Annotated in this window: 53 protein-coding genes (1 of these 53 running past the window's edge); 15 read left to right on the top strand and 38 right to left on the bottom strand. The window is 68.8% G+C overall.

The window, feature by feature from the left end; genetic code table 11:
- The 6 genes from JHL17_RS09075 to JHL17_RS09050 all read right to left on the bottom strand — a co-directional run.
- Positions 1-129, bottom strand: the beginning of a protein-coding gene (locus tag JHL17_RS09075; RefSeq protein ID WP_200192269.1) for a hypothetical protein. The gene continues 1,509 nt to the left of window position 1, outside the view; 129 of the gene's 1,638 nt are visible here — the first part of the coding sequence; it begins with the start codon at positions 127-129; its stop codon lies beyond the left edge, outside the window.
- A gap of 93 nt (positions 130-222) precedes the next feature.
- Positions 223-891, bottom strand: coding sequence for a glutathione S-transferase family protein (locus JHL17_RS09070; RefSeq protein ID WP_200192267.1), 669 nt, complete (start codon positions 889-891; stop codon positions 223-225).
- A 124-nt stretch (positions 892-1,015) separates the two neighbouring features.
- Positions 1,016-1,510 (bottom strand): GNAT family N-acetyltransferase, encoded by a 495-nt coding sequence (locus JHL17_RS09065; protein WP_247893418.1) that lies wholly within the window; start codon positions 1,508-1,510, stop codon positions 1,016-1,018.
- Positions 1,511-1,594: 84 nt separating this feature from the next.
- Entirely contained in the window at positions 1,595-2,878 is a 1,284-nt protein-coding gene (locus tag JHL17_RS09060) for a TAXI family TRAP transporter solute-binding subunit (RefSeq protein WP_200192265.1), read from the bottom strand.
- A 109-nt stretch (positions 2,879-2,987) separates the two neighbouring features.
- Entirely contained in the window at positions 2,988-3,482 is a 495-nt protein-coding gene (locus JHL17_RS09055; RefSeq protein ID WP_200192263.1) for a HupE/UreJ family protein, read from the bottom strand.
- A gap of 93 nt (positions 3,483-3,575) precedes the next feature.
- Complete coding sequence (locus JHL17_RS09050; RefSeq protein ID WP_200192261.1) at positions 3,576-4,118, bottom strand: hypothetical protein; 543 nt, start codon at positions 4,116-4,118, stop codon at positions 3,576-3,578.
- 357 nt (positions 4,119-4,475) lie between these two features.
- On the opposite strand from JHL17_RS09050, the gene JHL17_RS09045 reads away from it, so the two are divergent.
- A complete protein-coding gene (locus JHL17_RS09045; RefSeq protein ID WP_247893417.1) occupies positions 4,476-5,951 on the top strand; it encodes a Y-family DNA polymerase in 1,476 nt (491 codons plus the stop codon).
- Positions 5,952-6,005: 54 nt separating this feature from the next.
- On the opposite strand, the gene JHL17_RS09040 is transcribed toward JHL17_RS09045, so the two are convergent.
- A complete protein-coding gene (locus JHL17_RS09040; protein ID WP_200192259.1) occupies positions 6,006-6,962 on the bottom strand; it encodes an acetyl-CoA carboxylase carboxyltransferase subunit alpha in 957 nt (318 codons plus the stop codon).
- A 193-nt stretch (positions 6,963-7,155) separates the two neighbouring features.
- Between JHL17_RS09040 and JHL17_RS09035 the strand changes: the two genes are divergently transcribed.
- The gene (locus JHL17_RS09035) at positions 7,156-7,908 is read left to right on the top strand and encodes a class I SAM-dependent methyltransferase (RefSeq protein ID WP_200192257.1); all 753 of its coding nucleotides are present in this window, start codon (positions 7,156-7,158) and stop codon (positions 7,906-7,908) included.
- A 20-nt stretch (positions 7,909-7,928) separates the two neighbouring features.
- Here the strand turns inward: JHL17_RS09035 and aceB are convergent, their stop codons facing one another.
- Both aceB and pspF read right to left on the bottom strand, forming a co-directional pair.
- The gene (gene aceB / locus JHL17_RS09030) at positions 7,929-9,548 is read right to left on the bottom strand and encodes a malate synthase A (protein ID WP_200192255.1); all 1,620 of its coding nucleotides are present in this window, start codon (positions 9,546-9,548) and stop codon (positions 7,929-7,931) included.
- Between the two features lie 89 nt (positions 9,549-9,637).
- On the bottom strand, positions 9,638-10,669 hold the full coding sequence (pspF, locus tag JHL17_RS09025) for a phage shock protein operon transcriptional activator (RefSeq protein ID WP_200192253.1): 1,032 nt from the start codon (positions 10,667-10,669) through the stop codon (positions 9,638-9,640).
- 177 nt (positions 10,670-10,846) lie between these two features.
- On the opposite strand from pspF, the gene JHL17_RS09020 reads away from it, so the two are divergent.
- The 5 genes from JHL17_RS09020 to JHL17_RS09000 all read left to right on the top strand — a co-directional run bounded on the left by JHL17_RS09020 (position 10,847) and on the right by JHL17_RS09000 (position 13,697).
- Positions 10,847-11,011 (top strand): hypothetical protein, encoded by a 165-nt coding sequence (locus JHL17_RS09020; RefSeq protein ID WP_167393311.1) that lies wholly within the window; start codon positions 10,847-10,849, stop codon positions 11,009-11,011.
- A gap of 17 nt (positions 11,012-11,028) precedes the next feature.
- On the top strand, positions 11,029-11,700 hold the full coding sequence (gene pspA, locus JHL17_RS09015; protein WP_200192250.1) for a phage shock protein PspA: 672 nt from the start codon (positions 11,029-11,031) through the stop codon (positions 11,698-11,700).
- Positions 11,701-11,792: 92 nt separating this feature from the next.
- Entirely contained in the window at positions 11,793-12,020 is a 228-nt protein-coding gene (pspB, locus tag JHL17_RS09010; protein WP_200192248.1) for an envelope stress response membrane protein PspB, read from the top strand.
- A gap of 93 nt (positions 12,021-12,113) precedes the next feature.
- The gene (pspC, locus tag JHL17_RS09005; protein ID WP_200192246.1) at positions 12,114-12,515 is read left to right on the top strand and encodes an envelope stress response membrane protein PspC; all 402 of its coding nucleotides are present in this window, start codon (positions 12,114-12,116) and stop codon (positions 12,513-12,515) included.
- Between the two features lie 66 nt (positions 12,516-12,581).
- Positions 12,582-13,697, top strand: coding sequence for an alpha/beta hydrolase family protein (locus JHL17_RS09000; RefSeq protein ID WP_200192244.1), 1,116 nt, complete (start codon positions 12,582-12,584; stop codon positions 13,695-13,697).
- 36 nt (positions 13,698-13,733) lie between these two features.
- Here JHL17_RS09000 and JHL17_RS37600 read toward each other — a convergent pair whose 3' ends face one another.
- Positions 13,734-13,862 carry a hypothetical protein gene (locus JHL17_RS37600; RefSeq protein WP_256379242.1) on the bottom strand — a complete coding sequence of 43 codons (129 nt, stop codon included), beginning with the start codon at positions 13,860-13,862 and terminating at the stop codon, positions 13,734-13,736.
- A 312-nt stretch (positions 13,863-14,174) separates the two neighbouring features.
- Between JHL17_RS37600 and JHL17_RS08995 the strand changes: the two genes are divergently transcribed.
- Positions 14,175-14,753, top strand: coding sequence for an MAPEG family protein (locus JHL17_RS08995; RefSeq protein WP_200192242.1), 579 nt, complete (start codon positions 14,175-14,177; stop codon positions 14,751-14,753).
- On the opposite strand, the gene JHL17_RS08990 is transcribed toward JHL17_RS08995, so the two are convergent.
- On the bottom strand, positions 14,692-15,657 hold the full coding sequence (locus tag JHL17_RS08990) for a glycosyltransferase family 2 protein (RefSeq protein ID WP_200192240.1): 966 nt from the start codon (positions 15,655-15,657) through the stop codon (positions 14,692-14,694). The two genes, JHL17_RS08995 and JHL17_RS08990, sit on opposite strands and share 62 nt — an antisense overlap.
- Positions 15,654-17,063 (bottom strand): O-antigen polymerase, encoded by a 1,410-nt coding sequence (locus JHL17_RS08985; RefSeq protein ID WP_200192238.1) that lies wholly within the window; start codon positions 17,061-17,063, stop codon positions 15,654-15,656. The genes JHL17_RS08990 and JHL17_RS08985 overlap by 4 nt, the downstream gene beginning before the upstream one ends.
- Before the next feature lie 336 nt (positions 17,064-17,399).
- Between JHL17_RS08985 and JHL17_RS08980 the strand changes: the two genes are divergently transcribed.
- Positions 17,400-19,295: a right-handed parallel beta-helix repeat-containing protein gene (locus JHL17_RS08980; protein WP_247893416.1), complete on the top strand. Its 1,896-nt coding sequence runs from the start codon at positions 17,400-17,402 to the stop codon at positions 19,293-19,295.
- 168 nt (positions 19,296-19,463) lie between these two features.
- On the opposite strand, the gene JHL17_RS08975 is transcribed toward JHL17_RS08980, so the two are convergent.
- The 4 genes from JHL17_RS08975 to hemC all read right to left on the bottom strand — a co-directional run bounded on the left by JHL17_RS08975 (position 19,464) and on the right by hemC (position 24,464).
- Positions 19,464-20,813 carry a heme biosynthesis protein HemY gene (locus JHL17_RS08975; protein WP_200192234.1) on the bottom strand — a complete coding sequence of 450 codons (1,350 nt, stop codon included), beginning with the start codon at positions 20,811-20,813 and terminating at the stop codon, positions 19,464-19,466.
- Positions 20,810-22,594: a mitofilin family membrane protein gene (locus JHL17_RS08970; protein ID WP_200192232.1), complete on the bottom strand. Its 1,785-nt coding sequence runs from the start codon at positions 22,592-22,594 to the stop codon at positions 20,810-20,812. Before JHL17_RS08970 ends, JHL17_RS08975 begins: the two co-directional genes overlap by 4 nt.
- Before the next feature lie 135 nt (positions 22,595-22,729).
- Entirely contained in the window at positions 22,730-23,500 is a 771-nt protein-coding gene (locus JHL17_RS08965) for a uroporphyrinogen-III synthase (RefSeq protein WP_200192230.1), read from the bottom strand.
- Between the two features lie 25 nt (positions 23,501-23,525).
- Positions 23,526-24,464, bottom strand: a complete 939-nt coding sequence (hemC, locus tag JHL17_RS08960) for a hydroxymethylbilane synthase (RefSeq protein ID WP_200192228.1) — start codon at positions 24,462-24,464, stop codon at positions 23,526-23,528.
- Between the two features lie 153 nt (positions 24,465-24,617).
- Here hemC and tsaD point away from each other — a divergent pair, with 153 nt between their 5' ends.
- The 3 genes from tsaD (at position 24,618) to JHL17_RS08945 (ending at position 27,399) form a co-directional block, all read left to right on the top strand.
- Complete coding sequence (gene tsaD / locus JHL17_RS08955; RefSeq protein ID WP_200192226.1) at positions 24,618-25,691, top strand: tRNA (adenosine(37)-N6)-threonylcarbamoyltransferase complex transferase subunit TsaD; 1,074 nt, start codon at positions 24,618-24,620, stop codon at positions 25,689-25,691.
- Positions 25,692-25,875: 184 nt separating this feature from the next.
- Positions 25,876-26,895, top strand: a complete 1,020-nt coding sequence (locus JHL17_RS08950; protein WP_200192224.1) for an NAD(P)H-dependent glycerol-3-phosphate dehydrogenase — start codon at positions 25,876-25,878, stop codon at positions 26,893-26,895.
- A gap of 99 nt (positions 26,896-26,994) precedes the next feature.
- Positions 26,995-27,399: a DUF2141 domain-containing protein gene (locus JHL17_RS08945; RefSeq protein ID WP_200192222.1), complete on the top strand. Its 405-nt coding sequence runs from the start codon at positions 26,995-26,997 to the stop codon at positions 27,397-27,399.
- Positions 27,400-27,403: 4 nt separating this feature from the next.
- On the opposite strand, the gene JHL17_RS08940 is transcribed toward JHL17_RS08945, so the two are convergent.
- The 5 genes from JHL17_RS08940 to JHL17_RS08920 form a co-directional block, all read right to left on the bottom strand.
- Positions 27,404-28,099: a helix-turn-helix transcriptional regulator gene (locus JHL17_RS08940; RefSeq protein ID WP_200192220.1), complete on the bottom strand. Its 696-nt coding sequence runs from the start codon at positions 28,097-28,099 to the stop codon at positions 27,404-27,406.
- A gap of 23 nt (positions 28,100-28,122) precedes the next feature.
- The gene (locus tag JHL17_RS08935) at positions 28,123-28,500 is read right to left on the bottom strand and encodes a VOC family protein (RefSeq protein ID WP_200192218.1); all 378 of its coding nucleotides are present in this window, start codon (positions 28,498-28,500) and stop codon (positions 28,123-28,125) included.
- Between the two features lie 109 nt (positions 28,501-28,609).
- Positions 28,610-31,846 carry an error-prone DNA polymerase gene (locus JHL17_RS08930; RefSeq protein WP_200192216.1) on the bottom strand — a complete coding sequence of 1,079 codons (3,237 nt, stop codon included), beginning with the start codon at positions 31,844-31,846 and terminating at the stop codon, positions 28,610-28,612.
- Between the two features lie 104 nt (positions 31,847-31,950).
- Positions 31,951-32,472, bottom strand: a complete 522-nt coding sequence (locus JHL17_RS08925) for a hypothetical protein (protein ID WP_200192214.1) — start codon at positions 32,470-32,472, stop codon at positions 31,951-31,953.
- Between the two features lie 25 nt (positions 32,473-32,497).
- Entirely contained in the window at positions 32,498-33,091 is a 594-nt protein-coding gene (locus JHL17_RS08920; RefSeq protein WP_247893415.1) for a hypothetical protein, read from the bottom strand.
- A 338-nt stretch (positions 33,092-33,429) separates the two neighbouring features.
- Between JHL17_RS08920 and JHL17_RS08915 the strand changes: the two genes are divergently transcribed.
- Entirely contained in the window at positions 33,430-35,310 is a 1,881-nt protein-coding gene (locus JHL17_RS08915; RefSeq protein ID WP_247893414.1) for a potassium transporter Kup, read from the top strand.
- Between the two features lie 258 nt (positions 35,311-35,568).
- Here JHL17_RS08915 and JHL17_RS08910 read toward each other — a convergent pair whose 3' ends face one another.
- The 7 genes from JHL17_RS08910 to JHL17_RS08880 form a co-directional block, all read right to left on the bottom strand.
- On the bottom strand, positions 35,569-36,165 hold the full coding sequence (locus JHL17_RS08910; RefSeq protein WP_200192210.1) for a hypothetical protein: 597 nt from the start codon (positions 36,163-36,165) through the stop codon (positions 35,569-35,571).
- 105 nt (positions 36,166-36,270) lie between these two features.
- The gene (locus JHL17_RS08905; RefSeq protein ID WP_200192208.1) at positions 36,271-36,597 is read right to left on the bottom strand and encodes a type II toxin-antitoxin system RelE/ParE family toxin; all 327 of its coding nucleotides are present in this window, start codon (positions 36,595-36,597) and stop codon (positions 36,271-36,273) included.
- Positions 36,594-36,857: a type II toxin-antitoxin system ParD family antitoxin gene (locus JHL17_RS08900; protein WP_200192206.1), complete on the bottom strand. Its 264-nt coding sequence runs from the start codon at positions 36,855-36,857 to the stop codon at positions 36,594-36,596. Before JHL17_RS08900 ends, JHL17_RS08905 begins: the two co-directional genes overlap by 4 nt.
- Before the next feature lie 112 nt (positions 36,858-36,969).
- On the bottom strand, positions 36,970-37,905 hold the full coding sequence (locus tag JHL17_RS08895) for an Hsp33 family molecular chaperone (RefSeq protein WP_200192204.1): 936 nt from the start codon (positions 37,903-37,905) through the stop codon (positions 36,970-36,972).
- 177 nt (positions 37,906-38,082) lie between these two features.
- The gene (argF, locus tag JHL17_RS08890) at positions 38,083-39,036 is read right to left on the bottom strand and encodes an ornithine carbamoyltransferase (protein WP_200192202.1); all 954 of its coding nucleotides are present in this window, start codon (positions 39,034-39,036) and stop codon (positions 38,083-38,085) included.
- Entirely contained in the window at positions 39,033-40,190 is a 1,158-nt protein-coding gene (locus JHL17_RS08885) for an aspartate aminotransferase family protein (RefSeq protein ID WP_200192353.1), read from the bottom strand. Before JHL17_RS08885 ends, argF begins: the two co-directional genes overlap by 4 nt.
- A 139-nt stretch (positions 40,191-40,329) precedes the next feature.
- A complete protein-coding gene (locus tag JHL17_RS08880) occupies positions 40,330-41,133 on the bottom strand; it encodes an ABC transporter permease (RefSeq protein ID WP_200192200.1) in 804 nt (267 codons plus the stop codon).
- A gap of 181 nt (positions 41,134-41,314) precedes the next feature.
- Between JHL17_RS08880 and JHL17_RS08875 the strand changes: the two genes are divergently transcribed.
- Positions 41,315-41,893: a regulatory protein RecX gene (locus JHL17_RS08875; protein WP_200192198.1), complete on the top strand. Its 579-nt coding sequence runs from the start codon at positions 41,315-41,317 to the stop codon at positions 41,891-41,893.
- Between the two features lie 169 nt (positions 41,894-42,062).
- Here the strand turns inward: JHL17_RS08875 and rpmB are convergent, their stop codons facing one another.
- The 10 genes from rpmB to hisN all read right to left on the bottom strand — a co-directional run bounded on the left by rpmB (position 42,063) and on the right by hisN (position 54,197).
- Positions 42,063-42,362: a 50S ribosomal protein L28 gene (gene rpmB / locus JHL17_RS08870; protein WP_012973047.1), complete on the bottom strand. Its 300-nt coding sequence runs from the start codon at positions 42,360-42,362 to the stop codon at positions 42,063-42,065.
- 218 nt (positions 42,363-42,580) lie between these two features.
- Positions 42,581-43,306: a hypothetical protein gene (locus JHL17_RS08865; protein WP_200192196.1), complete on the bottom strand. Its 726-nt coding sequence runs from the start codon at positions 43,304-43,306 to the stop codon at positions 42,581-42,583.
- 227 nt (positions 43,307-43,533) lie between these two features.
- Complete coding sequence (gene meaB / locus JHL17_RS08860) at positions 43,534-44,532, bottom strand: methylmalonyl Co-A mutase-associated GTPase MeaB (RefSeq protein WP_200192194.1); 999 nt, start codon at positions 44,530-44,532, stop codon at positions 43,534-43,536.
- A 275-nt stretch (positions 44,533-44,807) separates the two neighbouring features.
- Positions 44,808-46,448, bottom strand: a complete 1,641-nt coding sequence (locus JHL17_RS08855) for an ABC transporter ATP-binding protein (RefSeq protein ID WP_200192192.1) — start codon at positions 46,446-46,448, stop codon at positions 44,808-44,810.
- 310 nt (positions 46,449-46,758) lie between these two features.
- Positions 46,759-47,844, bottom strand: coding sequence for an ABC transporter permease (locus JHL17_RS08850; RefSeq protein ID WP_200192190.1), 1,086 nt, complete (start codon positions 47,842-47,844; stop codon positions 46,759-46,761).
- Positions 47,844-48,953: a microcin C ABC transporter permease YejB gene (locus JHL17_RS08845; protein ID WP_200192188.1), complete on the bottom strand. Its 1,110-nt coding sequence runs from the start codon at positions 48,951-48,953 to the stop codon at positions 47,844-47,846. The genes JHL17_RS08850 and JHL17_RS08845 overlap by 1 nt, the downstream gene beginning before the upstream one ends.
- Positions 48,954-49,011: 58 nt before the next feature.
- A complete protein-coding gene (locus JHL17_RS08840) occupies positions 49,012-50,886 on the bottom strand; it encodes an extracellular solute-binding protein (RefSeq protein WP_200192186.1) in 1,875 nt (624 codons plus the stop codon).
- A gap of 74 nt (positions 50,887-50,960) precedes the next feature.
- Positions 50,961-52,811 (bottom strand): extracellular solute-binding protein, encoded by a 1,851-nt coding sequence (locus JHL17_RS08835; protein WP_200192184.1) that lies wholly within the window; start codon positions 52,809-52,811, stop codon positions 50,961-50,963.
- Positions 52,812-52,891: 80 nt separating this feature from the next.
- Entirely contained in the window at positions 52,892-53,404 is a 513-nt protein-coding gene (locus JHL17_RS08830; protein WP_200192182.1) for a hypothetical protein, read from the bottom strand.
- A 10-nt stretch (positions 53,405-53,414) separates the two neighbouring features.
- Entirely contained in the window at positions 53,415-54,197 is a 783-nt protein-coding gene (hisN, locus tag JHL17_RS08825) for a histidinol-phosphatase (RefSeq protein WP_200192180.1), read from the bottom strand.
- Positions 54,198-54,373: 176 nt separating this feature from the next.
- On the opposite strand from hisN, the gene nudC reads away from it, so the two are divergent.
- Positions 54,374-55,282 carry an NAD(+) diphosphatase gene (gene nudC, locus JHL17_RS08820; RefSeq protein WP_200192178.1) on the top strand — a complete coding sequence of 303 codons (909 nt, stop codon included), beginning with the start codon at positions 54,374-54,376 and terminating at the stop codon, positions 55,280-55,282.
- Positions 55,283-55,565: the final 283 nt, after the last annotated feature.

Raw genomic sequence — 55,565 nt, 5'->3', positions numbered from 1 at the left:
GTCGATGGCGGGCGCGGCCTGGGCGGGCGACCAGCCGGCGACCAGGGCCAGCATGCCGCCGGCGATCAGGGCGGGCTTCAGGGAACGGACCGGCAGGGCCGGGACGGACGAAAGACGGCGCAGACGCATCGAGAAAACTCTCCCAGGGACGATTTGGGAGTACGTTAAGCTTGATACGCCAAGCCGGTCCATGCCCCTAATGGGCGGAATACCAAGGAAATATTAAAAATCCAGGTCCGCATAGTGCTTGGGCGGCGGACAGCCGGTGATGTTGTCCGCCAGCAGCGCCCGAAAGCTGGGGCGCGACTTGATCCGGGCATACCAGTCCTTGGCCTCCGGGCTGCGGTCCCACGGCACGTTGTCGATATAGTCCAGACAGGACAGTTGTGCGGCGGCGGCGATGTCCGCCAGGGTGAAGGCCGGCCCCGCCAGCCATGGCCGGCGCTCCGACAGGAAGGCGATGTAATCGAGGTGATAGGTGACGTTGGCGAGCCCGGCGCGAATCGCCGGCGCGAAGGGGTGGCCCTGGCCGGACAGCCGCTTGATCAGCTTCTCGCCCACCAGATTCTCGGCCACCTCGCGTTCGAACTTGTGCAGGAACCAGTCGGCGACCCGCCGCACCTCCGCCCGCGCCGCGATCTCGCGCGGCAGCAGGGGGGTGTCGGGATAGGCCTCTTCCAGATATTCGATGACGGCAAGGCCGCCGGCGACGACCGTCCCGTCCTCCTCCACCAGAACCGGAACCTCGGCGGCCGGGTTCAGCTTCAGGAAATCGGTGCGCCGCTCCCATGGCCTTTCGACCACGGGTTCGAAAGGCAGCGCCTTTTCGGCGAGCATCACGCGCGCGGTGCGCGACAGGGCGTGGATCGGGTGGTGGTACAGGGTTCGCATGGCGGCGGGACTTTACCGCAACGCGGCATGCGAAAACAGCCCGCGCATCGGAGCCTGAAGATCTCGTTGGGGGAGGGGCCGGGGGCCAAGCGGCAAGGGTGGAGGAACCGCCGTCCTCCCACCCTCATCCCGCCGGAGCCCGGCGATAGAGCACCATCGCGTCCGGCTGGTTGGGCGGTGCGCCCACCGGCGTCCAGCCGTTGCGTTCGTAGAAGGCGCGGGCGGCGGCGTTGCGGACGGCGCAGGCCAGCTCGGCCGGGCGCCGGGAGCTTCGCAACAGGCCCAGCGCCTCGCGCAGCAGGGCGGAGCCGATGCCGCGCTTGTGCCATCCGGGGTCGATGAACAGGTTGTGGATGACGCCTTCCCGGGGATCGAGCGAGACGAAACCGACCACCGTCTCCTCCGTCTCCGCGACCAGGACCGAATCCTCGCGCACGCAGTCGTAATAATCGTCCAGCCCGAAGCGGTCGGCGGGTTGCCAGGGGAAAGCCTGACGGCGACCCCGCAGGAAGATCTCGGCACAGCGTGCGGCGTCGGCGCCGCGGGCGGAGCGGATCGCGATGCGCACCCCTTGCCCGGCCGGCATGCCCGTCTCCTTCTCCCCGTGGCGGTCGACCATGGGATCAACCCGATGCCGGTCAGAATATTCCGCCGGAGGGGCGTCCGGGAACGGTCCTTTCGTCTCGACCTGCAAGGGGAACGGTCAGCGCGGCACCGGGTTTCCGGTGGTTTTCCCGTCGGACGCCTTCTCTCCGATGGCCTTCTCGCCTGCGGCCTTGTCCCCGGCCGGCATGCCGGAACCGTTTTCCGTTCCGGCGCCATTGCCGCCGGCAGGCGCACGGGCCGGTTCGTTGGCGGCGTTGCCCAGCAGGCCGGCCTCGCGGTAATAGCGCTCCGCCCCCGGATGCAGGGGGACCGACACGTTCGCCACCGCGCGGGCGGGGTCGAAGTTGCGGCCCTGCGGGTGCCCGTCGGCGAGGACGCGGCGGGTATTCTCGTGCCACAGCGCGCGGACGACGCCGTAGATGAGGTCGGGATCGCGGTCGGCGCGGGTCAGGAGTTCCGCCCCCAGGCTCAGCGTCGGGGTGGGAGCGCTGCCGGGATAGACGTTGGCGGGAATCTCCTGATCGATGTAGAAGCGCTGGGTCCGCAGCAGCCGGTCGGCCGGCTCGCCGTCCAGCGGCAGCAGCCGGATCGGCACCCGCGCCGCCACGTCGCTGACCGCCGGCACCGGAAAGCCGCCGACCATGAAGAATCCGTCCAACTCGCCCTTCGCCAGCCGGTCCGCCGCCGTGCCGGGTTTCAGGTAGAGCGGCGTGATCGTGGTTTCCGACAGGCCGTAGGCGTCCAGGATCAGCCGCGCTTCCACCAATGTGCCGGAGCCTTCCTCGCCCAGCGAGATGCTGCGGCCCTTGAGGTCGGCCATGCGGTCGATGAACCCGTCGGAGCGGACGACGACCTGGATGGCTTCCGCATAGAGCATGCCCAGCGAGCGCAGTTCCGTGAACGGGCGCTTGCCGGTGAAGCTGCCGGTGCCGGTGTAGGCCCAATAGGCGACGTCGGCCTGGGCGAAGCCGGCCTCCGCCGTGCCGGCGCGCAGCATCTCGACATTTTCAACCGACCCGTTGCTGGCCTGCGCCACCACGATCAGGCCGGGAATGCCGCAGCTTCCCCCCTTGTCGCAGGGGCGGGAGCCCGGCGGGTTGGAAATGGCGTTGGCGATCAGCCCGCCGATCGGGAAATAAGTGCCGGCGGTGGTGCCGGTGCCGATTCGGAAATAGCGCAGGTCCTGTGCGGCGGCCGGTTCAGCCAACAGCCAGCCGCCCGGCAACCCGCCTGCCGATGGCAGCATCGGCGCCAGGGCGAGCCCGCCAAGCAGACGGCGCAGCAGATGGCGGCGGGTCAGGCTGGAGGTGTCCGGGACGGCCGGAAGCTCCGGTGAGAGCCCCGGCGGGGAAAGGCAGGCTTTGGCGGCTGCGCGGGGCACCGGGTGGTTCCGTTCGTCTGGCCCGTTCGTCCGGAGGGGGAGGGGCGGGGCGGGAAGGGCGTGTCTTCAAAGATTTCCGCGCAACCCCGTCATTTCAAGGCGCAACCGGTCAAATCACGCCGACGAGGTCGAGAACGCCGGCGACTGCCACCGCACCGCCACACAGCCGGACCGCCCGGTCCGACTCGGCCTCAGTCACCGCGATCGACAGCCCCAGCCCGCCGCAGGCGACCAGCATCAGCCCGGCGGCGAAGCCGGCCCAGTAGAGCGGCGGTCCCTGGTGGGCATGGCCGTGGAACACCGCGGCGACGGCGGCGACCAGCACCGCCAGCGCCGCCGGTGCCCGCACCCCAAAGGCCACCAGCGCCCCCACCACCACCAGCGAGGCGGCCAGACCCGGCCCGGCATAGGGCAGCCGCAGCCCCATCTGCGCGGCGAAGCCCGCCGCCAGCGCGGCGGTCACGGCGGCGGCAGGCACCTGCCAGACCGCCCTCCCACCGGCTTGCCCGGCCCACAGGCCGATGCCGAGGATGCCCAGCAGATGCTGCAGCACCCCCACCGGCGTGGTCAGCCCGTTGCCGAAGGCCCCCGTCAGCGTCGTCATGCGACCGCATCCCCCGTCCGTTCCCATCCTGAAGCCGGTATGGCGGCTGAGGAGGGGCGGGGTCAAGCTGCCAAGGCGGAGGTGGAGCCGTTGCTACCGCGCCAGCGGGTCACCCCATTGGCGCAGGTCGTTCTCCCGCTTCATCAGGTCGCGCTGTCCCAGCGGGTCGAGCCGGCCCATCGCGTCATCGGTGCGCATGCGGTCGACCTCCGGCCGGATCAGGTCGCGCTTGAAGGCGTCGGTGGCGCTCTGGGACGAAGGCGGGGGTGGGACCGGGATCGGACGCGGCGGCTGGGGAAGGGCCGCCGGATCCGGCGGCGGCGACGAGCTGCCGCGACGACGCTTGGGCGGGGGCCGGTCGGTATCGTCCTGGTCGCGCTGCTGCGCCTCCTTGGCCTGCCGGGATCGTGCCGCCGTGCCGGGGCTGGAGTCGGCGCGCGACTGCTCCGCCTGGATCTGGCTCCAGGTCCGCCGTTCTCCGCCGCCGGGAATCACGGTCTGATTGTAGGTCGGCGGGAAGGCCTGGGCGCGGCCGGGCATGTCGTCGCGCAGGTCAGACGGCGCACAGGCCGCTGCTGTCAGCAGGAAAGCCAGGGGGGCCAGACGGTGGGCGAGGGGCGCGTGATGTGGGGTCATGGACGGAATGTCGGCATTGCGGAACTGTTCGGCAAGGTGACCCCAAAGGAGGGACTCCCCTCAAGGCCAAGCCAGCGCTAGAATGTTCTTTGTTTGTTCTTAATCATCCGGTTTCCTATGACGTACCTCTCCTCATACCCGAAGCAATCCCCCTCTCCCCCCTGGGGAGAGGGTCGGGGTGAGGGGGATGCACCGCATGATCCTTCCAAAGGTCCCGCGGCGCGTCCCCCTCACCCTAACCCTCTCCCCGGGGGGGAGAGGGGATCTTGTCGTGGTCGAGGTGGTCGAGAGAGTAGCCGTCGCCGCATCCTCGCCCTGTGGCTGCCGCGGCTGCCGACCGACGCGCGGGAACGGGGAATGCCGTCCGAGTCGCGGGCTCGGCCCTTCGCCCTGCTGTGGACGGAGCGCCAGCGGCGGATGGTCGTCGCGGTCAACCGGGCGGCGGCGGCTCTGGGCATCGCCCCCGGCCATACGCTCAGCGACGCCCGTGCGCTGGAGCCGGCGCTGGAGGTGGCGGAGGCGACGCCGGAAGCCGATTCGGTCCTGCTCGGCCGCATTGCCGACTGGGCGCGCCGCTACAGCCCCTGGACTGCGGCGGACGAGCCGGACGGGGTGGTGATCGACATCACCGGATGTGCCCATCTGTTTGGGGGCGAAGCGGCGCTGGCTGCCGACCTGACCGGCCGGCTGCGCGCCGCCGGCTTCACCGCCCGCGCCGCCATCGCCGACACCCCGGCCGCCGCCTGGGGGCTGGTGCGGTTCGGCAGCCCGGAGGAGCGGCGGGAGGAGCGGCTGGATGGCCTGCCGCTCGCAGCATTGCGGCTGCCGGCGGAAACGGTGGAGGGGCTGCATGCGCTCGGCCTCCGCCGGATCGGCGACCTGCACGCGATGCCGCGGGCGGGGCTCGCCGCGCGGTTCGGGGGCAAGTTGCTGCAACGGTACGATCAGGCTTTCGGCCGGCTGGACGAGCCGATCTCCCCCCGCCGGCCGGTGGCCGCGCACCGGGAACGGCTGACCTTCGCCGAGCCGATCGCCACGCCCGAATCGATCGCCGGAGCGTTGCGCCATCTGCTGGGCCGGCTGTGCAAGGGGCTGGAGGCCGCGGGACAGGGAGCGCGCCGGCTGCGGCTGGACGCCCACCGCACCGACCAGCGGGTGGAGGACGAACCGCAGGCTCTGGCGCTCGGCACCAGCCGCCCGACTCGCGATCCGGCGGCGCTGGCCCGGCTGTTCGCCCCGCTGCTGGAGCGGATCGAGCCGGGGCCGGGACTGGAAACGCTGGTGCTGTCGGCGACGGAGACGGGTCCGCTATCCGCCATCCAGACCGGGATCGACGGGGAAGGGGGCGATAGCCAAGGGATTGGTGGCCAAGGGATCGATGGCGGACTGGCGGAACTGGTCGACCGGCTGGCACTGCGGCTGGGGGAACGGGCGGTGCTGCGGCTGGTGCCGCGGGAAAGTTGGCTGCCGGAACGCTGCGTGGCGCCGCATCCGCCGTTGGAGGGGCTGCCGCCGCCGAAACCCTGGCCGTCCGGGCAACGGCGCCCCCTGCGCCTGCTGACCCCGCCCGAACCGGTGGAGGCCATCGCTCCGCTGCCCGACGATCCGCCGCTGCAGTTCGTCTGGCGCGGCGTGCGCCACCGCGTCAGCCGGGCCGAGGGGCCGGAGCGGATCGAGTGCGAATGGTGGCGTCCGGAAGGATCCCTGGGGCTGGCCATGCGCGATTACTATCGCGTGGAGGACGGCGACGGCCGGAGGTTCTGGCTGTTCCGCGCCGGGCTGTACCGGCCGGGAGAGAACCCGCGCTGGTTCCTGCACGGGTTTCTGGCGTGAAGTGCGTCAGGCTCGGGAGGGTAGGGTACGGGGAGGGAACTCAGCCCAGCCCCTTCAGCCCAGCCCCTTCTGCCCCATCTCCAGGAACTTCTCGCGGCGCTTGGCGCGCAGCGTGACGCCGTCCAGGCCGTCCATTTCGCCCAGCGACTGCTCGATGCAGTCGCCCAGCTTCCTGATCGTCTCGGCCGGGTCGCGATGGGCGCCGCCGATCGGCTCGCTCACCACATGGTCGATGACGCCCAGTTCCTTCAGGTCCTGGCTGATCAGGCGCAGCGCGATGGCCGCCTCGCCCGCCATGTCGGAACTGCGCCACAGGATCGAGGCGCAGCCTTCCGGCGAGATCACCGAATAGATGGCGTGTTCCAGCATCAGGACGCGGTCGGCGGTGGCGATGGCGATGGCGCCGCCCGACCCGCCTTCGCCGATGACCGAGGCGACCATCGGCACGTTCAGCCGCAGGCAGCGCTCGATGCTCTTGGCGATGGCCTCGGCCTGGCCGCGCTCCTCCGCCTGGACGCCGGGGAAGGCGCCGGCGGTGTCGACCAGCGAGACGACCGGCAGCTTGAAGCGGTCGGCCAGATCCATCAGGCGCTGGGCCTTGCGGTAGCCTTCCGGCTTCGCCATGCCGAAATTGTGGCGGACGCGGGTTTCGGTGTCGTTGCCCTTTTCCTGGCCGATCACCACCACCGACCGGCCGCGGAAGCGGCCCAGCCCGCCGATGACCGCGCGGTCCTCGGCGAAATGGCGGTCGCCGGCCAGCGGGGTGAAGTCCTCGATCAGGCCTTGCACATAGTCCAGGCAGTGCGGCCGATTGGGGTGGCGGGCCACCTGAACCTTCTGCGCGGGCGTGAGCTTGGCGTAGGTCTGCCGCAGGAGCTTGTCGACCTTGGCCTGCAGCTTGGCGACTTCGTCGGCGATGTTGATGTCGCCGGCGTTGGTCAGGTGCCGCAACTCCTCGATCTTGCCTTCAAGCTCGGCGATCGGCTTTTCGAATTCCAGGAAGGTCTGCATGCCGGACACGGGTGGTTGGCGAGGCGCACAAAAAAGCGCGCGCTTGGTAGCACGCCCGGCGCGCCTGCGCCACAGCGGAAAGATGCGGGACAGCCTGGGGAGGCTTCCGCGACGAACCCACAGGGTTTATCCTTATCGACCGGGAAATTCCAAGCCTAATCGTTGCCCTGGTTGTGCAAGGCGGTTTCACCCCATGTCGCTCTTCAAGGATCACTTCTCCGCCCAGGCCGGCGATTACCGCGCCTTCCGCCCGACCTATCCGGATGAATTGGCGGTGGTACTGGCCGATGCGGCGCCGGCCCGCCGGCTGGCCTGGGACGTCGGTTGCGGCAACGGCCAGTTCTCCGTGGCGCTGGCGGGATGCTTCGATGCGGTCCATGCCACCGACGCCAGTGCGGAGCAGATCGCCCAGGCCCAAGCGCATGGCCGTGTTCGCTATGCCGTCGCCCCGGCGGAGGCCGGCGGCCTTGCCGACGGCTGCTGCGACCTGATCGTCGCGGCGCAGGCGGCGCACTGGTTCGACCTGGAGCGCTTCTATGCCGAGGTGCGTCGGGTGGCGAAGCCGAGGGCGGCGGTGGCGCTGGTCTGCTACGGGTTGCAGCAACTGGACGACCCGATGCTCGACGCGGCGGTGGAGCGCTTCCACAACGGCACGCTGGGACCCTATTGGCCGGCGGACCGCTGGAAGGTGGTGAACGGCTACCGCGACCTGGAGTTTCCCTTTCCGGAGTTGCCGGCACCGCCGCTGGCGATGGAGGCGGTTTGGTCGCTGCCGCGGCTGCTCGGCTACATGAGCACCTGGTCGGGGGTGAAGGCGGCGACCAGGGCGCTGGCGCGCAACCCGCTGGAGGAGTTCGCCGAGGAGGTCGCGTCGCTGTGGGGTGATCATGAGACGGAGCGGCGGATCCGCTGGCCGCTAACCGTCCGGCTGGGGCGGGTGGGATAAAAGGGGGCAGGGAGCGCCCCTTACGCCCCCTCCGCCACCACGCGCTCGTAGGCCGGCAGGGTCAGGAAGTCGGTGAAGTCCTCGCTGGCGACCAGATCGCGGAACAGGGCCGCGGCGTCGGCGTAGCGGCCCTTGGCATAGGCGGCGGCGCCGACCCGGCTCTTCCAGGCCGCCAGCTCCTCGGCGATGACGCGGTCGACGAGGTCGAGGGTGACGACCCGCCCGTCGTCCAAAGCCGTGGCGGTGTGGACCCATTGCCAGAGTTGGGTGCGGCTGATCTCCGCGGTGGCGGCATCCTCCATCAGGTTGAACAGCGGGACGCAGCCCTGGCCGCGCAGCCATGCCTCGATGTAGCCGATGCCGACCGCCACGTTGTTGCGCAAGCCCGCCTCGGTCTTCGGCCCGGCGGGGACCGCCAGCAGGTCGGCGGCGGTGACGGTCACGTCGCTGCGCTTGCGGGCGATCTGGTTCGGCGTCGGCATGTAGGCGTCGAAGACTTCGCGCGCCACCGGCACCAGCCCGGGATGGGCGACCCAGGTGCCGTCATGGCCGTTGGAGGCCTCGCGCTCCTTATCGGCGCGCACGCGGGAGAAGGCGACCTCGTTGGCTTCCGGATCGCCCTTGACCGGGATGAAGGCGGCCATGCCGCCGATGGCCGGCGCACCGCGGCGGTGGCAGGTCCTTACCGCGAGCTGGCTGTAGGCCGACAGGAAGGGGGTGGCCATCGTCACCTCCGCCCGGTCGGGCATGACGGCGGCGGGGTCCTTGCGGAACTTCTTGATGAAGCTGAAGATATAGTCCCAGCGCCCGCAGTTCAGGCCGGCCGAATGCTCGCGCAGCTCATAGAGGATCTCGTCCATCTCGAAGGCGGCGAGGATGGTCTCGATCAGCACCGTCGCCTTGATCGAGCCGTGCGGCAGATGCAGGTACTCCTCGGCCACCAGGAAGACCTCGCGCCACAGCCGCGCTTCGAAATGGCTTTCCAGCTTGGGCAGGTAGAAGTAAGGACCGCTGCCGCGCGCCAGCAACTCTTGTGCGTTGTGGAAGACATGGAGGCCGAAGTCGAACAGCGCGCCCGACATCGGTTCGCCATCCATCAGCACATGGTTCTCATGCAGATGCCAGCCGCGGGGCCGGATTTTCAGCACCGCGATCTTGTCGTTCAGGCGATATTTCTTCCCGCTGGCCGGATCCTCGTGAGCGATGGTCCGGCGGACGGCGTCGCGGATGTTGATCTGCCCCTCGACCAGATTGGTCCAGGTCGGGCAGGTCGCATCCTCGTAATCGGCCATGAAGATTTTGGCGCCGCTGTTCAGCGCGTTGATGACCATCTTGCGGTCGACCGGCCCGGTGATCTCCACCCGGCGGTCGAGCAGGTCGACCGGCAGCGGGCTGACGGTCCAGTCGGCTTCCCGGATGGCGCGGGTTTCCGGCAGGAAATCGGGCCTGTGCCCCCGGTCGAGCAGTGCCTGCCGCTTGGTCCGCACGTCCAGCAGCCGCAGCCGTTCCGGGCCGAAGCGTCCCTCCAGCTCGGCCAGGAAGGCCATCGCCTCCGGCGTCAGGATCTCCTCGAAACCGGGCTCGATCGGACCGCGGATCTCGAGACCGGACATGATTGGGCCGGACATGCTGGTGGCCATCGTGCTGCTTCCCTTCCCGTATCGCATGAACCGCTCTGCGGCGGTTGAGGACCCGATATACCACGGGACACGCGCAGCCCGGGGACGGCCTATGGTCGCAGAGGAGAGGGCGGGATCAGCCCATGCTTCTTCAGCATGCCGCGCAGCTGATGGTAGCCGAGCCCCAGCGCCTCGGCGGTCTGGCGCTGGTTGAAGCGGTTCCGCTCCAGCGCCTCGCGCAGCCTGGCCGCTTCGAAGGCGCGGACCTGATCGACGATGCCACCGTCGAAGGTGGGGGACGCCGACGGTTCCGTGACGGGTGGCGGGGACCGCGCGGCTTCGGAACGCGCCTGCGGGGCGGCGGCCGGGCGCCAGGGCGACTCGAAGGGGTCGAGGATGATGTGGTCGAGCGGCTCGTCGGGGTCGGCGGCGGCGACCGAGCGCTCCACCGCGTTGCGCAGTTCGCGCACGTTGCCCGGCCAGTCATGGCCGCGCAGCCGGTCGAGGGCGGCGGGGGTGAAGCCGGGGAACAGCGGGCGCTGCAGCTCGCGCACCATGCCGAGCGCGAAATGCTCGGCCAGCGGCGGGATGTCGTCGGGGCGGGCGCGCAGCGGCGGCAGGGTCACCACGTCGAAGGCCAGCCGATCCAGCAGGTCGGCGCGGAAGCGCCCGGTGGCGGCCAGCGCCGGCAGGTCGGCGTTGGTGGCGCCGACCACCCGCACGTCGACGGTCGCGGTGCGGCCGCCGACCCGCTCGATCTCGCCATATTCGACGGCGCGCAGCAGCTTCTCCTGAACGGCGGGGGAGGCGGTGGCGATCTCGTCCAGGAACAGGGTGCCGCCGTCGGCCTGCTCGATCCGGCCGATCTGCCGGCGGGTGGCGCCGGTGAAGGCCCCCGCCTCGTGGCCGAACAGCTCCGAATCCAGCAGCGACTCAGGGAGAGCCGCGCAGTTCACCTTGACGAAGGGGCGGTCCCAGCGTTGCGACAGGTAATGCAGGCGGGCGGCGATCAGTTCCTTGCCGGTCCCGCGCTCGCCGATGACCAGCACCGGCCGCTCCAGCGGCGCCACCCGCGACACATGCGCCAGTGCCGCCAGGAAGGCCGGCGATTCGCCGAGCAAGGAGGGGGGCGTAACCGTCATCGCGTATTTTGCCATCTATTCGCCGATTTAGCGATGATATCGCCCAAAAGGCGATGCGGCAACCCGGGTCGCCTTTTGCGACGGACTGACCGAGTCCAGGCGCCGCAATGGTTTGAAGCCATCCGGCCGGTTTGGCACGGCGGTTGCGATACCGGCGTCATGGCAAGGAGGTCATCCATGAGCGACTTCAGCGATTTCCGCCGCCGTTATGGTGGTGACCGCTTCAACACCGCGCAAGGCCGCCCGCTGGCGCGCCGCGTGCGCAACTATCTCGCCACCCGGCCGGCGGAAAGCTGGCTGTTCTTCTTCGCCGGCATCGTCGCCGGCGCCATCCTCGGTTGATAGACGGGACATAGACCATGAGCATCTTTTCGCGCCTGACCGACATCGTGCAGTCGAACCTGAATTCCCTGCTCGACCGTGCCGAGGAGCCGGAGAAGCTGATCCGCCTGATCGTCCAGGAGATGGAGGACACGCTGGTCGAGGTGCGCTCCTCCACCGTCAAGATCATCGCGGAGAAGAAGGAGATCGAACGCCGCGTCGCCGACCTCCACCGCGAGCGCGACGAGTGGGACCGCAAGGCCGAGGTGGCGCTGACCCGCGACCGCGAGGATCTGGCCAAGGGCGCGCTGATGGCCAAGTCGAGGGTCGCCGAACAGGCCGACACGCTGACCGAACAGCTGGTTCAGGTCGAAGCCGCGCTGTCCAAGGCCAACGAGGACATCTCCCGCCTGCAGGCTAAGCTGACCGACGCCAAGACCCGCGAGAAGGCGCTGGTCGCCCGTACCCAGACCGCCGCCAACCGCGTGAAGGTGCGCGGCGCCCTGCATGACGAGCGGATCAACGAGGCCCTGTCGCGCTTCGAGCAGGTCGAACGCAACCTGGACGAGATGGAGGGCCGCGTCGAGGCCTATGACGTCGGCCGCGCCAAGAGCCTGACCGAGGAGATCGCCGAACTCGAGGCGACCCACAAGGTCGAGGAGGATTTGGCCGCGCTGAAGGCCCGTATCGCCGCCCGCCGCAACGGCTGACCGGCGATCGGCTTGGCGACCGGCCTGATGCCGGGGGTGGGGCGGTGACGCCCCGCCCCCTCCCCTTACGACAATAAGAAGGCCCGACGACCATGGGGTTCCTGGGTTTCGTCCTCGCGGTGCTGTTCATGGTGGTGGTGGCGCCGGTCTGGATCGTCTTCCACTACATCACCAAATGGCGCTCGGAGCGCGGGCTCACCGCGCAGGACGAACGGCTTCTGGCCGAGCTGTGGGAGATCTCCAACCGGCTGGAAGCCCGTGTCCATGCGCTGGAGCGCGTGCTCGACACCGAGGCGCCGAACTGGCGCAACAAACTGTGACGACAGGTAGGGGGGCCGGGTCCCGCGTCCCCCGGCGACGTCATCTCCGTGCAGGCGGAGGTGACGCAAGTCATTCAATTCTTGGGAGGAGTCATGGACCGCGCGTCCCCTTACGACTCGCCGAATCCGCATCGGCTCTACCGTGATCCGCAGCGCGGGGTGCTGGGTGGGGTGTGCACGGGCGTCGCCGATTACTTCGGCGTGCAGCCCGCCATCGTCCGGCTGGCGATGCTGTTCGCCCTGTTCTTCTTTTCGGTGCCGCTGGTGATCGCCTACGTCATCGCGCTGATGGTGCTGCCGGTGCGTCCGCCGCAGCTCTATCGCGATGCCGAGGAAGAGGCGTTCTGGCGGACGGTATCGACCAAGCCCGACCGGACGCTCGCCGGCCTGACCCAGCGCTTCCGCGACATGGAGAAGCGGATCGTCGGGATGGAGGCCCATGTCGCCTCGAAGGAGTTCGAGCTGAACCGCGCGATCCGCGACCTGGACCGCTGATCCGTCCGGCCGGTCCGTTCGAATCGCCTGTCGCATCGCCTGGGCCCCGTGCCGCGGAGCATCGCTATGAAGCGCTTCTTCCTGTCCCTGCTCCGCGTGCTGGCGGTGTCGGTGGTATGGCAGGCGATGCCCGCCGGTGCCGAACCTGCCGATGCCGAATTGGCCATCGGCTTTCAAAGGCTGTCGCTGCCCGCGACGGACCGGTACCGGGCGCTGGAGGTCGCGGTCTGGTATCCGGCGGAGGCGGTGGGGGAGACCACGCTGGTCGGCGACAATCGCGCCTTCGTCGGAACGGCGGTCCGGATCGGCGCTCCGCCGCAGGCGGGCAGGCACGGGCTAGTGGTGCTCTCGCACGGCTATGGCGGCAACTGGACCAACCAGCAATGGCTGGCCGCCGATCTGGCTGCCCAAGGCTATGTCGTCGCCGCTCCCAACCATCCCGGCTCGACCAGCCGGGACATGGCTCCGCCGGGCGCCGCCATGCTGTGGAAACGGCCCGGGGATGTCAGCCGGGTCATCGACTGGCTGAACGAGGAGCCCCGTTGGTCCAGGCTGGTCATCGCCGGACGCGCGGCGGTGATCGGCCATTCGCTCGGCGGATGGACCGCCATCGCCCTGGCGGGCGGACGATTCGAGCCCTGGCGTCTCGAGGCCGCCTGCAACACCCATCCATTGATGGCGGCTTGCGGAACGGGAATCGGCGGACTGGATGGTGATGGTTCGGCGGCGCAGGGCCCGACAACGCAGAATTGGGCGCCACGGACGCTGACGGACGAGCGGGTCGCAGCCGTCGTCACGCTCGATCTCGGTCTGGCGCAGGGCTTCGATCCAGCCAGCCTCGGTCCGGACGGTCCTGTCGGGAGCGACAAGGCGTTTTTGGTCGTCGGCGCCGGACCCGGCAATCCGAAGATGCCGGTCGATCTGGAATCACGCCATCTGGCCGCCCTGCTGCCCAGCAAGCGGACGCGCTATGTCGAGATCCCCGACGCCAGCCATTTCAGCTTCCTGAGCGTCTGCAAGGCCGACGCCATCCCGCTGCTGGAGGCCGAACAGCCGGGGGACGGGATGATCTGCCGCGATCGCACCGGCCATGATCGAGATGGCCGCGACCGAGGGGCCATCCATCGTCAGGTGTCGGACCTTGTCGTCGGCTTCCTCAAGTCAGCGATGCCGCCGCGGTGAGCCGGCGGTCACTGCGATGAGAAGCGGTCGAGCGGATCAGCGACGCTGGCGGCGCCGGTCGCGGACGCGGATCGGAATCGGTTTGGGGGTGGGCATCGTGGCGATCAGGCCGGCCAACGCCGCAGCCGTCGCCACCGCACCACCGAGCAGAACGAGATCCATCATAGGCCCTCCACCATCGAGATCCCCGCGTTCACCCACATGGTGAAGCAGATGGTTAGAACATGGTAGCGAAAAGAGAGACTGACAATATCTCCCCCCTCAGGGCAAGTCCTATCGCTTCAGGGCAAACCCTAGAACACACTGTGACGGCATGCCGTCCGGCACACCGGTATGGGACACCCGCCGCGTCCCCCGGGCCTTGATCCAAATCACGAGCCGGGCCGTTATTGGTCTAAGGAACAGGGGTCGGTTCTTTCCAGATGGGAAGGGACAAGCCCTTTGTCGAATCCCGGCCTTTGACGGAGCCCCGCCCGAATGTCCGACGCCAGTCCCGAGACCGGATTTCGCCCCCAGGCCCCCCGCAGGCGCCGGTCGCTCGTTCTCCGCGCCCTTCTGCTGAACGGGGCGTCGGCGGTCCTGACGGTGCTGCTGTTCGTCCTGCTGCTGTCGCTGGTGGCGCCGCCGATGGGCGTCAATGCGCCCGGCGCACGGATGGCGCTGTGGGCGCGGTTGGCGGTCTGGCCGGCGCTGGTGATGTTCGGCATGGTCTGCGGCGTGATGGCGATGCGCGGCCGCACCCAGGCCTTCAATCCGATCGAAGACCCCGAATCGCGGAGCCAGCGCGTCGCCCAGCGGGTTCTGGCCAACAGCGTGGAACAGTCCGCCATCTTTGTCCCGGCGCTGGCCGCCCTGGTCGCCACCCTGCCGCAGCCCTCGCTGGCCGCCGCGGTGGTGGCGACGGGGCTGTTCGTGCTCGGGCGGCTGCTGTTCTGGGCGGGATATCTGGTGCATCCCTTCGCGCGGGCGCCGGGCATGGCGATGACGCTGACCGTCAATCTGATCGTGCTGGGCTGGGCCGTTCTGCTGCAACTGGGCGGGATGCAGCCCGGCTGACGATCGTCTCCGCCGCCATCGTCTCCGCGGGCGGCGCACTGGCCGGTGCCGCGGTCTTCGCCAGATGTAGCCAGCGGTTATAGGCCTCCACGCTCACCGGCGCCCGGTGCCTCAGCCCGATGCGGAGGATCTGCGGCAGGGCCAGCAGCACCTTCAGGTCGGTCAGGCGCGGGCCGTGGCGCAGGTTCTTCCAGCTGTTGCCGGCCCAGGATCGTGCCAGCCGCCACGCCATCAGCGGGGACGGGCAGCGCGCCACCTCGCGGATCAGGTCGTTGCGGTGGTTGTAGAAGCGCTCCATCCCTGGCTTGCGGCCCTTCTCGCTCTTGTCGTGGTAGACCATGACGTCGGGCAATGCCACGACGCGGTAACCGGCGCCGACCAGCCGCAGGCAGCGGTCCTTCTCCTCGCCCTGGCGGTAGAGTTCCGGCATGTAGAGGCCGACCTGCTCGACGGCGCTGCGCCGCAGCAGATGGCCGCAGCCGACATACCAGGGGACATCGAAGGGGGCGGCACCCTTGGGGAAATAGACCAGCCCGTCGCGCGTCTCGATGTTGCAGGCGACGGCGGCGACCTCCGGGTTCCGCTCCAGATGGGCGACGCAGCGCGCCAGCCCGTCCGGCTCCTCGAACCAGCTGTCGTCGTCGACCGACAGGATGCAGTCGCCGGTAGTGTTCACGAAGCCGAAGTTGCGGGCCAGGATCAGCCCGCCATTGTGCGGCTGGCGGACGTAGCGGACGGTCGGGAACTCCGCCCGCATCATGGCGCCGGTGCCGTCGCTGGAGCCGTCGTCGATGACGATGATCTCCATCGGCGGGGTGGTTTGGTTCATCAGCCGGGTCAGCGCGATGCGCAGTTCCGGCCCGCGGTTGTAGGTGGCGATGACGGCGCTGACGGTCAGCGTCATGACGGCTTCCTTCCGGCGAAATTGGGCGGCGCCACCACCGGCTGCAACGGGTCGTCGTCCAGGATCCCCCAGGCGCGGAGCGCGCGGGTCAGCCCGATCCACAGCAGGATCGGCAGCAGCGAGAAGAAGCCGAACTTCACGATGGTGATGTTGCCGTCGCGGAACCACTGCAGGCACAGCGGCAGGAAGGCGCAGTAGAACAGAACGGCGTAGCGGTTGCGGAACCCGCTGGTCCAGAACCAGCGGTGCATGCGGCCGAGGATCAGCCCGACCACCACCATGGTGACGATCATGCCGATCCAGCCGGCGCTCATCCAGCCGTCGCCCGGCAGCGAGGTGGTCAAATTGTAGAAGACGCCGTAGTCGTTCAGATCCACCCATTTCACCGGGGCGCCGACCGGCTTGCCCGGCCACAGCAGGCGCGGGATCGGTTCGGTGAACAGCTGCAGATACTGGGTGAACCAGGTGTAGGTCGCCGACTGTTTCGGCACCACCCACAGGATGTAGGCGAGGAAGTCGAAGTTGGCGAGATCCTGACCGGCCAGCGCGTCGAGCGCCCGGCCGCTGCCGCTGCCGCCGTTGAACTTCAGCAGGACGGAGGCCGGGGCATCGCCGGCCAGCACGTCGCGGAAGGCGTCGCGGTTGTTGCCCAGCACGGTGAACAGCCCCATCACCGGGATGGCGGCCAGCACATGCCACATCCGGAACCACTTGGTGCGGCTGCGGTACAGCATCAGCAGCACCAGTCCGAGGATGCCCATGATGATCGCCCAGCGTCCCCAGCCCAGATAGGCGCGGTAGGCGACGAAACCGGCGAAGGGGATGAAGGACAGAGGGTGGAAGCGGCAGACCCAGATCAGCCCCAGCGTCAGCGGCAGGCCCATCGAATGGGCCTCCGCGATATAGCCGGTGGTGTTGGTGTAGATCGGTTGGCCGGTCAGCGGGTCGCGTTCCATCTGCACGTCGCCGGTGCCGTCGAAGCTGGCGCCGCCCTGGCGCTGGACCGCCGAATAGATGGCGAGCGGACCCAGCAGCACCGCGGTGGTCAGGAAGGCCACCACGTCGACGCGGTCGAAGGTGAAGACGGGCGCCGGCTCGCCGTTCGGGGTCCAGTCGGGCCGGACCAGCCCGGCCCAGATGCAGGCGGCGGAAAACGCGATCAGCCCCACCGAACTGACCACCAGCGTCATGACGAACTGCTTTTCATCCGGCCAGAAGCCCATGAACAGCCAGACATCGTCGAAATGCTGGGTGTGGACCAGGATCGGCCGCATGACGAAGACCAGGGTGTGGAAGATCAGGTACAGCGTCAGCGGATGGAACATCGACGCGCTGCCGGAGCTGAGGTACACCGCGGTCACCAGCACCAGCACCAGGACCTGCGCGATCAGCGCCATTTCGATCATCGGCAAACCATCCCCGGTTGTAGGCTCCGCCAGACCGTAAGAACGCTCCGCGGGCAAGCGGGTACGACCGGCCGGTCAGGCTAGGATGAAAAGCCAGCCTATACGTCCCGTCCCGGGTCGGCAGGGGTGCAGAGGGCGTGGCCCCTTCGCACCTGCACACCCCCTTCGCGCTTTTGCCGGTTGCTAGGGGCTGGGTCAGTCTCCCTCCTTCGGCGGCTTCGAGGCTGTGCTTCGGCGCTGTTTTTGGCCGGCCGCCATTTTGGAGGAGGTTCTCCCATGTTCCGTTCCCAACCTCGTCTTCGACGTGGAGCGGTCCAAATCCTGCCTCGGATTTTGTTGACCTGCGCGTTTCTGCTGACCGCGGCCGGTTGGGGGCCGGCCGTGGCGGCGGAAACGACCTTCTACGTGTCCCCCAGCGGCAACGACCGCTGGTCGGGCCGCCTGTCCCAGCCGTCGGCGGACGGGCGCGACGGTCCCTTCGCCACTCCGGCCCGTGCGCTGGCCGCCGCCAAGGGAAGCGGCCCGGCCACCGTGCGGCTGCATGGCGGCACTTATCGCCTGACGGCGCCGCTGGTGGTGGATGCTTCGTCGCCGGGGCTGCGGCTGACCGCGGTGGACGGCGAGCAGCCGGTGCTGTCGGGCGGCGAAGTGGTCGGTGGCGCCCAGATGGCCAACGGCGTGCTGTCGGCGCCGCTGGCCCGCGATCCTGCCCTGGACGTCTCGATCGGCGGCCCCGGTGAACGGGTGCGGCTGGCCGCCGCCCGCAGCGGCGATTTCATGCCGGGCGATCTGCGCAGCGGCTGGTTCCCAGCCAAGGCGGCGCAGTCCGATCCCAAAAGCCAGGAGAGCAAGCGGCAGATGCGGCTGGCGCCCGGCGTGCTGAAGGCCGGCTGGGCCGGGCCGGGGGTACGGGCGCAGGCGCTGGACCGCGAGCGGCTGTCCGACGATTTGCTGGGCGTGGTCTCCGCCGATCCGGGCGGGCTGCTGAGCTTCGACGGCGACGGGCAGTATCCGTATCGCGACGGCTCCACCGTGCGGCTGCTCGGCCATCCCGATTTCCTGACGCGGCCGGGCGAATTCGCCTGGGACGCCAAGGCCAAGCGTCTGCTGGTCAAGCCGCCCACCGGGTTGAACGGCGCGGGCGCGGAGCTGGTTGTGGCGCGGCAGCCGGTGCTGCTGCGGCTGGACAACGCCCGCGACGTGATCGTGGGCGGGTTGACCTTCACCGACGTGCCGTGGGACGGCAATGCGGTGGTGGTGAAGGGCGGCAGCGGTGCCCGCATCGCCGGCAACCGCTTCGCCCTGGTCGGTACCGCGGTGCTGCTGGACGGCGCCGGGCGCAGCGAGGTGTCGGGCAACCGGATGGAGCATCTCGGCCGCTCCGGCGTGGTGCTGGCGCCGGGCAGCACTGACAACCGCATCCTCGCCAACCGCATCGCCTACATCGGCGAGGTGCGTTTCTTCAGCGGCGGCGTGATGGGGGCCGGCATCCGCAACACGCTGATCGCCCACAACGACATCCGCCGGTCGGGGCGCTACGGCATCTCGATCAAGAACTGGAACCCGCAGACGGTGAACAGCGACAACACCGTCGAGTTCAACCGGATTCGCGACACCGCGCTCGAGACCGCCGACGCCGGCGCCATCGAGATGCTGGGCCGCAGCGGCAACGATACCCGCAGTTTCATCCGCTTCAACGACATCCGCGACACCGGCGGCCTCGCCACCGACGCCCAGGGGCGCTGGCTGGTCCGCTACAAGGGCTTCGGCATCTATCTGGACGACATGACCAGCGGCGTGACGGTACAGGGCAATTTGCTGGAGAACACCGGCATGGCGGCCATCTTCCTGCATGGCGGCGACAACAACCGGGTGGCGGACAACGTCACGGTGATGAATGACGGCAAGGACCGCTTCCTGCGGCTGGAATGGGTGCCCAGCGCCGGCCCGGCCGGTCGGATGCACGGCAATGTCGCCGACGGCAACGTGGTGGCCGGCCCGTCGCCGAAAGAGCAGCTCGTCAACAGCCTGTCCGGCGGCGAGTACCGCATCGACAACACCCAGCTGGAAAACGCGGCGCCCACGGCGGAAACGGCCAGTGTCGCCAGCGCCGCCCGGGCCGCGGCCCCACCGGCGGCCAACGCTCCGACCGGAGGGCGCCTGCTGGATCGCTTGGTGGCGATGAAGCGGCTGCCGCTGGACCGCGTCGGGCCGGAGGGGATGCGGCAATAAAAAACCCTCTCCCGCCCCGGGAGAGGGGAGGGACCCAAGCGAAGCTTGGGAGGGGTGAGGGGTAGGGCAAGGATCAGAAATCCATGTCTACCTTGCCCCTCACCCTCCCGCCTTCGGCGGGCCCCTCCCTCTCCCGGGGCGGGAGAGGGGATTTTCAGCACTTCATCCTCACACGGTGACCGGACGGGCCAGCGCCGGGGGGATGTCGGTCGGTTCCATCAGCGGGACGGCGACCGTCGGCGTCTTCCAGGTCAGGCTGTCGAAGGCGCCGCAATGGCCGCACAGCCCGCCCCAGTTGTGGCTGACCGCCCCGCAGGAGCCGCAGGTCCACACCGGATCCTCCGGCGCGTCGGCAGCCTTGGCCAGCCAGTCCTTGGCAGCCTCGTCGTCGTGCCGCTCGCTACGGTCCAGCTCGGCCATCAGGCGATAGGCGCGGCGGGTCGGACCGATCTCCATGGCGCGGTTCAGATGCTGGCGCGCCTCGCCCCACAGCTGGGCCTCGATGGCGGCCTGGGCGACGGCGACGTGCGATTCGGCCGAGTCGGGGGCCAGACGCACCAGCTTCTGGAACAGCCGGACGCGGGTGAGCGGGTCGTAGCTGGAAACGATGGTCCGGTAGATGTCGGCCAGCTCCGGATGCGGCGCATGGCGCCACGCCCGCTCCACCACCTTGGCGGCGGGCTTCAGCCGGTCGGCGGCGACCTGCAGGCGGGCCAGCCGCACGGCGGCGGGGGCGAAGCCGGGCATCATGTCGTGCGCCGCCTGGGCGTGCGACAGGGCGGTGTCGGCGCGGCCGCGGCGTTCGGCCTCGAAGCTGCGCTCCAGCAGCAGGACGGCGCGGTGGCGGCGGCCCTCCTCGGTCGGGATGGCCCCGGCCTGGATCGCCTGCTGCAGCGTGCCTTCGGCGGCAGCCCAGTCGCCGGCCTGCGCCTCAAGGTCATAGAGCGTTCCGAGCAGCCAGGGCGTGTTGGGCTGCAGCCCGCGCGCCTTGCGGGCGAGGTTCAGCGCCTCCACCCGGTCGCCCGACTTGATCGCCTGGGTCAGCAGCCCGCGCATGCCGAGGAAGGCCGTTTCCGGCCGCTCCAGCATCGCCTCGAAATACTGCCGGGCGGCGCGCTCGTCGCCCTGCAGCTGGGCGGCCTGGGCCGACAGCAGCATGGTCAGCGGCGGCTCGTTCAGCAGCCCGTCGGCCTTGCGCGCCATCTTGCGCGCGGTCGGGGCGTCGCCGGCGGCGATGGCGACCATGCCCTGGGTCAGGGCGCGGTAGCCGCGCTCGCGGCGGCGGGCCCGGCTGTGGCGGCGGATGCGCTGCGGCGTGCGGATCAGGCCGCGGAGCAGTCGGTAGCCCAGCGCCGCGATGCCCAGCACCACCAGCGTGACCAGCAGGGCGACCCAGAAGGGCGCCTCGACGGCATAGCCCAGCCAGTGGACGCTGACGGTGCCGGGACGGTCGGCGAGCCAGATCGCGGCGGCGATGACCACCGCGACCTTCAGAAGGAACCAGAGGGCGCGGATCATTGGGCCGTCCCCTTTCCGCCGGCGGCGGTCGTCATCAGGGCGATGGCGCGGTCGTTCAACTGGCGCGCGGCCTGATCGGCGGCCAGACGCGCCTTGGCGTCGGCCAGCCAGGGGGCAGCGGTCTGTGCGGCCGGACCTTGCAGCGCCGACAGCTCTTCCACCGCCTTGGCGAGGTTGCCGGCGTCGAGCGCGGCCTCGGCACGGGCGACGACGGCGTCGGCGGTGGTGCCGACCACCCCGCCGCCCTCACGGCGCACGGTGACCAGGGTCGACAGCTTGCCGACCGCCGAGTCGATCCAGCTGTTGCCCTCGCCGCGGATCTCGGCGCGGACGATCTCGCCGGCCAGCGGCTGGAAGCGGTCGGTCAGCTGAGCGCGGGTCGGGATGCCCTTGGCGGCGTAGGACGCCACGGCGTCGAGCGGCTGGGTCACGCCGGCATCGGCGATGTTGAGCGCGCGGACCGCCTGGAGATCCTGCTGGAACGGCTGCCCGCCCGACAGGGAGGCGCGCAGCTGTCCGGCAGCGAGCACCAGCGCCTGGGCGGCGGTGGCGGCGTCCTGGCGTTCGTTGACGGCCTGGTTGACGCTGGTGACCTGCTGCTTCAGCGAATCGACCTCGCCCTTCAGTTGCTGCGCCGCCTGGGCGTTGCCGGCGGCGGCGGTGACCTTCTGCTCCAGCGCGGCGAGGCGGTCGGCCAGCGCCTTCTGGGCGTCGGCCACCCCGGTGTCGGGGGTGGCCGCCGGGCGCTTCTCGAGCGCATCGATCCGCTGGGTCAGCGCGGAGAGGTCGACGGTGGCGGTGCCGTCGCCAGCTCCATTGGTGGCTCCACCGGCGGCCGGACGCTGCTCCAGCTTGCCGACGCGGTCGACGAGCTGCTGGATCTGGGCGCGGAGCGCCGGGTCGGCCGGTGCGGCGGCGGAAGAGGCGGCGGGAGCGGCCGGCGCCGGCCAGCCGGGCAAGGCGGGACCCCACCAGGGTGCCGACAGGGCGGCGGCGCCCACCAGCAATGCGACCACCGACAGCGCGGTGGCGAAGCCGCTGCCGGAGCGCGGCTCGTCGATGTAGGACGGCGCAGGGGTGATGGTAGGGGCGATGGTGGGACGCGACGGCTCGGCATCGGCGCTGCGGCCATAGCCCGCGCTGCCGGTGGTGCCGGACGGCGTCCAGGAACCGGTGGAGGTCTTGGGCCCGTCGGACTTCGCGGTGCCGGACTTCACGGCGTCGGATTTGATGCCGTCCGGCTTGGACTCGCTCTTGATCTCTGCGGCCTTCGGCGCGTCGCTCTTCGGCGTATCGGCGAGGCTGTCCGTGGTGCCGAGCGGCATGGCCGGCGGGATCAGGGCGTCGGACGACTGCAATTCGGTCGCGGCACCGGAGGTCAGTCCGGCGGTCGGCAGGTCGGCGCCGGGAATGGTGTCGGCCGGGGAGGCGGTCGGCACCGGATCGGCCACCGGGGGCACGTCGATGGTGGTTGCGGCCGGGATGATGACGGCGGAGTCCGTCGGCCGATCCTCGCTGGGGGTGGCTGCGTCCAGATCGGCGTCGTCGAGCTTGATGCGGTGCTTGGCGGCGGCGGCGCGCAGGTCGGCATGGCGGGCCAGCGGGATCGCGCCGCGCTTCTTCCAGCCCTGGACCGTCGTGACCGGGGTGTCCAGCTTGTGGGCCATCGGGCGGATACCGCCGAAACGTTCGACGATGCGGTCGACCGCCGCATTGCCGGTGCTGGCGCCGTCGCCGTCACGGTCGGTGCCGGGGCGTTCGGAGCCTGGACGAGAGGTCATGGGCTGTACCTTCGGTTCGCTGTTGTTCGTCTTAACGTCACAGCCCCCTGACCGGTCCCCCTCGTCCCCCGTACGGCTAAACCGACCACCCGGAAGCACCGGGGGTGTAAGCCGTACGGCCGGACCGCGCCGGGGTTAACCGGCGACCGGCAACAGATCGAGCAGGGCATCCTGCTCCGGCCGCGCCGCCACCCGTACGCTTCGCCACGGCGCCACTCCCTCGTCGCCATACGCACGGGCAGCCTCCGCGACCGCGGGGCTGAGGCAGAACGCATCGACCGTACGACAACGATCGACCAGCCCCGCCTCGGCCAGCAGCCTAACAAAGGATGCGGCAGTTCGGGGAGAGAAAAACAACACGCCGTCGAGCCCCGACGTACGCAAAAACGTCGCGGTCTCGTCCGACAGGGTTAGCGCGGGTACGGCATCGTACATCACGCTGCGCCGCAGCGTGAACCCGGCTGCCCCCAGCAGCCCGGCAAGGTCGCCCGCCACCTTGCTCCCCGCCGCATGCAGGAGCGTACCGGCGGCGGGATCGCGCAGCAGGCGGACACGCTCGGCGAGCGCGTACACGTCGCCCGACGCGCTGTCGACCTCGGTGAAACCGGCCGCCCGCGCCGCCCGCGCCGTGGCGTCGCCGACGGCGTGCACCGGGCGGTCGCGCCGCCCTGTACGTTTGGCATAGGCGCGTACGCCGTTCGCGCTGGTGAACAGCAGGGCTTGTACGTCGGAGAGATCCGGCTCCGGCCCGTCGAGCCAGAGCATGGACAGCATCGGCTCCACCGCCACGGCATGGCCGAGCGCTTCCAGCCGGCGTACCAGCGGCTCTGCATCCTCGGCCGGACGGGTCACCAGCAGGCGGGTCCGCGGCCGGCCGGAAGAGGGCTGGGGCTGTTTTCCCATCATGCGGAAAACCCGGCCAAGGTGAAGGTCAGTGTGGTGCCGCGGTGAAGAAATCGGGCGGCAGCTGCGCCCGGATCTCGGCTCCGGCGTCGCTGCCCAGCGACTCGGCGTCGGCTGCCTTGCCGCGGCGTTCGGCGCGGAAGATGCTGCGGCCGTCGTGCGACAGCACCTTGGCGCGCAGGTGCAGGTCGTCGCCGTCCAGCACCGCCAATGCGGCGATGGGGGTACGGCAGGATCCGTCGAGGGCGGCCAGCAAAGCTCGCTCCGCGGTCACCCGGACCGTGGTTTCCGCACAGTTCAGCGGGGCCAGCAGGGCGCGGGTGGTGGTGTCGTCGCTGCGGATCTCGATGCCGATGGCACCCTGGGCGACCGCGGGCAGCATGGTTTCCGGTTCCAGCACCGCGGTGATGCGGTCCGTCAGGCCCAGCCGGCGCAGGCCCGCCAGCGCCAGCAGGGTGGCGTCCACCTCTCCGGCGTCCAGCTTCGACAGGCGGGTCTGCACGTTGCCGCGCAGGGGGACGATCTTCAGGTCGGGACGCAGCTCCAGCACCTGGGCCTGTCGGCGCAGCCCGGCGGTGCCGACCACGGCGCCGGCCGGCAGGTCGGCCAGGCCGCCGCCGGACCGGGCGAAGAAGGCGTCGCGCGGATCCTCGCGCGGCAGCAGGGTGGCGATCTCCAGCCCGTCGGGAAGCTGGGTCGGCACGTCCTTCATCGAATGGACGGCGAGGTCGGCGCGGCCGTCGAACAGCGCCTCCTCCAGCTCCTTGGTGAACAGGCCCTTGCCGCCGGCTTCCGCCAGGGTGCGGTCGAGGATGCGATCGCCGGTGGTCTTGAAGACGACGATCTCGATGGCGCCCGGGGCGGCGAGATGCGGGTGGACGGCGATCAGGCGGTCGCGGGTTTCATGGGCCTGCGCCAGCGCCAGCGGGCTGCCGCGCGTCCCGATACGGAGCGGGTGGGTCGTCATAGGGCGTGTTCTAGGGGATCCGCGCAGCTTTGCAAGGATTCGTCGCCCTGCCATACCGAAGATTGAGGCGGATCAAATTTCACGCTTCGCCGCCGGGTGCGGCCACGCAACTGCGTCCTGTACCCGGCGGGCCAAGGCGGCTAACTTGGCGCCATGATCGTTCTTGGAATCGAAACGAGCTGCGACGAGACGGCCGCCGCCGTCGTCACAGATGCGCGCGAGATCCGCGCCGACGTCGTGCTGTCGCAGCTGGACGACCACACGCCCTATGGCGGCGTCGTCCCGGAAATCGCCGCCCGCGCCCATCTGCAGCATCTCGACGGGCTGATCCGCCGCGCGATGGACGAGGCCGGGATCGGCTTCGGCGACCTCGATGCGGTGGCGGCAACCGGCGGGCCGGGGCTGATCGGCGGCGTCATCGTCGGCGTGATGACCGCCAAGGCCATCGCCGCGGCGCGCGGGCTTCCCTTCGTCGCCGTCAATCATCTGGAAGGCCACGCGCTGACCGCCCGGCTGACCGACGACGTCGCCTTTCCCTATCTGCTTCTGCTGGTGTCGGGCGGCCATTGCCAGCTGCTGGCGGTCGAGGGGGTGGGGCGTTACCGCCGGCTCGGCACCACCATCGACGACGCGGTGGGCGAGGCGTTCGACAAGACCGCCAAGCTGCTGGGGCTGGGCTATCCCGGCGGACCGCTGGTGGAGAAGGCGGCGGCGCGGGCGACCAATCCGGCGCGCTTCGAGCTGCCGCGGCCGATGCTGGGGCGCCCGGGCTGCGATTTCTCCTTCTCCGGGTTGAAGACCGCGGTGCGGCGGCATGTGGAGGAGCTGGGAGGCGTGCTGTCGGAAACCGACCGCGACGACCTCGCCGCCGCCTTCCAGGCGACGGTGGCGGAGGTGCTGGCCGACCGCTGCGGCCGCGCCATCCGCCGCTTCAAGGAGGAGCATCCGCAGGGCGGTGCCCTGGTGGTCGCCGGCGGCGTCGCCGCCAACAAGGCGATCCGCAGCCGGCTGTCGATGCTGGCGGAGAAGCAGCGCATGCGGTTCGTCGCCCCGCCGCTCCGCCTGTGCACCGACAACGCGGCGATGATCGCCTGGGCCGGGATCGAGCGCTTCCGGCTGGGCGAGAGCGACCCGTTGAACTTCGCCCCCCGCCCGCGCTGGCCGCTGGACCCGGACGCGGCGCCGGTGATCGGGCGCGCGGGCGTCGGGGCGGGGGTGAAGGCGTGAGATTTCCCTCTCCCGCCCCGGGAGAGGGAAGGGGCCCGCTAAGCGGGAAGGGTGAGGGGTGGTGCAAAGGGTTATGCGCTTCCGGTTCCTTGGATCACCCCTCACCCTCCCCACGCCTTCGGCGCGGGTCCCCTCCCTCTCCCGGGACGGGAGAGGGTTTTGACCGGAATGGATACGTGGCGAGATGAAAACGATGTCCCCCTCTCCCCTCCGCCGCATCGGCGTCGTCGGTGGCGGCGCCTGGGGCACGGCGCTGGCACTGGCGGCGTTGCGGGCCGGACGCGAGACGCTGCTGTGGGCGCGCGAACCCGCGGTGGTGGAGGCGATGAGCATCCGCCGCGAGAACCGCGACTATCTGCCCGGCGTTCCGCTGCCCGACGCGCTGCGGGTCACCGGCGACTTGGGCGACCTCGGCGACTGCGACGCGGTGCTGCTGGTGTCGCCGGCCCAGCATGCGCGCAGCGTCACCGCGCGGATGGCGCCGCTGCTGAAGCCGGGCGCGTCCGTGGTCGTCTGCGCCAAGGGGATCGAGCTGGACAGCCACGCGCTGATGAGCGAGGCGGTCGCGGCCTCCCTGCCGGGCGGCAACCCGGTGGCGATCCTGTCCGGCCCGACCTTCGCGGCGGAGGTGGCGCGCGGGCTGCCGACGGCGGTGACGCTGGCCTGCGCCGACGAGGCGCTGGGCACGGCGCTGGTCGCCGCCCTGGGCAGCCGCACCTTCCGGCCCTACCGCTCGGACGATGTCGTCGGCTCGCAGATCGGCGGGGCGGTGAAGAATGTGCTGGCCATCGCCTGCGGCGTGGTCGAGGGCCGGCGGCTGGGCGACAACGCCCGCGCCGCGCTGATCACCCGTGGGCTGGCCGAGATCACCCGGCTGGCGCTGGCGCTCGGCGGCCGGGCGGAGACCCTGATGGGGCTGTCGGGTCTGGGCGACCTGACGCTGACCTGCTCCAGCCTGCAGTCGCGCAACATGTCGCTGGGCGCGGCGCTGGGCGAGGGCAAGGCGCTGGCCGAGATCCTGGCGGTGCGCCGGTCGGTGGCGGAAGGCGTCTACACCGCCGCCGCGGTGGTCGGGCTGGCGGCGAAGCTGGGCGTCGACATGCCGATCTGCGCCGCGGTCGACGCCATCCTGAACCGGGGCGCCGGGCTGGACGAGACCATCGACGGGCTGCTGTCGCGACCCTTCCGGGGCGAGGGGGTTTAGGGTCCGTCGGATCGCCTTATGTAAGGGAACCGGAAGCGGCCTTATGTGAGGGGAACAGGAATGACGTCTCGCCCTGGATGTGCATGCGCGGTCGCCGTCATGGCCCTGATGGTCGTGACGTTCACCGGAGCGGCCACGGCGGGAGAACTCCGCGCGACCGTCCGCAACGTCAAGCCCAACCAGGGCAAGGTGATGGTGGCGTTGTTCGACAGCGCAGAAGCGGAGAAGGCCAAGACACCGCGCGCCGGCTATTTCGCCGCCGCGTTGGGGACGGAGCTGCAGGTGGTCTTTCCCGACCTGCCGGCCGGGCGCTACGGGCTGATCGCCTTCCAGGATCTGGACAACAACGGCGAACTCGCCACCGGCCTGTTCGGCATTCCAGCCGAACCGCACGGCTTCAGCCGCTCCGCCCGCGGCAGCTTCGGTCCGCCCAGCTTCGACGATTATGCGGTGGCGGTCGGCGCCGCGGGCGTGGCGACGACGGAGATCCGGCTGGTGGAGTGATCACTCACCTGTGCAGGCAGCCCTCCTGGCGCCAGCGGGCGAGATAGTCGTCCAGGCCGCGGCCGGGGATTTCGTCGAACCGGCGATCCAGCGCCAGCAGGGTTTCCATGCGGTCGATGCGGAAACTGCGGAACTCTTCGCGCAGTTCGCACCAGGCGCCGAGCGTCCACACCCGGCCCCAGAAGAACAGGCCCAGCGGCTGGACCGCACGGGCGGAATGGGTGCCGTCCTCGCGCCGGTAGTCGAACAGCACGACGCGCTTGGCGTTGATGGCGCAGCGCAGCACGTCCATCCGCTCGCGTAAGGGGGCGGGGAAGGAGAAATCGGGGACGAAGACGCGGCTGTCGGCCAGCTCACGCCGTCGCGCCTCCGGTACCACCGCCTCCACCTTGTCGAGCGCGCGGGCGGCGGCATCGGCAAGAGCCCCGCCGATCCAGGCGCGGGCGAGGCGGGCGCCGACCACCAGTGCCTCCACCTCGTCCTGGGTGAACATCAGCGGCGGCAGGTCGTAGCCGTCGCGCAGCAGATAGCCGACGCCGGCCTCGCCTTCCACCGGAACGCCGGAGGAGGCGAGGTCGCGCATGTCGCGGTAGACGGTGCGCTCCGACACCTCCAGGCACCGTGCCAGTTCGGCAGCCGTCACCAGCCGCCCCTTGCGGAGATGCTGGACGATCTGGAACAGGCGGTCGGCGCGGCGCATGGCGACGGCTCCGGCTGATAAGGTCAGTGCATCGAATAGAGGCCGATGCGGTTGCCTTCGCTGTCGATGAGCTGGGCGAAATAGCCGATCTCCGGGGTGATCAGCGTCTTCGGCACGACGATGGTGGCGCCGGCCTGCTCGGCACGGGCCAGCGGGGCGGACAAATCGTCGCCGCCGTTCAGGTAGACGGTGGTGCCGTCGGCGCCGGGCTTGCAGGCCTCATGCTGGATCAGGCAGCCCTTGACGGCCATGCCCTCGGCCGGGAAGACGGCCATGGTCATGCCGCTGGGGCAGGGTTCCTGGACCATCTTGACGGCGAAGACGGCCTCGTAGAAGCGGACGGCGCGGGCGAGGTCGGTGACCGGGATCTCGAACCAGGTGACGACGTGCGGGTTGTTCATCGGATTGGCTCCTGACAGGGGAGAGAGGAATGTTCGTGGTTCGTGCCGGCACGCCCCCTTGATAGCACACCCTCTCCTGACAGCGTGATGTCAGGAGCAATCGGCTCCCTCAATGAAAATTGCGGCCCTTGGGGAAGGGACCCGCCGCGGGGCGCTCCCCGCCGGTCAGCTCGGCCAGCCGGTGGGTCAGGTCGATCAGCGACTCCACGCGCAGATGCACCACACCGTCGTGACTTTGCACCCGGCCGGTGGCGGCCATCATCCGGGCGGTCATGATCGGGCGGCGGAAGGTCTCGAAGGCATCGGGCATGACGACGAGGTTGGCGATCCCGGTCTCGTCCTCCAGCGTGAGGAAGACGACGCCTTCGGCGCTGCCGGGGCGCTGGCGGACGAGGACCAGGCCGGCGGTGGTCAGGCGGCGGCCGTCGCGCGTCCGGACCAGCCGCTCCGCCGGGGTGACGCCGGGGAGGCCGTCGCGCAGCAGCGCCAGCGGGTGGGCCTTCAGCGACAGCGACAGGCTGGTGTAGTCCATCACCACATGCTCGCCCAGCGCCATGACCGGCAGCGGGGCCTCGGGTTCCTCGGCCATTGGGTTGTATGGGGGGCCGTCGAGCCGCGCGAACAGTGGCAGCGGCGTGTCGCCCAGCGCCCGCACCGCCCACAGGGCCGCCCGGCGATCAAGCCCGACGGAGTGGAAAGCATCGGCCTTGGCGAGCTTTTCCAATGCCGCGACCGGCAGGCGGGCGCGGCGCCAAAGGTCGTAGGGGTCGCGGTAGCCGCCGGCGCGGGAAAGGACGAGGGATTCGGCATGGGCTTGGGTGAAGCCCTTGATGAGCCGGAGGCCGAGTCGGAGGGTCATCTCCCTCTCCCCCCCGGGGAGAGGGTCGGGGTGAGGGGGACGCATCTCGTGGACATCTTCGGCTACGCCGAACCCCCTCATCCTAACCTTCTCCCCGGGGGGGAGAAGGGATTGGTCCTGGGGTTCGATGGTGCAATCCCATCCCGACAGGTTCACGTCCGGCGGCAGCACGGTCACGCCATGCTCCTTTGCGTCGCGGACGATCTGGGCCGGGGCGTAGAAGCCCATGGGCTGGCTGTTCAGCAGGGCGGCGGCGAAGATGGCGGGGTGGTGGCGCTTGATCCAGGCCGAGACATAGACCAGCAGCGCGAAGCTGGCGGCGTGGCTTTCCGGGAAGCCGTATTCGCCGAAGCCCTCGATCTGCTTGAAGCAACGCTCGGCGAAGGCGGGATCGCAGCCGTTGGCGGTCATGCCGGCGATGAACTTGTCGTGGAACCGCTGGACCTTTCCGGTCTTGCGGAAGGCCGCCATGGCGCGGCGCAACTGGTCGGCCTCCTCGGCGGTGAAACCGGCGCCGACCATGGCGACCTTCATCGCCTGTTCCTGGAACAGCGGGACGCCCAGCGTCCTGTGGAGGACCGGTTCCAGCACCGGCATCGGATAGGTGATGTCTTCCGCCCCGCTGCGGCGGCGCAGGTAGGGATGGACCATGCCGCCCTGGATCGGGCCGGGGCGGACGATGGCGACCTCGATCACCAGATCGTAGAATTTCTTCGGCTTCAGCCGGGGCAGCATGCTCATCTGCGCGCGGCTTTCGACCTGGAAGACGCCCAGGCTGTCGGCCCGCCCCAGCATCTCGTAGACCGCCTTGTCCTCCTGGGGCAGGGTGGCGAGGGTCCAGCGCGTCCCATGCACCCGTTCGATCAGGTCGAAGGCACGATGGATGCAGGTCAGCATGCCCAGCGCCAGCACGTCGACCTTGAGGATGCCCAGCGCGTCGATGTCGTCCTTGTCCCACTCGATGGTGGTGCGGTCCTCCATCGCCGCGTTGGCGACCGGGCAGAGGTCGGACAACGGGCCGCGGGTGATGACGAAGCCGCCGACATGCTGCGACAGGTGGCGGGGGAAGCCCATCAACTCGTGGGCAAGCTCCAGCGTGCGCTTGAGCCTCGGGTCGTCCGGGTCGACGCCGAGCGAGCGGGCGCGTTCCTCGTCCACCCCCTGGCCGCTCCAGCCCCAGATCGAGCCGGTCAGCCGCGCCACCAGATCGGCCGAAAGCCCCATCGCCTTGCCGACCTCGCGCAGGGCGCTGCGGGCGCGGTAGCGGATGACGGTGGCGGTCAGGCCGGCGCGGGCGCGGCCGTATTTTTTGTAGATGTACTGGATCACCTCCTCGCGCTTTTCATGTTCGAAATCGACGTCGATGTCCGGCGGCTCGTCGCGGGCGCTGGAGATGAAGCGCTCGAACAGCAGATCGACCTCGGTGGGATCGACCGAGGTGATGCCCAGGCAATAGCAGACGGCGGAGTTGGCGGCGCTGCCGCGGCCCTGGCACAGGATGTCCTGTTTCCTGGCGAATCGGACGATGTCGTGGACGGTCAGGAAGTAAGGGGCATAGCGGCGCTCGGCGATCAGGGCCAGTTCGCGCTCCACCGTCCGGCGCACCGTGTCGGGAATGCCGCCGGGATAGCGTTTGGTTGCTCCCTCCCAGGTCAAGGCGACCAGCGTGTCCTGCGGATCGCGGCCCTCCGCCACCTCGTCGGGATAGTCGTAACGCAGCTCGTCCAGCGAGAAGCGGCAGGCTTCGGCAATCTCCACCGTGCGGGCGACGGCGTCGGGATGGTCGCGGAACAGGCGGACCATCTCGACGGCCGGCTTCAGGTGGCGCTCGGCATTGGCGGACAGCCGCCAACCGGCCTCGTCGATGGTGGTGTGGTGGCGGATGCAGGTCATCACGTCGGCCAGCGCCCGCCGCCCGGCGCCGTGATAGAGCACGTCGTTGGTGGCGACCAACGGCACCCCTTCCGCCTCCGCCAATCCGGCCAGCCAGCGCAGCCGCCGGGCGTCGTCGCCCTGGTAGCGGTGGCTCGCCGCCAGATGGAGCTGCCCGCGAGCGAGCCCGCTGCGCCAGGCGCGCAGCTCGCGCAGGAAGGAGTCGTCGCGCCGGTCGGGAGCAAGCAGCAGGAACAGCATGCCCTCGGCATGGGCCAGAACGTCGGCACGGGCGATGAAGCATTCGCCCTTCGGCGCCCGCATCTTGCCCAGCGTCAGCAGCCGGGACAGCCGGGCATAGGCGGCGCGGTCGGTCGGATAGGCCAGCAGGCTGTCGGCATCGGTCAGGTCGAGCCGGCAGCCGATCAGCGCCCGGATGCCCGCCTTCTTCGCCGCGGCATGCATCTGCACCACGCCGGCCAGCGAATTGCGGTCCGTCACCCCCACCGCCGCCAGTCCCAGCGCCGAGGCGGTCATCGCCAGCTCGTCGGGGTGCGACGCCCCCTCAAGGAAGCTGAAGCTGGTGGCGACCTGCAGTTCGGCGTAACGGATCACGGCGGGGCTCCCCGGCACGGACGGATGGGTTCGTGCGGGGATGATAGTCCAAAAATGGGACTAATGTCATTATTGCGGCGAGGGCGAGTATTTGTTTGAGGGTCTTACCCTGGATAGGACTCTATACCCAGGACCGTGAAGCCCTTGTTCTGGGGGAAACGGGCGTTGACCTTTTCTCGGGCCTTGTTCTCGTCCAACGCCCAAACCAGGAAGCGGCGACCGCGCTTCCAGCTGTCCAGCGCGGTGGAGGTGAGGTTGGCGTTGACCCGGGCGCCGTAGTCGGCGTTGACCACCCGCAGAAGCCAGCCCTGGTCCTTCTGGGTGCGGCGGTCGTCCAGCACATAGATGCGGCGGTCGGCGGTACCGGCGACCTTCAGGCGTTGTTCGAGATCCTCGCAGCCCATCTCGGCCATCGCCTTGCGGCGGCGGGCGTCGCGCAGGTCGCGCGCCTGCTGGAGGGTGACGCGGGCGACCCTCTTGATCCGTTCCACCTGCGCCTGCTTGCGCGAGACGGCGGTGGCGATCCGCTCCTCCGACGTCTTCAGACGGCGCAGCGCCAGCAGGAGCGACACGGCCAGCGAGGCGAGGCCGACCAGGCCGGCGAAGACATAAGGTATGCTGTCCATGGCGCGTCCTTTTGCGACTGGAGGGTCAACCGGCCTTGGCGATGGGGGTGTCGGCGGACAGGAACTCCTGCATCCGCGTCACCGCATAGCCGAAGGCGGGCGGGTAGCGCCGCTCGATCTCCATCCGTGCCTCCGCCATCGAACGCGCCCACACCTCGATCATCTGCGGCTGGGCCCAACTGGGGTCGACCAGCGCATGCTGGCTCTGCTGGACGGCACCGGTGCCGACGTATTTGTTCACGACCATGGCGACGTAGCAGGGGCTGCTCTGGAGCTCTTCGCCGATCAGACGAACCAGTCGCTCGCCGGATTGGCGCGACTCCTCGATCTGGCGTTCCATCGCCTTGCGCTGGCGCAGCACATCCTCGACTCCGCCGTCCAGTTCCTTCAGCTCGAGGATGCGGTCGGCGCGGCGGGCTTCCAACTTCGTTTCCATCTTGGCGCGGCGGGCGATGGCGTCGCGGACCCCTTCCGACCCGTGCCGGCGCTCGATCGCGCGTTCGCCGAACAGGATGACCAGCTTGCCGATGCCGAACCCCAGGCCCGCCAGCCCGAAGGCGGAGATGAGCGTGTTGCTGTAGTTCTGCCACATGTGCGAACCCCTGATGGGGAAGGCCATCCGAATGGATGCTTCCGCATAAAGGAGTAACCCCTCGTCTCCCGCCGTTCAATCATGGCGCTGTAACGATATTTCACATGAAACATGCCGGTGTGGCGGCCGACTCGGAAGCGTCCGTGCGGCCCGCGAGGATGGGTGCACGATATCGACGGCGATGCGACGGTGCGGAGTGCCACGGCCGCCCTATATCGTTTTGCATCCATCACAGTGAAAATGGCGGCGGATCGGTCGGGCCGGTGGCGCGTTTCGCCATTCGGTGCTTGCGCGGTCACGCCGGGCCACCTTAGGCATGGCCGTGGGTTTGAAACGATCGGAGCGGACCGGGGATGGAAGCAAGCATGGATGGGCGGGAGCACGCGGCCAAGCTGCGCGCGCTCGCGCTGGGGGCGCTCGGTGTCGTCTACGGCGACATCGGCACCAGCCCGCTCTACACGCTGCGCGAATGCCTGACCGAGGGCGGCGGCTTCCCGCTGACGCCGGAGGTCATACTGGGGGTGTTGTCCCTGATCTTCTGGGCGCTGATCATCACGGTGACGGTGAAGTACGTCGTCTTCATCATGCGCGCCGACAACCAGGGCGAGGGCGGCATCCTGGCGTTGACGGCGCTGGCGCTGCGCGGCATGCGGCCGGGGCACCGGCGCACCGGGGTGGTCATGGCGATCGGCGTAATGGGCGCCTCGCTGTTCTACGGCGACAGCCTGATCACCCCCGCCATCTCGGTGCTGAGCGCGGTGGAAGGGCTGCATGTCGTGGCGCCCGCCCTGGACGCCTACGTCATCCCGATCACGCTGACCATCCTGACCGGGCTGTTCGTGCTGCAGCGCTTCGGCACGGAGAGGGTCGGCAAGCTGTTCGGGCCGGTGATGCTGGTCTGGTTCCTGACGCTGGGGGGATTGGGGCTCTGGCAGATCGTGCGCTATCCCGGCGTGCTCGCGGCGATCTGGCCCGGCCATGCGGTGGAGATGCTGTTCCAGCATGGCTGGCACGGCTTCCTGCTGCTGGGGGCGGTGGTCCTGGCGGTGACGGGGGCGGAGGCGCTCTATGCCGACATGGGCCATTTCGGCCGCAAGCCGATCCGCGGCGCTTGGTACACCATCGTGCTGCCGTCGCTGCTGCTGTGCTATTTCGGGCAGGGCGCCCTGCTGCTGCACGAACCGGAAGCCATCGAGAACCCCTTCTTCCATCTGGCGCCGGACTGGGCGCAGGTGCCGCTGCTGCTGCTGGCCACCGCCGCCACCGTCATTGCCGGGCAGGCGGTGATCTCCGGCGCCTATTCGGTGACGCTGCAGGCGATGCATCTGCGCTACCTGCCGCGGATGGAGGTGATGCACACGTCGGAGCACGAGAAGGGTCAGATCTACATGCCGCAGCTGACCTGGCTGCTGCTGGCCGGTGTCATCCTGCTGGTGCTGAGCTTCCAGACCTCCAGCAATCTCGCCGCCGCCTACGGCATCGCGGTGACCGGCACGATGGTGGCGACCACGCTACTGGCCTACAAGGTCGCGCGCTCGCTCGGCCGCTGGAAGCTGTGGCAGGCGGTGCTGGCGCTGGTGGTGTTCCTGTCGGTCGATCTGGCGTTCTTCCTGGCCAACCTGGTCAAGGTGGAGGAGGGCGGCTGGTTCCCGCTGGTTGTCGGCGCGGCGGTCTTCCTGCTGATGGCGACCTGGCGGCGTGGGCGCGAGGTGGTGCGCAAGCGGCTGGCCGAGGATGCGCTGCCCTTCGACATGCTGCTGGAGCGGCTGAAGAGCGGGTCGGTGCAGCGGGTGCCGGGCACCGCGGTCTTCCTGACCGGCAACCCGCGCGGCCTGCCGCCGGGCCTGCTGCACAGCATGAAGCACTACAAGGTGCTGCACCAGCGCGTCGTGCTGCTGACCGTCGACATCGAGGACGTGCCCCATGTGCCGGACGACCAGCGTTTCGAGTTGAAGGCGCTGTCCGCCGGGTTCTTCCGGCTGATCGTCCATTTCGGCTTCAAGGACGAGCCGGACATTCCGCAGGCGCTGGAGATCAGGCGCATCCCGGGATTGCCCTTCGAGCCGATGGAAACCACCTATTTCGTCAGCCGCGAGACGCTGATCCGCACCCATGGCAAGTCCGGCCTGCCGCGCTGGCAGGAACCGCTGTTCATCTTCCTGTCGAAGCTGTCGTCCAGCGCCTCGGAGTATTTCTGCATCCCGCCCAACCGGGTGGTCGAACTGGGCATGCAACTGGAGATCTGAGATGTATCGGGGCGGGCAGGGTTTCCCGGACAGACTTTGTCTCCCCGGGCGGCGTAGGGGGCGAATTTCGGCTTGGGCACCCTCCGTTCCGACGAAACGCCGGGTGCCCCACCACAAAGGCCGGGTCTGCTCCTAAGCAGGTTTCTCCAGATCGGGCCATAGGCCCGGCCTGGAGAAACCTGCGGACTCTATGGTTTTGCAGGTTTTCCGAGCCCGCCCATTTGTGGGCGGAGTTCGGAAAACCTGCTTAGAAAGACGTCAGCGCCGGACCATCGGCGCCAGATCCTTGCGGATGCCGGCGTCGAGCCGGGCGTTCAGGTCCTCCATCATCCGGCGGGTGATGTCTAGGAAGGTGGCCTCGCGGTCGGCCAGCGAGATGTTCTCCGCCACGCTGGTGGAGTGGGTGACGGTGGACCGGGTCACGCCGCGGAAGCCGCCGTTGCCGGTGTCCGGCACCTCGCCGGCGATCTCGACCTCGATCCGGCCGTCATAGCGCTGGGCCTGATCGTTGCTGAAATAGCCGGTGAGGCCCTTCTTGGTCGGCAGCGCCACCTCGACGATGCTGGCGTCGCGGATGGTGACGCGCACCCGCCCCGTCCCGCCGGTCGCCTGCAAGCGTTCCGCCGCCCAGCGCCGCACCGCCTCGGCCGGCGGGACGGCGGAGCGCCCTTCCACATGCTTGGCCCCCGTCGGCCGGTAGGCGTCGACCACGTCGATGGTGCCGGCATTCAGCACGATCGGCCCGAAATTGGAGAAATCGACCGGGCGGGGGGCCGGGCGCGGCGGCGTGCTCTGGCAGGCGGCGAGCAGGAGGGTGACCGTTCCGGCGGCAAGGACGAGGCGGCGCGACAGCATGGGGACTCCGGGTGAGGGAGAATGATTGAACAAAGGGGCGGCACTATAGCCGGCATGATCGACGGGCGCACCACGACCATTCCGGTGAACGACTTCCGGGTTGCGTCAACCGTCCGGCAGGTTTCGCGAGAGGTCCCCGAGCAGGACCGGCAGGTCGCGGGCACCATGAAGGATGCGGACGATCAGTGGGGGCTGCCGCTCCGCATTGTAGACGAGGATGTAGGGGAAGCCGGTCAGGCTGACGAAGCGGTAGGGCGGTGCGGCCAAGTCCGGACGCAACACCCCGGCCAGGGGATGAGTGCCGATACGTTGCGCGGTCCGTGCGATGGTATCGCGCAAAGCACGAGCGGCGCCGGGATCGTCCTGGGCGATCCAGCGGATTGCCGCCAACAGATCGCGGCGCGCCGCCGGTGACAGGAGCGCGACGGTCATCGGTTGCGGGAGGCCATGCTGGAGTCGATGATGGCGTCGGCTTCGGCCAGGACATCGTCGATGGCGACGCCGCCGTCACGGTCGGCTTCGGCTTCGGCCTGCGACAGCATGGCGTTGAAAGTCAGCCGCCGCTCTTCGGCCTCCTGCAACAGGCGCAGGCCGGAGCGCACCACCTCGCTCACATTGTTGTAGCGCCCGCCTTCGACACAGTCGCGGGCGAATCGCTCCAACTCGGGGGTGAGATGCACGTTGGTCGCCATCGCCGTCCTCCCATGAAGATCTTATGTCAAGGATTGACATAAGTATGGGCGATGCCGGTGGAGGACGCAAGCGGGAGTCCGGTGCCTGTCGGCACCGGTCCCGGCACACTGCTTACGCGCCATAGACGCGGTCGAGATCCGCGTCGGTGAAGTGGTAATCGGTCGAGCAGAACTGGCAGGTCACCTCGACCCGGCCGTCGTCGATCTTCAGTTCCTGCACCTCTTCGCGGGGCAGGCTGCGCAGCATGGTCTCCACCCGCTCGCGCGAGCAGCGGCAGCCGAAGCGCAGGGCGTTGCCTTCGTAGACCCGCACCCCGTCCTCGTGGAACAGGCGGTAGAGCAGGTCGGCGGCCGGCAACTCGGTCGACAGCAGCTCGTCGCCGGACACGCTGGCCATCAGCGCCATGGCGCGGTGCCAATCATCCTCGTTGTCCGACGGGGTCAACCCCTGTTCCTGCGGCAGGCGCTGGACCATGATGCCGCCGGTGCGCCAGGGACCGAAGGAGCCGTCCGGCAGCACCGCGCGGTCGACCGATACGGTCAGGCCGGTGTCGATCTGCTCCGACTGGCGGAAGTAATGCTGGACGCAGTCGGTCAGCGTCTTGCCGTACAGCTCGACGATGCCCTGGTAGCGGTCGGTGTCGGGACCCTGGTCCACCGTGAAGGCGATGTAGCCCTTGCCCAGCAGCGCAGCCGCCGGGGCGATGTCGACGTCCCGCTCGGCCTTGGCCAGCGCTTCCGGGTCGAACTGGGCATAGGCGCGCACGTCGCCGACCGAGGTGACGTCGGCCACCATCAGGCGGATCGGACCGTCGCCCTTGGTCTGGAGCGTGAAGATGCCCTCGTACTTCAGCATGCTGGCGAGCAGCACGGCCAGCGTCGCCGTCTCCGCCAGGAAGCGGGCGACGGTGGGCGGATAGTCGTGGCGGGTCAGGATCTCGTCGATCGCCGGTCCCAGCTTGATGATGCGGCCGCGCAGGCGCGACGCCTCGATCTGGAACGGCAGGACGAAATCATCGGTGAGCGGGCGGACGGACGGATCGTCCATAGGGCGAATTCCTTAAGACAGAGACCTGCAAGAGGGCGTAGGCCGCAAGATCGGCGCGGCGGGGGGCCGAATCAAGGCCGGCAGGGCACCCATGCGAGTTTGGCCCTCTCCCGCGGCGGAAGAGGGCCGAACGAAACGCGAGGTGTCGGGATCAGGCGCGGGATCGGACGCGGAGCGTCAGTCCAGCACGCCCATGCACCAGCCGAGGATGGCCTTCTGGGCGTGCAGGCGGTTCTCCGCCTCGTCCCAGACCACCGAATGGCGGCCGTCGATCACGCCGTCGGTCACTTCCTCGTTCCGGTGGGCCGGCAGGCAGTGCATGAACAGCGCGTCCGGGTGGGCGTGCGCCATCAGCGCCTCGTTCACCTGATAGGGGCCGAGGATCGCCGCCCGCTCGTCGACATCGGTGTTGTGCATCGAGGCCCAGGCGTCGGTGATGACGCATTCGGCCCCGCGCACCGCCTCTTCCGGCTGGTCGGTGACGACCAGACGGCCGCTGCCCTCGCGTTCCGCCCAGGCCAGCAGCTCCGGCGACGGGCCGTAGACGCCGGGGCAGGCCAGCCGCAGCTCGAAGCCGAAGCGCACGGCGGCATGCGCCCAGCTGACCGCGACGTTGTTGCAGTCGCCGATCCAGGCGACGGTCCGGCCGTTGATCGGACCGCGATGCTCCTCGAAGGTCATCAGGTCGGCCATGATCTGGCAGGGGTGGGTCTGGTCGGTCAGGCCGTTGATGATCGGCACGCTGGCGTGGGCCGCCAGTTCGTGCACCCGCTCCTCGCCGGTGGTGCGGACCATCACCGCGTCGACGAAGCGCGACAGCACGCGGGCGGTGTCGCCGATGGTCTCGCCGCGGCCGAGCTGCATGTCGTCGGGCTTCAGCACCACGACGCTGCCGCCGAACTGCTGCATGCCGACCTCGAACGACACGCGGGTGCGGGTCGAGGGCTTCTCGAAGATCAGGGCCAGCGCGCGGCCGGCCAACAGGGTCGAGTGGGCAAGCCGGTCCTTCTTCAGGTCGGCCTTGATGCGGACGGCATGATCGAGCAGGCGGCGCAGGGTGGCGCCGTCCATCCGGTCGATGTCGAGGAAATGCCGGACGCTGTTACTGGCCTTGTTGTTGACGCCGCTCATCCCAGGCACTCCTGCGCCGTCCGGTCGAGAATCCCGACGGCTTCATTCACTTCGGCTTCGCCGATGTTCAGGGGCGGCAGCAGCCGCACCACATTGTCGCCGGCTGGAACCGACAGCAGGCCGTTGGCGCGCAGCTTCGCCACCACCTCGCCCACCGGCTGGCCCAGCTTCAGGCCGAGCATCAGGCCCTGGCCGCGCAGTTCCAGGAACATCGCCGGATGCTTGGCGATCAGCTCTTCCAGGCGGCCGCGCAGGGTGGCCGAGGTCTGCTGGACGCTGTCCAGGAAGCCCGGGGCCAGCATGACGTCCAGCACGGCGTTGCCGACGGCGGTCGCCAGCGGGTTGCCGCCATAGGTCGAGCCATGGGTGCCGGCGGTCATGCCCGACGCCGCACGCTCGGTGGCCAGGCAGGCGCCGAGCGGGAAGCCGCCGCCGATCCCCTTGGCGACGCACATGACGTCCGGGGTGATGCCGGCCCATTCATGGGCGAACAGCTTGCCGGTACGGCCCATGCCGCACTGGATCTCGTCGAGGAACAGCAGCAGGCCATGCTCGTCGCACAGCGCGCGAAGGCCGCGCAGGAACTCGACCGAGCCGGCGCGGATGCCGCCCTCGCCCTGGATCGGCTCGATGCAGATTCCGCCGGTCTGGGGGGTGATGGCGGCGCGCACGGCGTCGAGGTCGCCGAACGGCACTTGGTCGAAACCGTCCAGCAGCGGATCGAAGCCATGCACCAGCTTCTCCTGCTTGGCGGCCGAGATGGCGCCCAGCGTGCGGCCGTGGAAGGCCTGCTCGAAGGTGATGATGCGGTTCTTCTGCGGGTTGCCGCTGTCATAATGGTACTTGCGGACGGCCTTGGCGCCGCATTCCCACGCCTCGGCCCCCGAGTTCGTGAAGAACACGGTGTCGGCGAAGGTCACTTCGGTCAGGCGCTTGCCCAGGCTCTCCTGCCCGGCGACCCGGAACAGGTTGGAGGTGTGCCACAGCTTTTTCGCCTGCTCGGTCAGCTTCTCGACCAGATAGGGATGCGCGTGACCCAGGGCGTTCACCGCGACGCCGGCGGCGAAATCAAGGAATCGTCGCCCATCGGTCGCGTAGAGATACGGACCTTCACCGCGCTCGAAAACGACATCGGCGCGGGCGTATGTGGGCATAACGACGGGGATCACGGCGTTGGTCTCCCAAAAAGGAAAATCCGGCGGCCAAGGCTGGCCGCCGGGAACGGCAAATATCCGGAGATTGATCGGTTCTGTCAACGGACAGGTCGGAAAAGGCGCGGCTTTCGCGGAATCTTCACGCCTTCAGCTTGTAGCCGGTCTTGAACATGCGCCATGCCAGCCACCACAGCCCGGCATTCACCGCCAGCATCACCGCCACGCCCAGCCAGCGCGACCCGTCCGACATGCCGATGAAGCCGTAGCGGAAGCCGTCGATCATGTAGAAGAAGGGATCGAAATGGGCGACCCACCAGAAGACCGGCGGCAGGGTGTCGACGGAATAGAAGGTGCCGGACAGGAAGGACAGCGGCGTCACCACGAAGTTGGTCACCGCGGCGATGTTGTCGAACTTCTCCGACCAGACGCCGCCGACCAGGCCCAGCAGCGACAGCAGCATCGACGCCATCACCGCGTGGAACAGCACGAAGCCCGGATGCGGCATGTGCATCGGGATCACCGCCCAGATGGCGAGCCCGGTCACCAACCCGACCACGACGCCGCGGGTGACGCCGCCCAGCACGAAGCCGCTGACCAGCTCCATCGGCGACAGCGGCGGCATCAGGATGTCGACGATGTTGCCCTGCACCTTGGCGATCACGACGGAGGAGGAGGTGTTGGCGAAGGCGTTCTGCACCATCGCCATCATGATCAGGCCGGGAGCGAGGAACTCCAAATAGGGTGTCGGACCGACCATCCGCACCGCCGATCCCAGCGACAGGGCGAACACCGCGTAATAGAGCAGCGTCGTCACCACCGGCGCCCAGACGGTCTGCTGGTGCACCTTGATGAAGCGCCGCACCTCGCGTGCGTAGAGCGTCCACAGGCCGATCCAGTTGACGGAACCGACATTGCGCGGCATGGGAGGAAGGGGAAGGGTCATCGCGTCACGATCTGCCTTTTGGGAACCGGCGCCCGCGGTTTCGCACCCATGCGGGAGCCGACGGAGGGCCGGAGCTGTTTCGCCAGGAAAGGGCGCCGGGAAGGTCACGGACCGCCGAGAAAGTGACGGACTTTACTTGCGGCCCGCCCATCCGGCAACCGCCGCCGCCGAAGGGACTGCCATGAACGCCGACGATAAACGCGCCTCTCCGCCGGCCCGGAAGCCGCCGAAGCGGGTCACGCCGCAATATCTGGAGAACGCGGCGCTTTATTACCTGGAGCGTTTCGCCAGTTCGACCTCCAATCTCCGCCGGGTGTTGATGCGCAAGGTCGACCTGTCGGCCAAGGCCCATGGCACCGACCGGGAGGAGGGGGCCCGCTGGGTCGACGATCTGCTGGCCCGCTATGTCCGCAGCGGCCTGCTGAACGACGAGACCTATGCCCGCATGCGCACGGAGAGCCTGCACCGTCGCGGTGCCTCCACCCGGCTGATCGCCCAGAAGCTGGCCGGCAAGGGCATCGGCCGCGACGAGGCCGACAAGGCGTTGGACAGCCTGCGCGAGGATGTCGGGCCCGATCTGGACCTGACCGCGGCCCTGGCGCTCGCCAAACGGCGGCGGCTCGGTCCGTACCGGCGGTCGGAGCAGCGGGAGGCATACCGCGAGAAGGACATGGCGGCGCTGGGCCGCGCGGGATTCGGGTACGAGATCGCCCGGCGGGTGGTGGATGCGGAGGATCCGGACGAGGTGCTCGAGGAGTGAGGCCTAACCCCCACCCCAGAACGACGAAACGCGCGGCATCCTTTCGGATGTCGCGCGCCGCTCTCTTACCGGGAGTCGGAATCGTCCTGTACGCGTCTTAAATTTCGTCAGCGGAGCGGCAAGCGCCCCGCGTCAGCACACCAAACGCGCCCCAGATGCCGGGAAACGATCAGGCCGCGGCCTGCTGCTTCTCCTGGGCCTTGGAAATCCGGCGCTTGATGCGACGGGCGTCCAGGCTCAACACGGCGTCCTTCGCATCGAGCAGGAAGGCGTCGAGGCCACCCTTGTGCTCGATCGAGCGGATCGCGTTCACCGAGAGGCGCAGACGCACCAGCTGCCCCAGGCTGTCGCTGAGCAGCGACGTTTCCTGGAGGTTCGGCTGGAAGCGACGGCGATTCTTGTTGTTGGCGTGGCTGACGTTGTTGCCAAACTGCGTGCCCTTGCCGGTCACGGAGCACCGACGTGCCATCGGACTGTTCCTTTATTTTAGCAAATGAAACCCGGTAACGGACGGCCCGCCGCCCGAAGGAGGCCGCTATATAGTCGAACAAAAGCGCCGTCGTCAAGCCGGGATCCGCGATGAAACCGTCAAAAGCCGAGTCGTCGCGGGAAAGCGGAGAGTCGAAGCGCGGCGGCCTCTTCGGTCAGGTGAAGAGACGCGCCGCTTCAATCTTGTCCCGACAGGTGTCAGTTCACGGTGGGTGAGGTCTTCGACGCCGGCTTGGCGGCGACAGGCTTGCCCGTACGGCGCAGAGCCGGCTTGGCCGCGTCCTTCACCTCGGCGGCGAGGGCGTCGGCAGGGGGGATGGCGGGGGCGGCCGCTTCGGCCTTCACTGCCTCGACCAGCTTCTGGACCGGCACTTCGACCGGCTTGGCGGCAGCGGCCGCGGCGACCGGAGCGGTCTCGGAAACGGCGACCGGAACCGGGGCCGGAGCGGCTTCCGGGGCCTCGACGACTGGCGCCGGAACGGGAGCCTCGACCATCGGCGCGGCAACCATCGCCGGGGCCGGCTTCGGCGCCTCGGCCTTCGGGACCACGGAGAGCGGAGCGGCGACCGGCGTGGGAGCCGGGGCGGTATCGGCGGCCGGAGTCGGCAGGGAGGCGATCTCGGCGGCGATCTTGGTGGAGACGTCCAGGAAGCCCTGGACGCTCTCGTTCACGCGGGCCTGGGTGGTGGACAGCCAATCGCGCTGCAGTGCGGCCAGATCGGCGGCGGTGCGGGCCTTGCCCAGTCCGGCGGCCAGACGGCTGGCGTCGTTCACCGACGCGGTCATGCCGTCGAACCAGCGGCGGTAGCCGTCCTGGACCAGGGTGGCGACGCGGGCGGACTTGGCGGCAGTGGTGGCCACAGTAGTCTGGGCGTTGGTCTTGAACAGGGTCAGGACGTTGGCGGGGGTCGGCTGAGCGGTCATGGCGTTGTCTCCCGTGGTAGAAGTCACATTGGCGGAAACGGAAAGGCCGCTCCGGCGTAACCCCAGGAGACCGCGGGCACCCCGGCCCAAGCGATGTGCCTTAGCGATATGAACGAATCGACAATGGTCGAATCGGCGCACGTCGCCCCTTTCCCGCCCAGCGCAGAATAGCCCTACCGCTGGTGCGGTGCAACGGATTTGTTGCGGTGCAACATAAGCTGAACGGGCTATGCGCCTGCAGACCGATCAAGGAAGCGTCCCAAAAGGATATGGGCCGCCGCCGCCGGGATGACGGACCCCGCGGTCACCTCCGCTTCGAGTCGCGCCAGATCGGCACGGACGGCGGGGTGGGCGCGGAACCGGTCGATCAGCGTCTCGCGGATCTCGCTCCACAGCCAGGCGCGGGCCTGCTCGGACCGGCGGGTGGCGCGGGCGCCGTTGGCTTCGGTCAGCGCCTTATGTTCGCCGATGGTCTGCCACACCGTGTCGATCCCCGCCTTCTGCACGGCGGAGCAGCTGAGCACCGGCACCCGCCAGTCGCCATGGCGCAGCAGCGTCAGCGCATGGCGGTAGTCGGCCACCGTATGGCGGGCGGTGGCGGCGAGGTCGCCGTCGGCCTTGTTGACGACGACGAGGTCGGCCAGCTCGACGATGCCTTTCTTGATGCCCTGCAGCTCGTCGCCGCCGGCCGGCAGCAGCAGCAGCATGAACAGGTCGACCATGTCGGCGACCGCGGTCTCCGACTGGCCGACACCGACCGTCTCCACGATGATGACGTCGAAGCCGGCGGCCTCGCAGACCAGCATCGCCTCGCGCGTGCGGCGCGCCACCCCGCCCAGGGTCGCACCCGCGGGGGAGGGGCGGATGAAGGCGTCGGCCTCGCGCGACAGGTCGACCATCCGGGTCTTGTCGCCGAGAATCGAACCGCCGGTGCGCTGCGACGACGGATCGACCGCCAGCACCGCGACCTTGTGTCCCAGCCCGATGACATGCAGACCGAACGCCTCGATGAAGGTCGATTTTCCCACCCCCGGCACGCCGGAGATGCCGAGTCGCACCGAGTTGCCGGTGTGGGGCAGGAGGGCCGCCAGCAGCGCGTCGGCCGTGGCGCGATGGTCGGCGCGCGTCGATTCGATCAGCGTGATCGCCCTCGCCAGAGCCCGTCGGTCCCCCGACCGGACGGCGTCAGCGAGGGGAGCGGCGTCTTGCGGGGTGGTGTCGGTCATGGTGGCGGCATCGGCTTGTGCGAGGGGAGGGCTACCCTACTCGCGCAGCGGACTGGGATAAAGCCTTTGGCGGGGTGGCCGGTCGTCCCGGAAGCTGTGGTTTCGGTGCGTAAGCTTTCCACGGATTTCACGGATTTGGACACGGATTTCACGGATTTTTTTGTGCTTGGCGGCGCTTCGGCTCTTCACGAAGGGGTGCTGCCTTGGGCCGCGACATCCGTGAAATCCATGGAGATCTTGTCCACACCTCCCGCGCCCAAGGAATCGCCGGCGCCCTACGTCCGCACCGCCGGCGACTCCACCGCCTCCAGGTTCAGCGCGGCGGCGAGCAGGGCCCGGGTGTAGTCCTCGCGTGGGTCCTCGAAGATGCGCTGGGTCGGTCCCTGCTCGACCACCTTGCCGTCCTTCATCACCATGACGTGGCTGGACAGCGCCCGCACCACCCGCAGGTCGTGGCTGATGAACAGGTAGGCGAGGTTGTGGCGGGCCTGGATGTCGCGCAGCAGGTCGACGATCTGCGCCTGCACCGACATGTCGAGCGCCGAGGTCGGCTCGTCCAGCACGACGAATTTCGGCTTCAGCACCAGGGCGCGGGCGATGGCGATGCGCTGGCGCTGGCCGCCGGAGAACTCGTGCGGGTAGCGATGGCGCGCCTCGGGCGGCAGCCCGACCTCCTCCAGCGCGCGGGCGACCATGGCTTCGCGCTCGCTGCGGTCGCCGATGCCGTGGATGCCCAGCCCCTCGCCGATGATCTGGCCGACCGACAGGCGGGGGGACAGGCTGCCATAGGGGTCCTGGAAGACGATCTGCATCTCCCGCCTCAAGCCGCGCAGGCGTTTGGGCTGCCAGCCCTGGATGTCGGTGCCGTCGAAGCGGATGGCGCCCTGGCTGGCGTGCAGGCGCAGGAGCGCCAAGCCCAGCGTGGTCTTGCCCGATCCCGATTCGCCGACGACGCCCACCGTGTGGCCGCGGCGGACCTCGACGTCGACGCCGTCCACCGCCTTCACATGGCCGACGGTGCGGCGCAGAAGCCCCTTCTTGATCGGGAAATGCACCTTCAGCCGGTCGGCGGCCATCACCTCCGCCGCGTCCTCGGGCGGCGACAGCGGGTTGCCGCGCGGCTCGGCCGACAGCAGCTTCTTCGTGTAGGGATGGCGTGGGCGGATGAACAGGTCGTCGACCTTGGCCTGCTCGACGATCTCGCCCTGGTTCATCACGCAGACGCGGTCGGCCATCTTGCGCACCACGCCGAGGTCGTGGGTGATCAGCAGCAGCGCCATGCCGAAGCGGCTCTGCAGATCCTTCAGCAGCGCCAGGATCTGCGCCTGGATGGTGACGTCCAGCGCCGTGGTCGGCTCGTCGGCGATCAGCAGGTCGGGCTCGTTGGCGAGCGCCATGGCGATCATCACGCGCTGGCGCTGGCCGCCCGACAGCTCGTGCGGGTAGGCGGTCAGCCGCTTTTCCGGGTCGGGCAGGCCGACGAGGCGCAGCAGCTCCAGCGTGCGGGCGCGGGCGGCGCTGCGCGACAGGCGCTTGTGCAGGAACAGGGTCTCGTTGATCTGCCGCTCGATGCTGTGGAGCGGGTTCAGCGAGGTCATCGGCTCCTGGAAGATCATGGCGATGCGGTTGCCGCGCACCTGCCGCAGGGTCTTCTCCTCGGCACCCAGCAGTTCGGTATCGCGGAAGCGGATCGAGCCTGCGGGGTGGTGCGCCACCGGATAGGGCAGCAGCTGCAGGATCGACAGCGCCGTGACCGACTTGCCGGAGCCCGATTCGCCGACGAGCGCCACCGTCTCGCCCTTCTGGATGTCGAAGGAAACGCCCTTGACGGCCTGGGTCGCGCCGGCGCCCGAACGGAAATCGACGCGCAGGCCCCGCACGGACAGGAGGTCTGGGTTGGGAGGCATCAGGCTCATGTCGGCGACCGTCCGCTAAATCCCCCTCTCCCCCCCGCTTTCGCGCAAACGAAGTTTGCGCTGTCGCGGCAGGCGGACCGAAGGTCCGCCGAGAGCGGGGAGAGGGTCGGGGTGAGGGGGAGGCATAGAGTGGAGTTATGGGGCAATGAGAGACTTTGCGCTTCTTGCGAAGGCGCGCAGTGCATCCCCCTCACCCTAACCCTCTCCCCGCTTTCGGCGGACCTGAGGTCCGCCTGTCGCGTCAGCGCAAACGGAGTTTGCGCGTGAGCGGGGGGGAGAGGGGACAGGCGGTCGTGGTCGGCGCGCACCGTCATTCCGCCGCCTCCTTGCGGGCTGCCGGCCCTGCAGCGGCCTCGCCGGGCAGCGCGCTGGACATCTGGGCGATGGTCTTGCGCGGGTCGAAGGCGTCGCGCACCGCCTCGCCGATGAAGATCAGCAGGCTCAGCATGATCGCCAGCACGAAGAAAGCGGTCAGGCCGAGCCAGGGGGCCTGCAGGTTGGCCTTGCCCTGGGCCAGCAGCTCGCCGAGCGAGGGCGAGCCGGGCGGCAGGCCGAAGCCGAGGAAGTCCAGCGCGGTCAGGGTGGTGATGGAGCCGTTGAGGATGAAGGGCATGAAGGTCAAGGTCGCCACCATCGCGTTGGGCAGCACATGGCGCACCATGATGGTGACGTCGCCGGCGCCCAGTGCCTTGGCGGCCCGTACGTAATCCAGGTTGCGCGCCCGCAGGAACTCCGCCCGCACCACATGGACCAGCGAGGTCCAGGAGAACAGCAGCAGCAGGCCGAGCAGCCACCAGAAGGTCGGCGTCACCACGCTGGCCAGGATGATCAGCAGGAACAGGGTGGGCAGCCCCTGCCAGATCTCGATGAAGCGTTGGAACAGGAGGTCGGTCAGTCCGCCGAAATAGCCCTGGACCGCACCGGCCGCCACGCCGACGACCGAGGAGAAGGCGGTCAGCACCAGCCCGAACAGCACCGAGATGCGGAAGCCGTAGATCAGTCGCGCCACGACGTCGCGCCCCTGGTCGTCGGTGCCCAGCCAGTTGTCGGCGGACGGCGGCGCCGGAGCGGGAACCGGCAGGTTGTAGTTGATGGTGCGGTAGCTGTAGGGGATCGGCGGCCAGACCATCCAGCCCTTGGCGTTGATCAGGTCACGGACGTAAGCGTCGCGGTAATCGGTCTCGGTCTCGAACTCGCCGCCGAAGGTGGTCTCGGGATAGGCGTGGAAGACCGGCCAGTAGTAGCGATTCTCGTATTCGATCACCAGCGGCTTGTCGTTGGCGATGAACTCCGCCCCCAGCGAGACGACGAACAGCACCAGGAAGATCCAGAAGGACCAGAAGCCGCGACGGTTCGCCTTGAAGTTTGCCAGCCGGCGCCGGGTCAGCGGAGTCATCAAACCCTCCGCGAATCGAAGTCGATGCGGGGATCGACCATCACATAGGTGATGTCGCCGACCAGATTCATGATCAGCCCCAGCAGCGTGAAGAAATAGAGCGTGCCGAACATCACCGGATAGTCGCGGTTGATCGCCGCCTCGAAGCCGAGCAGCCCCAGCCCGTCGAGCGAGAAGATCACCTCGATCAGCATGGCGCCGGTGAACAGGATGCCGATGAAGGCGCCGGGGAAGCCGGCGATGACGATCAGCATGGCGTTGCGGAAGACATGGCCGTACAGCACCCGCCGCTCCGTCAGGCCCTTGGCCCGGGCGGTGGTGACGTACTGCTTGCCGATTTCCTCCATGAAGGAGTTCTTGGTCAGCATGGTCAGGCCGGCGAAGCCGCCGATCACCATGGAGATCACCGGCAGCGCCATGTGCCAGAAATAGTCGAGCACCTGTTTGTACCAGGGCAGGTCGCCCCAATTGTCCGACACCAGTCCACGCAGCGGGAACCAGTCGAGATAGCGCCCGCCGGCGAACACCACGATCAGCAGCACGGCGAACAGGAAGCTGGGGATGGCGTAGCCGACGATGACCACGCCGGAGGTCCAGACGTCGAAGGGCTGGCCGTCGCGCACCGCCTTGGCGATGCCGAGCGGGATGGAAACCAGATAGACGATCAGCGTCGTCCAGATGCCGAGCGAGATCGACACCGGCATCTTCTCCAGCACCAGATCGACCACGCGGCGGTCGCGGAAGTAGCTGGTTCCGAAATCGAACATGACGTAGTTCGACATCATGTGGATGAAGCGTTCGTGCAGCGGCTTGTCGAAGCCGAACTCCTTCTCCAGCTGCTTGATGAAGGCGGGGTCCAGCCCCTGGGCGCCGCGATACTTGCCGCCGCTGTCGCCGCCGGTCTGGCTCTGGCGCTGGGCGGTGTTGGCGTCGCCGCCGGCGCTGCCGCCGATGCGCGAGGTCGCTTCCACCGCGGTGCCCTGGACGCGGGCGATCATCTGCTCGATCGGGCCGCCGGGGGCGATCTGCACGATCAGGAAATTGATCACCATGATCCCGAACAGGGTGGGGATGATCAGCAACAGGCGGCGGATGATGTAGGCCAGCATCGCGGGTGTCCCGACCCTCCCCAGTCTTCAAGGTGACGCAGTTCAGCTCAGCTTTGTATCAGGGTCCCGTGCGGCGCGCGCTGTTGGCCAGCTTGGCGTTCTTGTCGGCATCGATCCACCAGCTGTCCGGGAAGCCCAGGCCGTATTTCGGGGCAACCGCCGGATGGGAGAAACGGTTCCAATAGGCGACGCGGTACACGGTGTCGTGCCAGTGCGGGATGACGTACCAGTTCCACAGCAGCACGCGGTCGAGCGCGCGGGTGGCGGCGATCAGCGCCTCGCGGTTGGGGGCGGCGATCAGCGTTTCCACCAGCTTGTCGACCGCCGGGTTCTTGATGCCGATGGCGTTCCGGCTGCCGGGCAGGTCGGCGCGCGAGGATTCCCAGTAGTCGCGCTGTTCGTTGCCGGGCGACAACGACTGCGGGAACCGCTCGATGATCATATCGTAATCGAAATTATCCGTGCGGTTCTGGTACTGTGCGCTGTCGACCACGCGGATTTGCGCCTCGATCCCGGCACGCTCCAGATTGCGGACGAAGGGCTGGACGATGCGTTCCATGTCGGCCTGGACCAGCAGGATCTCGAAGCGGAAGGGCTGGCCCTGCGCATTGGCCAGCTTGCCGTTCTTCAGATCCCAGCCGGCTTCTTTCAGCAGCCCGAGCGCGGTGCGGAGGTTGCCGCGGATGTTGCCGCTGGCGTCGGTCTTCGGCGGCTCGTAGGGCTTGGTGAACACCTCGTCCGGGATCTGGCCGCGGAAGGGCTCCAGCAGCTTCAGCTCGGCGGGGGAGGGCAGGCCGGTGGCCGCCAGCTCGGTGTTGGCGAAATAGCTCTTGGTGCGCTGGTAGAGGCCGTAGGACAGGTTGGCGCGCGTCCATTCATAGTCGAACAGGTAGTTCAGCGCCTCGCGCACGTGGCGGTCCTCGAAGATCGGGCGGCGGATGTTGAAGACGAAGGCCTGCATGCCCTGCGGGTCCTCGTGCTTGATCTCCTCCTTGACGATCTGGCCGTTCTGCACCGCCGGGACGTTGTAGCCGGTGGTCCAGTTCTTCGAGGAGTTCTCCAGCCGGAAATCATAGGCGCCGGCCTTGAACGCCTCGAACGCCACGTCGAGGTCGCGGTAATAGTCGTAGCGGATGCGGTCGAAATTGTAGCGGCCGCGGTTGATCGGCAGATCCTTCGCCCACCAGTCCTTGACCCGCTCATAGGTGATGGCGCGGCCGGCCTGCACGTCCACCACCTTGTAGGGGCCGCTGCCGATCAGCGGCTCCAGCGTCGTGGTGGCGAAGTCGCGGTTGGCGAAGGCGTGCTTGGGCAGAACCGGAAGCTGGCCCATGATGACCGGCAGTTCGGGATTGTTGCCATCCCGGAACGAGAATTTGACCGTTCGCTCGCCGGTCTTCTCCGCCTTGGTCACGTCGGCGTAGTAGGTGCGGTAGAGCGGGTGGCCCTTCTCCTTCAGCGTGTCGAAGCTCCAGATCACGTCGTCCGCCGTGACCGGCTGGCCGTCGTGGAAGCGGGCCTCCGGCCGCAGGGTGAAGGCGACCCAGGTACGGTCCGGCGCGACCTCGATGCTTTGGGCCAGCAGGCCGTATTCGGTGATCCCCGCCTCGTCGCCGTTGCTGGTGGTCAGTGTCTCGAACGGCAGACTGGAGCCGGCGGCGGCCTGTCCGCGCAGGATGAAGGGGTTGAGATTGTCGAAGCCGCCGACGGCCATCAGCTTGACCTCGCCGCCCTTCGGGGCGTCGGGATTGACGTAGTCGAGATGCTGGAAGTCCGGCCCGTATTTCGGTTTGCCGTGCAGGGACAGGGCATGGCTGCCCTGGGGCTGGCCCTGGGTCTGCGCCGCAAGCGGGGAGGTCAGCAGAAGCCCCGCCGCCATCATCACCGCTGCCGCTGCCATACCGGTGCCCAGCCACCGCATCCGACCCGTCATGCCCGATCCCCTCCCTCGGTTGTTTTCTCGAAAATCGTTCCGCCTGATGGAGTTAGCGCCGCAATGGGGCGTCATCAAGGCTGCGCCGCCTTCTTCGCCGCATCGACCCACCAGGTCGCCGGGAAATTGGTGCTGCGATAGTCCTGATCGTATTTCGGCCAGACCGCGGGATGGGCCAGCCACGCCTTGTGGGCGACCCAGCTTTCCGGGTTGTGCCACTGCGGCACCATGTAGAAGCCCCACAGCAGCACGCGGTCGAGCGCGCGGGTGGCGGCCTGCACGCTGTCCAGATCCTTGGCGGTCAGCGCCTTTTCGATCAGGGCGTCGGCCACCGGGTCGTGGATGCCGGAGTAGTTCGCCGATCCCTTGATGCCGGCGGCGGCGGAGCCGAAATAGCTGCGCAGTTCGGTGCCGGGCGGGGTGAAGAAGGCGAGATTGATGATGGTGGCGTCGAAATCGAACTCGTCCAGCCGCGCTTGATACTGGGCGGTGTCGACGAGGCGGATGGTGGCGTCGATGCCGATCCGGCGCAGCGTCTCGACATAGGGCTGGGTGACGCGGGTCAGCGCGCCGGTGCCGTCGAGGAACTCGACCGCCATCCCCTCGCCGGTCTTCACATTGGTCAGCTTGCCGCTGCGGGTCTCCCAGCCGGCTTCCTTGAACAGGCGGGTCGCCTCGCGCACCTGGGCACGGTTGTTGCCGCCGCCGTCGGTGCTGGGCAGGGCGAAGGGCTGGGTCAGCAGCCGCTCGGACAGCTGCGCCTTGAAGGGCTCCAGCAGGGCCAGCTCCGCCGGGCCGGGCGGCCCCTTGGCGCCGAAGTCGGAGTTGGGGAAGTTGCTGAGCGTCCGCCTGTACTGGCCGTACAGGATGTTCTTCTGGATCCAGTCGAAATCGAACAGCAGGGCCAGAGCCTCGCGCACGCGCGGGTCGGCGAACTTGTCGCGCCGGGTGTTCAGGCGGAAGCCCTGGGCGCCCAGCGGCAGCTCGCTCGGCACCTCCAGCTTCAGGACGCGGCCGTCCTTGGCGGCGGGGAAATCATAGCCGGTGGTCCAGCGCTGCGCCCGGTATTCGCCGCGGAAATCGTAGGCGCCGGCCTTGAACGCCTCGAACATCACGTCGTCGTCGCGGTAAAAATCGTCCTTCACGATGTCGAAATTGTAGAAGCCGCGGGCGGTCGGCAGATCCTTCGCCCACCAGTCGGCGACCCGCTCATAGGTGATGGAGCGGCCGGCATCGACCGTCTTGATCCGGTAGGGGCCGCTGCCGAGCACCGGCTCCAGCGTCGTCTTGGAGATGTCGCGCCCTTGGGCGGTCCACCAATGCCTGGGCTGCGGCGAGAAGGTGGTGGCGAAGTCGATGATCGGCTTGATCTCCCCGGTGCCGGTCAGGGTGATCTTGAAGCGGCGGTCGTCCAGCGCCTCCACCTTGGCGGTGTGATCGAGGAAGGACTTGATGAAAGGCGCGCCATGGGCCTGGATGGCGTCCCAGGTGAAGACGATGTCGGCACTGGTGATCGGCGTGCCGTCCTGCCAGTGGGCACCCTGGCGCAGCGTGAAGATCGCCCAGCCGTAATCGTCGGGCACCTCGACGCTCTCCGCCAGATGGGCGTAGGCGGCGTCGAGTTCCCAGCCGGACCCGACCATCAGCGTGTCGGAGATCAGCCCCAGCGTGCGTGGCCGCACCCCACGCAGGATCAGCGTGTTCAGGCTGTCGTAGGTGCCCGGCTGCGACTCGGCCAACCCGATCGACCCGCCCTTGGGCGCGTCGGGATTGACATGGGGGAAATGGGTGAAGCCAGGCTTGAACTGCGGCTCGCCGAACTGCTTCAGCGCAGTGACGGTCCTGGTCGCTGCTTGCGCCGGCATGAGGATCGCCGGGATCGACAGGGTCAGGATCGTGGCGGCAATGGCGAGAAGGCGGCGCATCGGCGGTCCTGTCTGGGGAGCGGACGTTCTGGTTAGATTGCCACGCCCGCGCCTCGGTCAAGCGCAATTCCGGTTCACGGTCAGTTGCTTGGCGCGCTGCGCCAATGGTCGGCCATGCGGTCCATCAACTGGCGATAGCGGCGGTCGTTGCGCATCAGCTTGCGGACCGACTTGCCGTTGCGCGGATCGGCCAGCATCCAGGCTTCCGCTGCCGCCTGATGCTCGGGATGGATGGAGAGCAGGTAGATGGCCGCCTGTTCCGGCGACATTATGGTCTTTTCCGCCAGGCGTTCCAGGATCGCGCCGACATAGATCGGCAGAACCCGGCGGAAATCCTCCGGACCGCCTTCCGCCCCATCGGCCATGTCCGCATCGCCCGCCGGGGTGGCGCCGTCGCTCATCAGCGCCTGACGCTCGGCCGCCGGGAGGGCGAAGAAGGCGTCCAGCCCCAGCAGCAGCTCGCAAACGGTCTTCTTGCGCACCATCCAGTTCGATCCCGCGGACACCCGCGCCGCCAGCCCTTCCAGGAAGGGCCGCAGCTTGTCCGAGGACGTTTCGAAGACGGAACGGGCCGGTGTGGCGATGGCGGTCATCTCGGCGTCCTCAACCGGCCAGCACCGTCATGGCGTCCCGGTGGGTCTGCGGGTCGCCGGCGGCGATCACTCGGCCGCTGGAACTGGAGTCGAGCGGCTTGCCTTCCCAATCCGTCATCACCCCGCCGGCGCCGGTCACCACCGGCACCAAGGCCGCGAAGTCGTACAACTTCAGCCCCGACTCGACGACGAGGTCGTAATAGCCGGACGCCAGCAGGCCGTAGGTGTAGCAGTCGCCGCCATAGGAGGCCGTCTTCACCTTGGCGGCGACGCGGCGGTAGGCCTCGTAATCGGCACCGGGGAACAGGTCGGGCGAAGTGGTGCCGAACATGGCGGCACCCAGCCCGCCCGGGCAGGGGCGCACGCGCACCGGCTGGCCGTTGTGGGTGGTCGGCCGGCCTTCGACGCCGATCCAGCGGTCGCCGACGATGGGCTGGTCGATGATCCCCAGCACCGGGCGGCCGTGGTGGAGCAGGGCGATCAGCGTGCCGAAGATCGGCCGGCCGGTGATGAAGGACTTGGTGCCGTCGATAGGATCGATCACCCACACCCATTCGGCGTCCAGGTTCTTGGTACCGTGCTCCTCGCCATAGATGCCGTCGTCGGGGCGCTGGCTTTCGATGATGGTGCGGATGACATGCTCGGCCTCGCGGTCGGCGATGGTGACCGGCGAGGCGTCGGCCTTGTCGTCGATGGCGACGGGGGTGCGGAAGTAACGGCGGACCACGCTGCCGCTGGAGTCGGCCAACCGCTGGGCGAGCGCCACCATCGGGGCGGGGCAGGGTTCGGTCATGGTCGGCTCCTTGAGGCTGCTGTCGGTGTCGGTGCCGCATCCTAACGGCGCAGGACTGCCCCGGAAACCCGAAAGCGCCCCGGCTCCGTTTGAGGGGAGGTCGCGATTTCCGCCGGGCAGCCCAGCCGCCGGGAGGGCTTTCCGCCCGCCGCGGCTTGTGGCAGCCTCGATCGGCCATGACGAACCGACCCAACATCTACGCCGCCACGCCGGTCGATCGCGCCTCCCTCCGCCGCAAGGACGAGGATTGGCTGACGCAGGCTTGGCTGGCACCCGCGTCCCGCGTCCTGCCGGTCTGGCAGAGCAAGAGCTTCGTCGCCGGCCCGCCGGATGCGCCGCGCGCCGTCCTGCTGCCGGCCGAAGGGCTGGATGCGGTGCCGATCTTCCTCGGTTTGATGGAGGACGGCATCCCGCTGTTCACCGTCGACCTGTCGCTGGTGGAGGAGCCGGATGCGCTGCCCGCTTTGCGAAGCCACGGCCGGTTCGAGGATCTGCGCGTCACCGGCCCGCTGATGCCGGAAGGCGAGGCGGCGCTGTGCGCCTATGCCCGCGGCATGGTCTGGTGGAACGCGCGCCACCGCTTCTGCGGGGTCTGCGGGTCCCCGGCGGCGACGGCGGAAGGCGGTCATGTGCGCATCTGCACCAACCCCGACTGCGCCACCCATCATTTCCCGCGCACCGACCCGGCGGTGATCATGCTGGTCCATGACGGCGGCGACCGGGTGGTGCTGGGCCGCCAGAGCCGTTTCCCGCCCGGCATGCATTCGGTGCTGGCCGGCTTCGTCGAGCCGGGCGAGAGCCTGGAGGACACCGTCGCCCGCGAGGTGTTCGAGGAGGTCGGCCTGACCGTCACCGACATCCAGTACCGCTCGTCGCAGCCCTGGCCCTTCCCGTCGTCGCTGATGCTGGGCTTCGTCGCGCGGGCCACCAGCTTCGACATCGATACCGGTGCCGACGAGCTGGAAAGCGCCGGCTGGTTCGACCGCGACTTCCTGCGCACCCACACCCCGGACGAGACCTTCCGCCTCGCCCGCTCCGACTCGATCGCCCACCGCCTGATCCGGGAATGGATGGCGGAAGGGTGAGGATCTGTAAGTTCATGAGGACGATCATTGGCCGTCATTCCCGCGAAGGCGGAAATCCAGACTTCGCAAGTGACTGTATTGGAAACTCTGGATCCCCGCCTTCGCGCTACGGCATTTACAGATCTCGCGCCTGCAACAAGGCGTACAGTTTGAAATTGAAAAAGCCCCTCTCCCCTCGCGGGAGAGGGGTTGGGGTGAGGGGGTGCAAATTGAATTTCCCCAGCCTCCGGCCGGCCGCACCCCTTGTGTCTTTGAGTTTTGTTAGAAGAGAAGCCCTGGGGGG

Source organism: Azospirillum endophyticum (assembly GCF_016595245.1).
GTDB classification, from domain to species: Bacteria; Pseudomonadota; Alphaproteobacteria; order Azospirillales; family Azospirillaceae; genus Azospirillum; species Azospirillum endophyticum.
This window is presented reverse-complemented; position numbering and strand designations above follow the sequence as displayed.

Bases quoted from the DNA above. Each gene is read 5' to 3' on its own strand.
- aceB (WP_200192255.1), bottom strand. From the start codon at position 9,548: ATGGCCACCAGCATGTCCGGCCCAATCATGTCCGGTCTCGAGATCCGC.
- pspF (WP_200192253.1), bottom strand. From the start codon at position 10,669: ATGACGGTTACGCCCCCCTCCTTGCTCGGCGAATCGCCGGCCTTCCTG.
- JHL17_RS08885 (WP_200192353.1), bottom strand. From the start codon at position 40,190: ATGCCCACATACGCCCGCGCCGATGTCGTTTTCGAGCGCGGTGAAGGT.
- JHL17_RS08965 (WP_200192230.1), bottom strand. From the start codon at position 23,500: ATGATGGGAAAACAGCCCCAGCCCTCTTCCGGCCGGCCGCGGACCCGC.
- JHL17_RS37600 (WP_256379242.1), bottom strand. From the start codon at position 13,862: ATGATGGATCTCGTTCTGCTCGGTGGTGCGGTGGCGACGGCTGCGGCG.
- meaB (WP_200192194.1), bottom strand. From the start codon at position 44,532: ATGACCGACACCACCCCGCAAGACGCCGCTCCCCTCGCTGACGCCGTC.
- JHL17_RS09070 (WP_200192267.1), bottom strand. From the start codon at position 891: ATGCGAACCCTGTACCACCACCCGATCCACGCCCTGTCGCGCACCGCG.
- JHL17_RS08920 (WP_247893415.1), bottom strand. From the start codon at position 33,091: ATGGCCTTCCCCATCAGGGGTTCGCACATGTGGCAGAACTACAGCAAC.
- pspB (WP_200192248.1), top strand. From the start codon at position 11,793: ATGGGGTTCCTGGGTTTCGTCCTCGCGGTGCTGTTCATGGTGGTGGTG.
- JHL17_RS08880 (WP_200192200.1), bottom strand. From the start codon at position 41,133: ATGACCCTTCCCCTTCCTCCCATGCCGCGCAATGTCGGTTCCGTCAAC.
- pspC (WP_200192246.1), top strand. From the start codon at position 12,114: ATGGACCGCGCGTCCCCTTACGACTCGCCGAATCCGCATCGGCTCTAC.
- JHL17_RS08995 (WP_200192242.1), top strand. From the start codon at position 14,175: ATGTCCGACGCCAGTCCCGAGACCGGATTTCGCCCCCAGGCCCCCCGC.
- JHL17_RS09000 (WP_200192244.1), top strand. From the start codon at position 12,582: ATGAAGCGCTTCTTCCTGTCCCTGCTCCGCGTGCTGGCGGTGTCGGTG.
- JHL17_RS08840 (WP_200192186.1), bottom strand. From the start codon at position 50,886: ATGACGGGTCGGATGCGGTGGCTGGGCACCGGTATGGCAGCGGCAGCG.
- JHL17_RS08845 (WP_200192188.1), bottom strand. From the start codon at position 48,953: ATGCTGGCCTACATCATCCGCCGCCTGTTGCTGATCATCCCCACCCTG.
- JHL17_RS08945 (WP_200192222.1), top strand. From the start codon at position 26,995: ATGGCCCTGATGGTCGTGACGTTCACCGGAGCGGCCACGGCGGGAGAA.
- JHL17_RS08940 (WP_200192220.1), bottom strand. From the start codon at position 28,099: ATGCGCCGCGCCGACCGCCTGTTCCAGATCGTCCAGCATCTCCGCAAG.
- JHL17_RS09040 (WP_200192259.1), bottom strand. From the start codon at position 6,962: ATGCAGACCTTCCTGGAATTCGAAAAGCCGATCGCCGAGCTTGAAGGC.
- JHL17_RS08875 (WP_200192198.1), top strand. From the start codon at position 41,315: ATGAACGCCGACGATAAACGCGCCTCTCCGCCGGCCCGGAAGCCGCCG.
- JHL17_RS08855 (WP_200192192.1), bottom strand. From the start codon at position 46,448: ATGAGCCTGATGCCTCCCAACCCAGACCTCCTGTCCGTGCGGGGCCTG.
- nudC (WP_200192178.1), top strand. From the start codon at position 54,374: ATGACGAACCGACCCAACATCTACGCCGCCACGCCGGTCGATCGCGCC.
- JHL17_RS08865 (WP_200192196.1), bottom strand. From the start codon at position 43,306: ATGACCGCTCAGCCGACCCCCGCCAACGTCCTGACCCTGTTCAAGACC.
- JHL17_RS08905 (WP_200192208.1), bottom strand. From the start codon at position 36,597: ATGACCGTCGCGCTCCTGTCACCGGCGGCGCGCCGCGATCTGTTGGCG.
- JHL17_RS09020 (WP_167393311.1), top strand. From the start codon at position 10,847: ATGAGCGACTTCAGCGATTTCCGCCGCCGTTATGGTGGTGACCGCTTC.
- JHL17_RS08975 (WP_200192234.1), bottom strand. From the start codon at position 20,813: ATGATCCGCGCCCTCTGGTTCCTTCTGAAGGTCGCGGTGGTCATCGCC.
- rpmB (WP_012973047.1), bottom strand. From the start codon at position 42,362: ATGGCACGTCGGTGCTCCGTGACCGGCAAGGGCACGCAGTTTGGCAAC.
- JHL17_RS08895 (WP_200192204.1), bottom strand. From the start codon at position 37,905: ATGGACGATCCGTCCGTCCGCCCGCTCACCGATGATTTCGTCCTGCCG.
- JHL17_RS09055 (WP_200192263.1), bottom strand. From the start codon at position 3,482: ATGACGACGCTGACGGGGGCCTTCGGCAACGGGCTGACCACGCCGGTG.
- JHL17_RS08925 (WP_200192214.1), bottom strand. From the start codon at position 32,472: ATGGACAGCATACCTTATGTCTTCGCCGGCCTGGTCGGCCTCGCCTCG.
- JHL17_RS08935 (WP_200192218.1), bottom strand. From the start codon at position 28,500: ATGAACAACCCGCACGTCGTCACCTGGTTCGAGATCCCGGTCACCGAC.
- JHL17_RS08910 (WP_200192210.1), bottom strand. From the start codon at position 36,165: ATGCTGTCGCGCCGCCTCGTCCTTGCCGCCGGAACGGTCACCCTCCTG.
- JHL17_RS08915 (WP_247893414.1), top strand. From the start codon at position 33,430: ATGGATGGGCGGGAGCACGCGGCCAAGCTGCGCGCGCTCGCGCTGGGG.
- JHL17_RS09065 (WP_247893418.1), bottom strand. From the start codon at position 1,510: ATGGTCGACCGCCACGGGGAGAAGGAGACGGGCATGCCGGCCGGGCAA.
- argF (WP_200192202.1), bottom strand. From the start codon at position 39,036: ATGAGCGGCGTCAACAACAAGGCCAGTAACAGCGTCCGGCATTTCCTC.
- JHL17_RS08990 (WP_200192240.1), bottom strand. From the start codon at position 15,657: ATGACGCTGACCGTCAGCGCCGTCATCGCCACCTACAACCGCGGGCCG.
- JHL17_RS08830 (WP_200192182.1), bottom strand. From the start codon at position 53,404: ATGACCGCCATCGCCACACCGGCCCGTTCCGTCTTCGAAACGTCCTCG.
- hemC (WP_200192228.1), bottom strand. From the start codon at position 24,464: ATGACGACCCACCCGCTCCGTATCGGGACGCGCGGCAGCCCGCTGGCG.
- JHL17_RS09035 (WP_200192257.1), top strand. From the start codon at position 7,156: ATGTCGCTCTTCAAGGATCACTTCTCCGCCCAGGCCGGCGATTACCGC.
- JHL17_RS08970 (WP_200192232.1), bottom strand. From the start codon at position 22,594: ATGACCTCTCGTCCAGGCTCCGAACGCCCCGGCACCGACCGTGACGGC.
- JHL17_RS08850 (WP_200192190.1), bottom strand. From the start codon at position 47,844: ATGACTCCGCTGACCCGGCGCCGGCTGGCAAACTTCAAGGCGAACCGT.
- JHL17_RS08985 (WP_200192238.1), bottom strand. From the start codon at position 17,063: ATGATCGAAATGGCGCTGATCGCGCAGGTCCTGGTGCTGGTGCTGGTG.
- hisN (WP_200192180.1), bottom strand. From the start codon at position 54,197: ATGACCGAACCCTGCCCCGCCCCGATGGTGGCGCTCGCCCAGCGGTTG.
- tsaD (WP_200192226.1), top strand. From the start codon at position 24,618: ATGATCGTTCTTGGAATCGAAACGAGCTGCGACGAGACGGCCGCCGCC.
- pspA (WP_200192250.1), top strand. From the start codon at position 11,029: ATGAGCATCTTTTCGCGCCTGACCGACATCGTGCAGTCGAACCTGAAT.
- JHL17_RS08950 (WP_200192224.1), top strand. From the start codon at position 25,876: ATGAAAACGATGTCCCCCTCTCCCCTCCGCCGCATCGGCGTCGTCGGT.
- JHL17_RS09050 (WP_200192261.1), bottom strand. From the start codon at position 4,118: ATGACCCCACATCACGCGCCCCTCGCCCACCGTCTGGCCCCCCTGGCT.
- JHL17_RS09045 (WP_247893417.1), top strand. From the start codon at position 4,476: ATGCCGTCCGAGTCGCGGGCTCGGCCCTTCGCCCTGCTGTGGACGGAG.
- JHL17_RS08900 (WP_200192206.1), bottom strand. From the start codon at position 36,857: ATGGCGACCAACGTGCATCTCACCCCCGAGTTGGAGCGATTCGCCCGC.
- JHL17_RS08835 (WP_200192184.1), bottom strand. From the start codon at position 52,811: ATGCGCCGCCTTCTCGCCATTGCCGCCACGATCCTGACCCTGTCGATC.